Annotated in this window: 50 protein-coding genes and 2 tRNA genes (2 of these 52 running past the window's edge); 35 read left to right on the forward strand and 17 right to left on the reverse strand. The window is 64.0% G+C overall.

The window, feature by feature from the left end:
* The 7 genes from thiM to NZ993_00545 all read left to right on the forward strand — a co-directional run.
* Positions 1-237: the 3' portion of a hydroxyethylthiazole kinase gene (gene thiM / locus NZ993_00515; GenBank protein ID MCS7154281.1), read on the forward strand. 567 nt of this gene lie to the left of the window's left edge; 237 of the gene's 804 nt are visible here — the last part of the coding sequence; the start codon falls outside the window, past its left edge; the stop codon is at positions 235-237.
* A gap of 6 nt (positions 238-243) precedes the next feature.
* Positions 244-900, forward strand: a complete 657-nt coding sequence (gene thiE / locus NZ993_00520) for a thiamine phosphate synthase (GenBank protein MCS7154282.1) — start codon at positions 244-246, stop codon at positions 898-900.
* Positions 897-1,709: a bifunctional hydroxymethylpyrimidine kinase/phosphomethylpyrimidine kinase gene (thiD, locus tag NZ993_00525; protein ID MCS7154283.1), complete on the forward strand. Its 813-nt coding sequence runs from the start codon at positions 897-899 to the stop codon at positions 1,707-1,709. The genes thiE and thiD overlap by 4 nt, the downstream gene beginning before the upstream one ends.
* A gap of 5 nt (positions 1,710-1,714) precedes the next feature.
* On the forward strand, positions 1,715-2,371 hold the full coding sequence (tenA, locus tag NZ993_00530) for a thiaminase II (protein ID MCS7154284.1): 657 nt from the start codon (positions 1,715-1,717) through the stop codon (positions 2,369-2,371).
* Positions 2,368-3,240, forward strand: coding sequence for a hypothetical protein (locus NZ993_00535; protein MCS7154285.1), 873 nt, complete (start codon positions 2,368-2,370; stop codon positions 3,238-3,240). Before tenA ends, NZ993_00535 begins: the two co-directional genes overlap by 4 nt.
* A gap of 80 nt (positions 3,241-3,320) precedes the next feature.
* The gene (locus tag NZ993_00540; protein MCS7154286.1) at positions 3,321-5,990 is read left to right on the forward strand and encodes a TonB-dependent receptor; all 2,670 of its coding nucleotides are present in this window, start codon (positions 3,321-3,323) and stop codon (positions 5,988-5,990) included.
* Positions 5,991-6,079: 89 nt separating this feature from the next.
* Positions 6,080-7,090, forward strand: a complete 1,011-nt coding sequence (locus NZ993_00545; protein ID MCS7154287.1) for a YncE family protein — start codon at positions 6,080-6,082, stop codon at positions 7,088-7,090.
* Between the two features lie 42 nt (positions 7,091-7,132).
* On the opposite strand, the gene NZ993_00550 is transcribed toward NZ993_00545, so the two are convergent.
* Positions 7,133-7,207: transfer RNA gene (locus NZ993_00550), tRNA-Val, on the reverse strand.
* 258 nt (positions 7,208-7,465) lie between these two features.
* Here NZ993_00550 and groES point away from each other — a divergent pair.
* Both groES and groL read left to right on the forward strand, forming a co-directional pair.
* Positions 7,466-7,774: a co-chaperone GroES gene (groES, locus tag NZ993_00555; GenBank protein ID MCS7154288.1), complete on the forward strand. Its 309-nt coding sequence runs from the start codon at positions 7,466-7,468 to the stop codon at positions 7,772-7,774.
* Between the two features lie 31 nt (positions 7,775-7,805).
* Complete coding sequence (gene groL, locus NZ993_00560; GenBank protein MCS7154289.1) at positions 7,806-9,428, forward strand: chaperonin GroEL; 1,623 nt, start codon at positions 7,806-7,808, stop codon at positions 9,426-9,428.
* Between the two features lie 107 nt (positions 9,429-9,535).
* Here the strand turns inward: groL and coaBC are convergent, their stop codons facing one another.
* From coaBC to NZ993_00605, 9 genes are all read right to left on the reverse strand, one after another.
* Positions 9,536-10,750 carry a bifunctional phosphopantothenoylcysteine decarboxylase/phosphopantothenate--cysteine ligase CoaBC gene (gene coaBC / locus NZ993_00565; protein ID MCS7154290.1) on the reverse strand — a complete coding sequence of 405 codons (1,215 nt, stop codon included), beginning with the start codon at positions 10,748-10,750 and terminating at the stop codon, positions 9,536-9,538.
* Positions 10,751-10,754: 4 nt separating this feature from the next.
* Positions 10,755-11,114, reverse strand: a complete 360-nt coding sequence (locus NZ993_00570; GenBank protein ID MCS7154291.1) for a DNA-directed RNA polymerase subunit omega — start codon at positions 11,112-11,114, stop codon at positions 10,755-10,757.
* On the reverse strand, positions 11,104-11,775 hold the full coding sequence (gene gmk, locus NZ993_00575; GenBank protein ID MCS7154292.1) for a guanylate kinase: 672 nt from the start codon (positions 11,773-11,775) through the stop codon (positions 11,104-11,106). The genes NZ993_00570 and gmk overlap by 11 nt, the downstream gene beginning before the upstream one ends.
* A complete protein-coding gene (locus tag NZ993_00580; protein ID MCS7154293.1) occupies positions 11,709-12,587 on the reverse strand; it encodes a YicC family protein in 879 nt (292 codons plus the stop codon). Before NZ993_00580 ends, gmk begins: the two co-directional genes overlap by 67 nt.
* Positions 12,587-14,005, reverse strand: coding sequence for an insulinase family protein (locus NZ993_00585; GenBank protein MCS7154294.1), 1,419 nt, complete (start codon positions 14,003-14,005; stop codon positions 12,587-12,589). Before NZ993_00585 ends, NZ993_00580 begins: the two co-directional genes overlap by 1 nt.
* An 11-nt stretch (positions 14,006-14,016) precedes the next feature.
* Positions 14,017-15,345: an insulinase family protein gene (locus tag NZ993_00590; protein MCS7154295.1), complete on the reverse strand. Its 1,329-nt coding sequence runs from the start codon at positions 15,343-15,345 to the stop codon at positions 14,017-14,019.
* Positions 15,346-15,360: 15 nt separating this feature from the next.
* On the reverse strand, positions 15,361-16,077 hold the full coding sequence (locus NZ993_00595) for a S4 domain-containing protein (protein ID MCS7154296.1): 717 nt from the start codon (positions 16,075-16,077) through the stop codon (positions 15,361-15,363).
* Between the two features lie 76 nt (positions 16,078-16,153).
* Positions 16,154-16,708, reverse strand: a complete 555-nt coding sequence (gene scpB / locus NZ993_00600) for an SMC-Scp complex subunit ScpB (GenBank protein ID MCS7154297.1) — start codon at positions 16,706-16,708, stop codon at positions 16,154-16,156.
* Positions 16,701-17,447 carry a segregation/condensation protein A gene (locus tag NZ993_00605; GenBank protein ID MCS7154298.1) on the reverse strand — a complete coding sequence of 249 codons (747 nt, stop codon included), beginning with the start codon at positions 17,445-17,447 and terminating at the stop codon, positions 16,701-16,703. Before NZ993_00605 ends, scpB begins: the two co-directional genes overlap by 8 nt.
* Positions 17,448-17,564: 117 nt before the next feature.
* On the opposite strand from NZ993_00605, the gene NZ993_00610 reads away from it, so the two are divergent.
* A tRNA-Met gene (locus tag NZ993_00610) sits at positions 17,565-17,637 on the forward strand.
* A gap of 127 nt (positions 17,638-17,764) precedes the next feature.
* Here NZ993_00610 and NZ993_00615 read toward each other — a convergent pair.
* From NZ993_00615 to NZ993_00625, 3 genes are all read right to left on the reverse strand, one after another.
* Entirely contained in the window at positions 17,765-19,069 is a 1,305-nt protein-coding gene (locus NZ993_00615; protein ID MCS7154299.1) for an OprO/OprP family phosphate-selective porin, read from the reverse strand.
* 25 nt (positions 19,070-19,094) lie between these two features.
* Positions 19,095-19,781 (reverse strand): YceI family protein, encoded by a 687-nt coding sequence (locus NZ993_00620; protein MCS7154300.1) that lies wholly within the window; start codon positions 19,779-19,781, stop codon positions 19,095-19,097.
* Between the two features lie 268 nt (positions 19,782-20,049).
* Positions 20,050-21,471, reverse strand: a complete 1,422-nt coding sequence (locus tag NZ993_00625; protein MCS7154301.1) for a class II fumarate hydratase — start codon at positions 21,469-21,471, stop codon at positions 20,050-20,052.
* Between the two features lie 47 nt (positions 21,472-21,518).
* Between NZ993_00625 and uvrC the strand changes: the two genes are divergently transcribed.
* Complete coding sequence (gene uvrC / locus NZ993_00630; protein ID MCS7154302.1) at positions 21,519-23,384, forward strand: excinuclease ABC subunit UvrC; 1,866 nt, start codon at positions 21,519-21,521, stop codon at positions 23,382-23,384.
* Here the strand turns inward: uvrC and NZ993_00635 are convergent.
* Positions 23,381-23,677 (reverse strand): isoamylase early set domain-containing protein, encoded by a 297-nt coding sequence (locus NZ993_00635; protein MCS7154303.1) that lies wholly within the window; start codon positions 23,675-23,677, stop codon positions 23,381-23,383. The two genes, uvrC and NZ993_00635, sit on opposite strands and share 4 nt — an antisense overlap.
* 101 nt (positions 23,678-23,778) lie before the next feature.
* Here NZ993_00635 and NZ993_00640 point away from each other — a divergent pair, with 101 nt between their 5' ends.
* Genes NZ993_00640 through NZ993_00650 form a run of 3 tightly spaced genes read left to right on the forward strand, consistent with a single transcriptional unit; the run spans position 23,779 to position 27,782 of the window.
* Positions 23,779-25,281 (forward strand): alpha-amylase family glycosyl hydrolase, encoded by a 1,503-nt coding sequence (locus NZ993_00640; protein MCS7154304.1) that lies wholly within the window; start codon positions 23,779-23,781, stop codon positions 25,279-25,281.
* A gap of 2 nt (positions 25,282-25,283) precedes the next feature.
* On the forward strand, positions 25,284-26,945 hold the full coding sequence (locus NZ993_00645; GenBank protein ID MCS7154305.1) for a PHP domain-containing protein: 1,662 nt from the start codon (positions 25,284-25,286) through the stop codon (positions 26,943-26,945).
* Positions 26,946-26,963: 18 nt separating this feature from the next.
* Complete coding sequence (locus NZ993_00650; protein MCS7154306.1) at positions 26,964-27,782, forward strand: SDR family NAD(P)-dependent oxidoreductase; 819 nt, start codon at positions 26,964-26,966, stop codon at positions 27,780-27,782.
* A 53-nt stretch (positions 27,783-27,835) separates the two neighbouring features.
* Here the strand turns inward: NZ993_00650 and rpsU are convergent, their stop codons facing one another.
* On the reverse strand, positions 27,836-28,033 hold the full coding sequence (rpsU, locus tag NZ993_00655; GenBank protein ID MCS7154307.1) for a 30S ribosomal protein S21: 198 nt from the start codon (positions 28,031-28,033) through the stop codon (positions 27,836-27,838).
* 265 nt (positions 28,034-28,298) lie between these two features.
* Here rpsU and NZ993_00660 point away from each other — a divergent pair, with 265 nt between their 5' ends.
* From NZ993_00660 to trxB, 12 genes are all read left to right on the forward strand, one after another.
* Entirely contained in the window at positions 28,299-28,685 is a 387-nt protein-coding gene (locus NZ993_00660) for a RidA family protein (GenBank protein MCS7154308.1), read from the forward strand.
* Positions 28,686-28,802: 117 nt separating this feature from the next.
* Entirely contained in the window at positions 28,803-30,005 is a 1,203-nt protein-coding gene (locus NZ993_00665; protein MCS7154309.1) for a metallophosphoesterase, read from the forward strand.
* Positions 30,006-30,141: 136 nt separating this feature from the next.
* Positions 30,142-31,392, forward strand: coding sequence for a trigger factor (gene tig, locus NZ993_00670; GenBank protein MCS7154310.1), 1,251 nt, complete (start codon positions 30,142-30,144; stop codon positions 31,390-31,392).
* 92 nt (positions 31,393-31,484) lie between these two features.
* On the forward strand, positions 31,485-32,129 hold the full coding sequence (gene clpP, locus NZ993_00675; GenBank protein MCS7154311.1) for an ATP-dependent Clp endopeptidase proteolytic subunit ClpP: 645 nt from the start codon (positions 31,485-31,487) through the stop codon (positions 32,127-32,129).
* A gap of 33 nt (positions 32,130-32,162) precedes the next feature.
* The gene (gene clpX / locus NZ993_00680) at positions 32,163-33,425 is read left to right on the forward strand and encodes an ATP-dependent Clp protease ATP-binding subunit ClpX (protein ID MCS7154312.1); all 1,263 of its coding nucleotides are present in this window, start codon (positions 32,163-32,165) and stop codon (positions 33,423-33,425) included.
* Between the two features lie 425 nt (positions 33,426-33,850).
* A complete protein-coding gene (locus tag NZ993_00685; GenBank protein ID MCS7154313.1) occupies positions 33,851-34,651 on the forward strand; it encodes an undecaprenyl-diphosphate phosphatase in 801 nt (266 codons plus the stop codon).
* Positions 34,652-34,681: 30 nt separating this feature from the next.
* Positions 34,682-35,671 (forward strand): GNAT family N-acetyltransferase, encoded by a 990-nt coding sequence (locus tag NZ993_00690; protein ID MCS7154314.1) that lies wholly within the window; start codon positions 34,682-34,684, stop codon positions 35,669-35,671.
* A 23-nt stretch (positions 35,672-35,694) separates the two neighbouring features.
* Positions 35,695-37,068, forward strand: coding sequence for an oligosaccharide flippase family protein (locus tag NZ993_00695; protein ID MCS7154315.1), 1,374 nt, complete (start codon positions 35,695-35,697; stop codon positions 37,066-37,068).
* A gap of 29 nt (positions 37,069-37,097) precedes the next feature.
* Positions 37,098-37,247, forward strand: coding sequence for a hypothetical protein (locus NZ993_00700; GenBank protein ID MCS7154316.1), 150 nt, complete (start codon positions 37,098-37,100; stop codon positions 37,245-37,247).
* 457 nt (positions 37,248-37,704) lie between these two features.
* Positions 37,705-39,669 carry a tetratricopeptide repeat protein gene (locus tag NZ993_00705; GenBank protein ID MCS7154317.1) on the forward strand — a complete coding sequence of 655 codons (1,965 nt, stop codon included), beginning with the start codon at positions 37,705-37,707 and terminating at the stop codon, positions 39,667-39,669.
* Between the two features lie 110 nt (positions 39,670-39,779).
* A complete protein-coding gene (locus NZ993_00710; protein ID MCS7154318.1) occupies positions 39,780-41,156 on the forward strand; it encodes a dipeptidase in 1,377 nt (458 codons plus the stop codon).
* Positions 41,157-41,261: 105 nt separating this feature from the next.
* Positions 41,262-42,242 (forward strand): thioredoxin-disulfide reductase, encoded by a 981-nt coding sequence (gene trxB, locus NZ993_00715; GenBank protein ID MCS7154319.1) that lies wholly within the window; start codon positions 41,262-41,264, stop codon positions 42,240-42,242.
* Here the strand turns inward: trxB and NZ993_00720 are convergent.
* Both NZ993_00720 and NZ993_00725 read right to left on the reverse strand, forming a co-directional pair.
* Positions 42,220-43,944 (reverse strand): helix-hairpin-helix domain-containing protein, encoded by a 1,725-nt coding sequence (locus NZ993_00720; GenBank protein ID MCS7154320.1) that lies wholly within the window; start codon positions 43,942-43,944, stop codon positions 42,220-42,222. The two genes, trxB and NZ993_00720, sit on opposite strands and share 23 nt — an antisense overlap.
* Before the next feature lie 3 nt (positions 43,945-43,947).
* On the reverse strand, positions 43,948-44,730 hold the full coding sequence (locus NZ993_00725; protein MCS7154321.1) for a hypothetical protein: 783 nt from the start codon (positions 44,728-44,730) through the stop codon (positions 43,948-43,950).
* Between the two features lie 51 nt (positions 44,731-44,781).
* Between NZ993_00725 and NZ993_00730 the strand changes: the two genes are divergently transcribed.
* From NZ993_00730 to NZ993_00770, 9 genes are all read left to right on the forward strand, one after another.
* The gene (locus NZ993_00730) at positions 44,782-45,687 is read left to right on the forward strand and encodes a DUF4835 family protein (protein MCS7154322.1); all 906 of its coding nucleotides are present in this window, start codon (positions 44,782-44,784) and stop codon (positions 45,685-45,687) included.
* A gap of 16 nt (positions 45,688-45,703) precedes the next feature.
* Positions 45,704-48,187 carry an AAA family ATPase gene (locus NZ993_00735; protein ID MCS7154323.1) on the forward strand — a complete coding sequence of 828 codons (2,484 nt, stop codon included), beginning with the start codon at positions 45,704-45,706 and terminating at the stop codon, positions 48,185-48,187.
* Positions 48,188-48,199: 12 nt separating this feature from the next.
* A complete protein-coding gene (gene fsa / locus NZ993_00740) occupies positions 48,200-48,862 on the forward strand; it encodes a fructose-6-phosphate aldolase (protein MCS7154324.1) in 663 nt (220 codons plus the stop codon).
* A 109-nt stretch (positions 48,863-48,971) separates the two neighbouring features.
* Complete coding sequence (locus tag NZ993_00745; protein MCS7154325.1) at positions 48,972-49,322, forward strand: metalloregulator ArsR/SmtB family transcription factor; 351 nt, start codon at positions 48,972-48,974, stop codon at positions 49,320-49,322.
* A 7-nt stretch (positions 49,323-49,329) separates the two neighbouring features.
* Positions 49,330-51,756: a heavy metal translocating P-type ATPase gene (locus tag NZ993_00750; GenBank protein ID MCS7154326.1), complete on the forward strand. Its 2,427-nt coding sequence runs from the start codon at positions 49,330-49,332 to the stop codon at positions 51,754-51,756.
* Between the two features lie 74 nt (positions 51,757-51,830).
* A complete protein-coding gene (locus tag NZ993_00755) occupies positions 51,831-54,359 on the forward strand; it encodes a choice-of-anchor D domain-containing protein (protein MCS7154327.1) in 2,529 nt (842 codons plus the stop codon).
* A 97-nt stretch (positions 54,360-54,456) separates the two neighbouring features.
* Positions 54,457-54,693, forward strand: coding sequence for a twin-arginine translocase TatA/TatE family subunit (locus NZ993_00760; GenBank protein MCS7154328.1), 237 nt, complete (start codon positions 54,457-54,459; stop codon positions 54,691-54,693).
* Between the two features lie 21 nt (positions 54,694-54,714).
* Entirely contained in the window at positions 54,715-56,268 is a 1,554-nt protein-coding gene (locus tag NZ993_00765) for an aspartyl/glutamyl-tRNA amidotransferase subunit A (protein ID MCS7154329.1), read from the forward strand.
* Positions 56,269-56,317: 49 nt separating this feature from the next.
* Positions 56,318-56,567, forward strand: partial view of an ABC transporter permease gene (locus NZ993_00770; GenBank protein MCS7154330.1) — the 5' end (the start) only. The gene runs 506 nt beyond the window's last position; the window shows 250 of its 756 coding nt (coding positions 1-250); the start codon lies at positions 56,318-56,320; its stop codon lies beyond the right edge, outside the window.

Below are 56,567 nucleotides of genomic sequence, written 5' to 3' on the forward strand. Positions count from 1 at the left end.
CCCCTCATGCCTCGCGTAACGGGGATGGGCTGCACGGCTAGCGCCCTCTGCGGCGCGTTCGTGGCCGTTAACACCGATTTCGCGCAGGCCACAACGCACGCCATGGCGGTCATGGGGATCGCCGGCGAATTGGCCGCCGAGGGGGCTGAGGGCCCCGCCAGCTTTCAGGTGCGCTTCCTGGACGCCCTCTACCGGCTTTCGGAAGCGGACATCCAAGGGCGGCTTCGCATGGAGTAAGGTCTTATGCCATGGCTGTATCTGGTGACGGATCGCGAACTGATCGGCAATAGACCTCTGGAGGAGGTCGTGTTGGAGGCCGTCCGAGGGGGTGTCAAGATGGTGCAGCTTCGCGAAAAGCGGGCCAGCACGCGCCAATACGTCGAGCTGGCCGAACGCCTGCACGCGCTGCTCCGCCCCCTGGGGGTGCCCCTTATCATCAACGACCGCGTGGACGTGGCCTTGGCCGTCGGGGCTGAGGGGGTGCACATCGGACAGCAGGATATGCCCTATGAACACGCACGTCGGCTTTTGGGTCCGGAGGCGATCATCGGGCTATCGGTGGAGAGCATGGAGGAGCTTGCAGAGGCGGAAGCCTACGAGGTCTCGTATCTGAGCATCAGCCCCGTCTTCCCGACACCCACGAAGACCGACACCAAGGGGGCCTGGGGCCTAGAGGGGTTGGCCGAGGCGCGTCGCCGATCCCGGCATCGGCTCGTTGCGATAGGCGGAATCGGGCCACACAACGTGCGCCTCGTTCTTGAGGCTGGGGCCAACGGCATCGCCGTGGTCTCCGCTATTTGCGCCGCTCCGGACCCGCGCGAAGCGGCGCAGGCGCTGCAGCGGGAAATCGAGCGCTTCGAGACCGAACGAGCCTCCTGGAGAGGAGAACAACAGAGATGAGCAAGCGATATGCGCGAGCGCTTACGATCGCCGGCTCCGACTCCGGAGGCGGGGCCGGTATACAGGCGGATCTGAAGACCTTCTCCGCGCTCGGCTGCTATGGGCTGAGCGTGATCACGGCTCTTACGGCGCAGAACACGCAACGAGTGCGCGCCGTCTACCCCGTGTCCGCGGATTTCATCGGAGCCCAACTGGATGCCGTGCTTGAGGACATCGGGGCCGACGCGATCAAGATCGGCATGCTGCATACGGAGTCCGTAATCCAAACCGTGGCCGAACGGCTCAGCCGATACGGAGCCGCCCCCGTGGTGTTGGACCCCGTCATGGTGGCCAAGTCCGGAGACCGGCTCTTGGAGCAGGCGGCGATCGAGGCGCTTCGCGAACGCCTATTGCCCTTGGCCACGGTGATCACGCCCAATCTGCCGGAGGCCGAGGTGCTGCTCGGCCAAGCCATCCGGTCCCGAGACGAGATGCCGGATGCGGCGCGCAAACTGCTGGAGCTCGGCCCGGAGGCGGTGCTTCTGAAAGGAGGGCACCTGGGGGGCTCGACGAGCCCGGATCTATTGCTTTGGCGCTCGGCTCCGGAGCCCGTGTGGTTGGAGGCGGAGCGGATCCAAACCCGCAACACGCACGGAACCGGTTGCACGCTTTCCTCGGCCATCGCGGCCCATCTGGCTCGGGGTTATGAGCTGCTCGAGGCCGTGCGCTTGGCCAAGGCCTTCTTAAGCGAAGCTCTCCGATACGGGGCCGTCTACGAGCTCGGGGCCGGACGCGGACCGGTGCATCATTTTTATCGGTATTGGGAGTAGGGGGTATGCGGATCTCCGAAAGCCTTTGGCGTTCGATTGAGCCGATTTACGACGCCATTCTGCGGCATCCGTTTAACCAGGAGCTAGCGCGAGGCGAACTGGCGTGTGAGCGCTTTGCCTTTTACCTGCAGCAGGATGCGCTGTATCTGGTTGACTTCGGCAGGGCCCTGGCCCTTATGGCCGCTCGGGCCCATGAGGCCGAAGACGTGCTGGCCTTTGCGCGCTTCGCCCAGGGGGCCGTCGAGGTGGAACGTGCCCTGCATGAGAGCTATTTCCGGGAGTTGGGCATTCGGAAGCCCCTCCAGGTCCAAAGTCCGGCCTGTTTTGCGTACACGAACTTTCTGCTAGCCACGGCTGCCTGCCGCAGCCTCGAGGAGGGCATGGCAGCGCTGCTGCCCTGCTTTTGGATTTATCGGGAGGTGGGGCGGGCCATATATGCGCAGGCAAGCCCCGATAACCCGTATCGGCGGTGGATCGACACGTACGCCAGCGAGCAATTCGCAAGCTGGGTAGAGCGGGCGATCGCGATGACCGACCGCTTCGCGGCGGGAGCTTCTAAGCGGACGCGCGCCCTCATGCAGAGGGCTTTTGAGGCCTCAGCTCGCCTGGAATGGATGTTCTGGGACAGCGCCTACCGCATGGAGAGTTGGCCGCCCGCTTGAAGGTGGGTTGGGTGATCCTGGACTGGTCCGGCACCCTGAGCGCCACCTCTGTGGCCTTCGGCCGTCCGGACTCGCTTCGGGCCGCGCTCAAGGAGGCGGGCCTAGCCGAGTCGGGGCTAGAAGACCCCGAGCGCTTCTGGCGTGAGATCGTCATCCCCACCTGGCAGGAGGGGAGCACCAGCGCTATAGGTTACGGCGCGCTTATTGCGCGGCAGCTAGTGCGCTCGCATCCGGCTGGAGCGGCGATCGAGCCAGAGCTCTTAAGGCGGGCCCGGCGCTTTGTGGGAGCTTATCTAGAGGCCTCGGCCCCGGATCCGATTTGGAGGCCTTTGTTGGAGCGGTGGTCACGTCATCCAGGGTTGCGCCTGCTCATCGCCACAGACCACTACGCGGAGGCTACGGAGGCCTTCTTGCGCCATCTAGAGGCCTGGGGCGTTCCGGTGCGCGTTCTGCGCTGGCCTTCGGCCTCCGATCCGAGGCCGGAGGAGGCCGCCGCCGAGCCAGCGCCGATTTACTTGGCCAACTCCGCCGACGTCGGGGCCACCAAGGATTCCCCGCGTTTTTGGGGTCGCGTGCGCCGTCTTCTGCCTGAGCGGCCCGTCCGCGCCTGGGTGATCGACGACTTCGGGGCCAACGAGCTCAGCGAGGACCCTTATTCGGCGGCCTCCAGACGGCGCCAGGAGCGGGTCTTGAGCGCTATGGCGGAGAGCTGGCGCGTGCCCGTGGAGGGGTTTTGGCTGCTCGTCCCGGACCTAGGCCGCGATCCGGAAGCCGCCTTGACGCGTTATCGAAGCCGGGTGCACGAGGCGGCCCAGTGGCTGGAGCGCCGGCTTCGGGCGTGGGAGGCGGGACGCTTGCACCTGGCCTAAAAAGCCCGTATCATGTCGTGGTCACGTTTAGCTATTTAGCCCCATTGGGGCAGTCTTTATCCGGCAAGGAGGAGGCTCGTATGCGCTGGATGATCATCCCGATCGCGATTGGGCTGGGCGCCCTGAGCCTGGCGCCAGCAGCCTGGGCCCAACCTGCCCGGGTTCAAGGTCAGGTTGTGGATGCGAGCACAGGCGAACCCCTGCCCGGCGCAAACGTTCTGCTTGTGCGCTCAGGGGAACAGGCTCCCGCTGCCGGCGCCGCAACCGACGTGCAGGGCCGTTATAGCCTGCAGGCGTCAGCCGGCTCCTATAGGCTCCTGGTGCGGTTTGTGGGCTATGAGGAGGCCGAGCGCCCCGTTACGCTAGAGGCCGGTCGGACGTTGACCGTGGATTTCGCTCTTCGGGCCACCCCGCTTTTGCTCAATCCCGTTGTGGTGACCGGATCGCGCAGGCCCGAGAAGGTCCTGGACGCGCCCATGTCGATATCCGTGCTCGAAGCGCGCGAGCTAGAACGCAACGCCTTGCCCAACACAGCGGCGGTGCTTCGGACCGTGCCCGGCGTGGACGTTTCTCAGTCCGCCTTGAACCGATACCAGATCTCCCTGCGCGGCTTCAACACCGTCTTTGTGGCCAAGACGTATGCGCTGGTCGATTACCGACAGGCCACCACGCCCAGCCTGGGCATCAACGAGTACTCCGCGATGCCCATTTCGCCCCTGGATGTAGCCCGCATAGAGGTCGTGCGCGGACCGGGTTCGGCCCTTTACGGGGCCGGTGTCGAGCAGGGGGTGGTGCACTTTATCACCAAAGACCCCTTCGCCTATCCCGGGACCTCGCTTATGGTTGGGGGCGGACAGCGCGCCATCTTCCAAGGAGCCCTGCGGCATGCGGCGATCCTGGGCAACCGGTTCGCCTACAAGATCGTCGGCCAGTATAGCCGAGGCGAAGATTGGAAGCTGGATCCGAATGATCCGCACGACAAGGCCATGCTGGATGCCATCCACCCCAAATGGGGAGGGCGCGATTATACGACCTACAACGGCTACGCTAGCCTAACGCTGCAATACCGGCTGGGCTCGGATGCAATGCTGACCGGCACGGCCGGATACTCTCAGTTCCGGCAGACGGTGCTCGCCAACACGGGGGAGAACGCGGTCAAGGACTTCTCCGTTCGATACGCACAGCTGCGCCTGCGGGCCGGTGGGTTCTTTGCTCAGATCTTCTACACAGGCAACGACGGGGGCAAGACGCACTTCTATCGCAGCCCCATTGACGTGGTCGAACGTTCTTTTCTGACCTCGGGCCAAGCCCAATACAGCTGGTCCATGTGGCGCGACAGACAGCAGTTCGTCCTGGGCCTGGACTACCGCCGTACGGTGCCGCGGACCGGAGGCACGATTCACGGTCGCTTTGAGGACCGGGACAACATGGTGGAGCTCGGCGGATACCTGCAATCTCAGACCAGCCTGCTTTCAAATCTGGACCTCGTGTTGACGGGGCGCCTGGATCGCGACAACGTGATCCGTAAGGTGCAGTTCTCCCCCCGGGTAGGTCTGGTCTATAAGCCCTCCGCAAGTCACAGCCTCCGGGCCACCTATAATCGGGCCTTCACCACCCCGGCCGGCATCAACTTTTTCATCGACCTCTTCATCGAGGACCGCGGGCCCTTCGGTGTCCGCGGGGTCGGCACGGTCGATGGCTGGACCTTCGCGGCACAGCCCCAGACCTCAAGCTTTATCCCCGGGGTGCGCGCCTGGCCCGGCATCGGAATCCCGCTTCAGGTGGCTTACACAGCCGTAACGAGCGCCATCACGGCTTCGGGTCAACCGCTAGCCCCGTTGCGCACGCTGCTTTTGAGCCGAGCCCCCCAGATCACGGGCTTCTCCGCCGGGTCTATGATCGACGCCCAACGCCGGCCCGTGACGCGGCTGGAGAACGTGCCCCAGGCTCGGCAGACGATCACCAACAGCTGGGAACTGGGCTACAAGGGCCTGTTTGGAGGTCGGCTGGCCGTGAGCCTGGATCTGTACTACACGCGCAAGCGCAATTTCCTGAGCGAGCTACAGCCCTTTACGCCGCTGGTTGCTGTGCCCCGCCTTCCGGACGACCTGGCCAACGCCGTGGCGGCCGCGTTCACGGACGCCGAACTGCGCGCCTTCGGGCTGACCCGCGCGCAGCTTGCGGCCATCTACCGGCAGGCCGCCGCCTCCATAGCGGCCAACCCGATCGGGCTTATCGAACCCCAAGAGAACTTCAACCCCAACCGCAAACCCGAGCTGCTCTTGAGCTACATCACCTTTGGACGCGTCTCCTACTACGGAGCCGACTTGGCCCTGCAGTGGTATCCGAACCCGCGCTGGAGCCTTTGGGGTAATCTCTCCTGGCTAAGCGATACGTACTTCGACGACGAGGAGCTGGGTGAGCCCGGTACGGGGCGGGAGATCGCCATGAACGCGCCCCGAATCAAAGCCCGAGCCGGAGCCGAGTACGCGGCCCCGGCCGGATGGTCGCTGAGCCTAACGGGACAGTACGTAGACGGCTTCGAGGTGCGCTCCGGCATCTTTAGCGGCCGCGTTGAAGACTATTTTCTGCTGGACGTGGGTGCAGGCTATGACCTGAGCCCCGTTGTGCGCGGCCTGCGCCTGGATGTGCTGGTGCAAAACGCCCTGGATCATCGGCACCGGCAGTACATCGGAGCGCCCAAGATCGGACGCCTCATCACGGCCCGGCTGCTGTACGCGTTGCCGTGAGCAAAGGCATGGGCTGACCGCAGCGCAACACCCCACCCGGCGGGGCGGGGTGTTGCGCTGCTATGGGGACGGAAGCGGGAGCGGAAGCGATGCGCTTACTAGGGTTGTTGTTGTGGGCTTTTGGAGCGGCAGAGGACTTTTCGGGCTCGGCGCTTGTGCTCAACAAAACCGACGGCACGGTGTGGCGTATAGACCTGCGCACGGGTTCAGTGCAGACGACTTGGCAGCTTGGAGAGGGGCCACATGAGGTACTGCTCTCTTCGGACGGCCGCTGGGCCGTGGTCGCGCTCTACGGCACGGCCCAGCAGCCCGGATCGGCGCTCGCGGTGCTGGATTTGGGCGGCCAAGAGCCCATCCGGCGCATCGAGCTTGCCCCGTACAGCCGCCCGCATGGTCTGGCCTGGTGGGGACGTGACACGCTGCTGGTCACCGCCGAGGCCCAAGCTCGTCTACTCCTTGTGTCCTTCTCCCAGGGCCGCGTGTTGGGGGCCATCCCCACGGAGGCTCGTCTTTCACACATGGTCGCGGCCGATCCCAGCCGAGGACGGGCCTTTACCGCCAACATCGGATCAGGTTCGATAAGCGCTCTAGAGGTGCGCTCAGGCCGCTTTCTGGCCCAGGTGCCCACCGGGGCGGGCGCCGAAGGTATCGCGTTGCGACCGGGTGCGCGCGAGCTTTGGGTTACGAACCGGGCCGCGCATACGATCAGCATTCTAGACCCAGATGGGCTGCGCGTGCTCGATAGCCTCCCTTGTCCGGGCTTCCCGATACGCATCGCCTTTACGCCCGACGGATCTCGGGCGCTTGTCTCATGCGCCGAAAGCGGCGAAGTGGCGGTCTTCGAGGCCGCTTCGCGCCGGCTTCTGGGTCGCGTTCGGATCCCCGCTCCAGAATCCGACGTGCCCCCGGGCCGGCTCTTTGGCTCCCGTTTCGGGAAAAGCCCTGTGCCCATCGGGTTGGCCCTTTCTCCCGATGGCCGATATGCTCTTGTGGCGGCAAGCTATGCGGACCGGGTGCACGTGATAGCGCTCGACGCTTTACGCCTTGTGGCGAGTTTTCGCACCGGTCAGGAGCCGGACGGAATAGCCTGGGCGCCCTAAAACAGAAGGGGCTCCAGCGAGGCATTGGAGCCCCTGCATGCGTGGGCCGTAGTGGACTCGAACCACTGACCTCTACCGTGTCAAGGTAGCGCTCTAGACCACCTGAGCTAACGGCCCCCTGGAAACAAAGATAGGCCAAGCGCTGAAGGGCTGTCAAGAAATCGGATTCTGGCTTCGGATCCGTATCCCAGACTAAGCGGGTTCCTGGAGAGCTAGGTCCTCCTGAGGGGCTCACGCCTTGTCAGGGAAGCCTGTCAATTCCGAAGCGCGATCTGCCAAAACAGACAGCCAATCGGCTTTGGCACGCTTTTTATTAACGCAGGTCGGCGTCAATCGGTGGAACGCAACCCAAGCACAATACAGGAGGGCATGTATATGGTCGCCGTAACCGAGAAGGTCGCCATTCGTCCGCTCGCCGATCGCGTCATTGTTAAGCCCGCTCCGCCGGAGGAGGTTACCAAAAGTGGGCTCGTAATCCCTGACACGGCCAAAGAGAAGCCCCAGCGCGGCACCGTGGTGGCCGTCGGACCTGGCAAGATCGAAAACGGGGTCAAGATCGAAATGACCGTTAAGGTCGGTGATGAGGTCCTGTATGGCAAATACGCTGGGACCGAGGTCACGATCGACGGGGAAGAGTACCTCATCATGCGGGAATCGGACATCTTCGGCATCATCGAAAAATAAGAAAACCATAGCGATAGGAGGATGAGGCACTATGGCGGCAAAGTGGATTTACTTTGACAGCGAAGCGCGTGCGGCCCTCAAGCGCGGGGTCGATCAGCTGGCCGATGCGGTGAAGGTCACCCTGGGTCCCAAGGGCCGCAACGTGATCATCGAGAAGAAGTTCGGGGCCCCCACAGTGACTAAGGACGGGGTGACGGTAGCCAAGGAGGTGGAGCTGGAGGACAAGCTGGAGAACATCGGGGCCCAGATGGTCCGTGAGGTGGCCTCGAAGACTTCGGACGTGGCCGGAGACGGCACCACGACGGCCACGGTGTTAGCGCAGGCCATTTTCTCACAGGGGCTTAAGAACGTCACGGCTGGCGCCAATCCGATGGAGCTCAAGCGCGGCATCGAGAAGGCCGTGGCCAAAGTGGTCGAGGGGCTTCGCGAGCTGAGCCGGGAGATCCAGTCGAAGGAAGAGATCGCGCAAGTGGCGGCCATTTCGGCCAACAACGACGAGGAGATCGGCCGGCTCATCGCAGATGCGATGGAGAAGGTGGGCAAGGACGGCGTGATCACGGTCGAGGAGGCCAAGGGCATCGAGACAACCCTTGAGTTCGTCGAGGGCATGCAGTTCGATCGGGGCTACCTGAGCCCGTATTTCATCACCAACGCCGATCAGATGACGGCCGAGCTCGAAGAGCCCCTGATCTTGATCCATGATAAGAAGATCAGCTCCATGAAGGACCTGCTGCCCCTCCTGGAGAAGATTGTGCAGGCAGGCCGGTCCTTGCTCATCATCGCTGAAGAGGTGGAAGGCGAAGCCCTGGCCACGCTGGTGGTGAACAAGCTGCGGGGCGTGCTCAAGGTCTGCGCCGTCAAGGCGCCGGGCTTTGGGGATCGCCGCAAGGCTATGCTGGAGGACATCGCCATCCTGACCGGCGGGCAGGTGATCTCCGAGGAGCGCGGCTTTAAGCTCGAGAACGTGACGCTGGACTACCTGGGCCGGGCTAAGAAAGTGGTCGTAGACAAGGATAACACCACGATCGTGGAGGGCTACGGCCGCAAGGAGGACATCAAGGCCCGTATCCAGCAGATCAAGGCGCAGATCGAGAAGACCACCTCCGATTACGACCGGGAGAAGCTGCAGGAGCGCCTAGCTAAGTTGGCCGGCGGTGTGGCCGTGATCAATATCGGGGCCGCAACCGAGGTGGAGATGAAGGAGAAGAAGGCGCGTGTGGAGGACGCTCTGCACGCTACGCGGGCGGCGGTCGAAGAGGGCATTGTGCCCGGTGGTGGCGTGGCGCTCGTCCGGTGCATCAAGAAGCTAGATGAGCTCCAGCTTGAGGACCCGGATCAGCGCATCGGCGTCTCGATTGTGCGTCGGGCCCTGGAGGAGCCACTGCGGCAGATCGCGGAGAACGCCGGTTGGGAGGGCTCGGTGGTCCTGCAGAAGGTGATCGAGGCCCAAGAGGTGGACTTCGGCTTCAACGCGCGCACGGAGCAGTTCGGGTCCATGTACAAGATGGGCATCGTCGATCCCACCAAGGTCGTGCGCGTGGCTCTGGAGAACGCCGCTTCCGTGGCTGGCCTCCTGCTGACCACGGAGGCCGTGATTGTAGAGAAGCCGGAGGAGAAGAAGGAGCCCGCCACCTCTCCGCCGATGGACTACTGAGGGGAGAGTTCTCTGCCCGCCCCCGCCCTGCCCGAGAGGGCGGGGGCTTTTTTATTTTCTGGAGGCCCCGGGGGCGTACGGGCAGGCGAAAGGCGAGGGTGGGAGGATCAGGAGTCCAACTCGGAGGCGATCAGATCGAGTAGCTCAGCGGCCAGGGCTCGTTTGGGCTGTAACGGCAGGATGCGCGTGCGCCCATCGGTAAAGAAGACGGTCACCCGATTGGTGTCATGTCCGAAACCGGCGCCGGGCTCGTGAGGGTTGTTGAGGACGATCATATCCAGGTTCTTGCGCCGTAGTTTGTCGCGCGCATAGGCCTCGCCGTTTTGCGTCTCCAGCGCAAAGCCCACAAGAAGCTGTCCGGGTCGCTTGTGCCGGCCAAGCCATTCCAGAATGTCCGGTGTGGGGCGCAGTCGCAGCTGCAGGCCGCCGGTGTGTTGAGCTTTTTTGATCTTGCCGGGTTTCGGATGGGCGGGGGCGAAGTCGGCCACGGCCGCGGACATGATCACGACGTCGGCTTCAGACTCCGCCTGAACGGCCCGCAGCATCTCCTCGGCCGTCCGTACATCTATTCGCCGCACCCCAGCAGGAGTGGGCAGGTACACGGGCCCCGTGATGAGCACCACCTCCGCTCCGCGGCGCGCGGCCTGTTCGGCTAAGGCGAAACCCATCTTGCCGCTGGAGAAATTGCTGATAAAGCGCACCGCATCGATGGGTTCCACCGTGGGGCCGGCCGTGACGAGCACGCGCCGACCTTGCCAGCGCAAGTTCACCTCCGCAAGCTCCTGCATACGGGCCACGATCGCCTCCGGCTCCGGCATGCGGCCCCAGCCCTCCAGGCCGCTGGCCAGAGGGCCGTATTCGGGCTCCATGATGACGTAGCCGTACGCGCGCAAGCGCTCCAGATTGGCCTGGGTGGCGGGATGCCGGTACATGTCCTCGTCCATGGCGGGGCAGAGCAAGACGGGACAGCGGGCCGAAAGCAGGGTGGCCGTGAGCATGGAATCGGCCATGCCCCAGGCGAGCTTGGCCGCCGTGGTGGCCGTAAGAGGGGCCACAACGATAAGCTGCGCCCACCGGCCCAGGTGAACGTGTTGCGTCCAAGAGCCCTCTAAGCCTGTTTCGTGAGGTGGAAAAAGCTCGATCAGCACCTGGGATTCGGCCAGCGTGCCCAGCGTAAGCGGGGAGATGAAGCGGGTCGCCGTCGGGGTCATGAGCACGCGTACCTGCAAGCCCTGCCGCTTCAGCAGACGCACAAGCTCCGCCGCCTTGTAAGCAGCGATGCTGCCCGTTACCCCGAGGACGACTCGCTCCAACTTGGGCATAATGTCAAGAAGGGAGGGCCTCTTCCTCTTCGCCTAGCAGCCTTGAACGCTCCTGACCTCGCTCCGGCAGGCGGAAGTAGATCTCCCCGCGTAGCATCTCCTCCATGGCCAGCTGCGTCGGCTTGGGCATGAGCTCAAATTCCAGGCTCACTTTGGCCTGCTCTTCGTTGAACTCCGGTCGTTCTTCGTCGGAGTCCAGTGAGGTCGTGGCCGTTTCCATTTCGAATTGCTTCAAGCGCGCATCCAGCTCGGCTTTCAGGTTGGAGGCGATCTGCCGGGCGCGCTTAGAGAGGATCACGATCGACAAATAGAGGTTGGCGGTTTCGCGCTCAAAATCCACCAGATCGACAGTCTTAAGAGGCATGTGGATCCCCCGCTGCCTTGGATTCCATAGGCTTCGTTTTCCGCATAAACGCGGCGACTAGATGCGCGGTTTCATCCGCGGCCCGGCAAAGGTCGTCATTTACGACGGTAAGGTCAAACGCATGGGCCAGGCGCAACTCCAGGCGGGCGCGCTCCAGGCGCATCTGCAGGCTCTGTTCCGTTTCCGTGCCCCGAGCGCGCAACCGTTCGGCGAGCGCCTCTAGACTGGGCGGGGCAAGAAAGATGGCCAACGCTTGATCTCCAAAGCGCTCCTTGAGGCGTCGGGCGCCGTTTACGTCCAGATCCAGCAACACCGTGCGTCCCTCCCGCAGGGCGCGCTCCACCGGTTCGCGCGGGGTTCCGTACAGGATCCCCGGGTAGACCTCCTCCCACTCCAGGAGCTTGCCTTCGGCAGCCCAACGACGAAATTCCGCCTCCGACAGGAACACGTACTCCCGTCCGTTCTGCTCTCCGGCCCTAGGGGCGCGAGTGGTAGCGGATACGGAAAAGACCAGCTCCGGAAAGCGCGCCAACAGCTTGCGCGCGATCGTGCTTTTGCCGGCTCCGCTCGGGGCGGTCAGGACAACGAGCCGACCTACTCGATGTTCTGCACCTGTTCGCGGATTCGTTCGAGTTCCTCCTTGATTGCCACGACGTGCCATGAGATCTCCGCGTCCAGCGACTTGGCTCCGATCGTATTGGCTTCTCGATGCATCTCCTGAAGCAAGAAGTTGAGTCGTCGTCCGGCCGGCTCCGGGCTTTCCAGGGCCTCCAAGAAGAAGGCGCAGTGGCTGCGCAGGCGCACGCACTCCTCTGTGATGTCGGCTCGCTCTGCCAGCAACACGATCTCCAGTTCCAGCCGATTCGGGTCGATTCGATCTTCAGAGAGGAGCTGCCGAACGCGCTCGCGCAGCTTATCGCGGTATTCGGAGAGTCGCTCCCGACTGCGACGTTCCACCAGCTCCAGATGTTCGAGGATCTGTCGCACTCGGGCGGCCAGGTCCGCGGCCAACGCTTGGCCTTCTTGGCGCCGCATCGCGCGCAGCGCCTCCAGAGCCTGCTGCGCGGCCTGTCGCACAAGCGTCCAGGCCTGCTCGTCCCACGGTTGGGATCCCGGAACCGAGAGGACCTCGCGAAACTGCAGTACGTGCTCCAGGCGGACCGGATCGGCGATCCCGCAGCTTTTGCGCAGCCGCTCCAGAAGCGCATAGACGGCCTGTGCGGCCTCTTCGTTTAGCTCTAACTCGGCCTCCAGAAGCCCATTGCGCCGCAGCTCGACGGTTACCATAATCTTGCCTCGGGCCAGCTCGCGGCGGACGTATTCGCGTAGCTCCGCCTCGTAGGCGGAGAAAACGCGGGGAAGCCGCACCTGCACCTCGCAGAAGCGGCTGTTAAGGGAGCGCATCTCCACGACCGCGGTCAGTTCTTCGCTTGTGGCCTCGCCGCGGCCGAAGCCCGTCATGCTCTCGATCATCAGAAGCGCACCTCTTCGACCGTCCCCAGCCGCTCCAGAAGCGGGCGCACGCGCTCCCGATCACCGGCCACGATGAGCAGCAGCCGATTCGGGTCCAGATGCCGCCGCGCCACGCGCAGGAGCTCCTCTCGGCTGACCTCGAGGATCCGATCTCGATATTGGGCAAAGAAGTCGCGCGGGAGCCCCAGGATGAGCTGATCCTGCACCAGGGAGGCGATTTGCGCCGGAGTCTCCAGGTCCATCACGAAGGAGCCCGCAAGGTAGTTGATCACGTTGCGGTGTTCTTCTGCCGAGATCGGCTCCTCCCGTATGCGGCGGATCTCGGCTAGGATCTCCACCAGGGCGGAGTCGGTCACCTCGGTCCGCACCTCAGCCGAGGCCACCCAGAGCCCATCTAGGCGCCGGGCATCGAGTAGGCTGAAGGCCCCGTACGTGTAGCCCTTGGTCTCGCGCAGGTTCATGTTCAGGCGCGAGCCGAAATAGCCCCCAAGCAAAGTGTTCATGACCTGCAGGGGAACATAATCTGGATCCGAGGCGGCTATGCCGCGCTGCGCGACGCGCACGGTGGACTGCACGGCCCCCGCACGGTGGATCAAGTACAGGCCCGCTCGAGGCTCCTGCCGCGGAAGCTCGGGATGGGGCAGGGGCTGCGGGGGAGCGAACCAGGACCCGAAAAAGCGCTCAGCTAGCGCGCGTGTCTGCTCGGGCCGGACGTCTCCGGCTACGATCAAGAAGGCGTTGTCGGGCCGAAACCAACGCCGCCAGTACTCCACCAGATGATCGCGCCTGAGGCTTCGCAGCGCCTCCTCATCCGTTACCCGGTTGTACGGATGGCCCGAGCCGAAGAGCAGTCGGGTGGTGGCCAGCGAAGCCAGAAAGCTGGTCTGCTGTCGGGCGATCTCAAGCTGCCCTAACCGTTGCATGCGGACCCGTTCCAACTCCTGCTCTGGGAAAGCCGGCTCGAGCACGACCTCGGCCAAAATGGCAGCCAGCTCCAGGGCAAAACGACTCAGCCCCGAAACGCTTATCGAAATCGCATCTGGGCGCGCGCTGGCTCTGAGTTCGGCCCCGAGGCGTTCGATGTCGTGCGCTAACTCCGTGGCCGAGCGCTTTTGCGTGCCCTCCGGAAGCAGCTGGGCCACTAGATCAGCGGCGCCTTCGGGTTGCTCTACGCTCCGGCCCCCTAGCAGGCTCAAGTTGAGATAGATCAGGGGCTGCTCAGGCTGGGTGAGCGTATACAGGCGCAGCCCATTCGGGAGCCGGTCTTCGTGTATCTCGGGGAGGCGCACCGGCCGCGGGGGTGCCGGCGCCGGCGGACGCATCGCGTTCATAGGGGAGGACTCCGGACGTTGTAGAACCGGCGGCACACAACCTGTCAGCGCCAGGCCGAGCACCGCTGCCCAACGTGCAGGCTTCATGGGCGATCTCCTCACTCACCCGCCTTGTCGGATCCTGGCAGGTAACGCAACACGGAGCGGCGCTGGGGCACCAAATACCGCTGCGCCACGCGTTGGAGGTCTTCGGGCCGCAGGCGTAGATAATCCATTGGTCGGCTGTTGACCGCCTCCGGATCGCCCAGCTGCGCCCAGGCGCGCGCTAGCTCGTCGGCCTTGCCGCGCGTGGTCTGCCGTCCCTGATAGAGCTGCGTCTCGTAGCGGTTGCGGATCTTCTCCAGCTCCTCCGCCGTGACACCGTCGCGCCGCAGCCGCTCCAGCTCCTCCTCCAGCGCAGGCAGGACGTCTTCGAGCTGTTTTCCCGGAGCGGCGACAACCTGCAGGATAAGCAGTCCCGGATCCACGGTCTCCAGCGTGTAGGCCCCCACGTTCAGGGCGAGCTGCTTTTCGTAGACAAGCCGCTGGTATAGTCGGGAGCTTTTGCCCCCGGCCAGGGCCTCGGTCAGAAACTCCAGGGCCGGATAATCCGGATGCGCTACGCCGGGGATCTTGTACGCGTACAGCACGGCCGGCAGCGGCGAGGCCGGATCGTAAAAGGTCTCTATGCGCTCCTCTTCCTGGGGCGGCTCTTCCGGATAAGAGCGGACAAGCTCCGGCCCCCGCGGGATGTCGCCGAAGTAGCGGGCGACCAGTTCTTTTACTTGTTTCGGGTCGATGTCGCCGGCTATGATGAGCGCCGCGTTATTGGGCCGGTAGTAGCGGAAGAAGAACTCCTTTACCTCTTCCAAAGTGGCCTGCGCGATATGCTCCAGGGTCGCTCCGATCGTGGGCCACCGATACGGGTGCACCCGAAAGGCCAAGGGCAGGATGCGCAGGTAGGCCTGACCGTAGGGGCGGTTTAGGTAGCTTTGTCGATACTCCTCCTGCACGACCGCGCGCTGGTTGGCCAGGTTCTCTTCGGAGAAATCCAGCATCCGCATCCGATCGGCTTCCAGGAACAGGGCCAGTTCCAGCTGATGGGCGGGCAGGGTTTCGAAGTAGCTCGTGTAATCGAGCGTCGTATAGGCGTTGTTTTCCCCCCCGGCCTCCTGGAGCAGGCGATCGAAGGTGTTGCCGGGTGCATTCGGAGACCCCTCGAACATGAAGTGCTCAAAAAGGTGGGCGAATCCGGTCCGATGAGGGGATTCATCGCGCGAGCCCACACGATAGACCACGTTGACGGTCACAATCGGGGTCGAGTGGTCCTCATGTAAGATGACCGTAAGCCCGTTGGCCAGCTGGTGGGTTTCAAACGGTAGCCGTCGGAGCCCGGTATCGGCCGGGGCGTCCGAGAAGACGTAAAGGAGCATGGCTGCGATCCACATAAATGCGACTTGGGGCTATGACCAACAAACGAACACCGAGGGCTCCGGCTGCAGTCCGAAGCTTCGGCGCAGAGCTCGGATTTCGCGTTCCGATAAATACCGCCACTGTCCAAGGCGCAACCGGTGCACCCGCAGGCCGCCGTATGCTATGCGCACCACCGAGGCCGCCTCAATGCCTGCGGCCTCCAGGGCTTGGCGCAACAGAGCCGGTTGGTCCTCTCGTAAAGCCACCCCCAGAATACGGCCCTCGAGATCCGCTTCTATCACGGAGGCCTGCTGGGGTAGAGCGCACCGAAGCGCATGCCGCTGCTCCGGTCCCAAGGTCCTTCGGCTCTGAATCCGGTACAGGGAAAGCGGGCCATAGGGTCCTACCGGAGGCTCGGAAGGGAGCTCCGGGTCGTTCGTGTATACGACGGCGCCGGAGGCTTCAGCGTCCAGCCATCCAAGCGCCCGAAGCGACACTCTTAAGTGCGTACGCACAAGCCCTTGGTGCGCCTCGGTGCCCACCGCCTCTTCCTGGCTCATTCCCTCAGGTTTGTGCAGCAGCACGTAGACCAAGGGTTCAGGTCCGATGCGGCGGCCGTCGAGCGCGATTACGGCTCCGGGCTCCACAAAGACGCCCGGCCTCGTTACCGGCTGGCCGTTTACCTGCACGCGGCCCTGCAGGATCCAAGCGTCCGCCTCCCGGCGCGATATGCCGGCCGCTTGGGCCAAGTAACGGTTTAGCCGCATGGGCTCCTTTAACTCCGGAATAGGCCTAGGGGGAGGCGGAAAGGTCCTCCGCCACGGACGAACGCGGTGTGCGCGCTTACGCAGTTGGGGCATGGAGCGGGAACAGCTCCCCTAGCTCGGGCAATTTCGGAAGATCTTCCAGGCTCCGCAAGCCGAAATGAGCCAGGAAGCGAGGCGTGGTGGCGTACAGAAGCGGACGCCCGATCTCGGCCTTTCGGCCCGCGATGCGAATCAAGTCCAGCTCAAGCAGCCGCCTGAGGGCGTGTTCGGCGCTCGCTCCCCGGATCTGCTCGATTTCGGCGCGCGTGATGGGTTGTTGATAGGCGATAATGGCCAGTACCTCCAGGGCAGCGGGGCTCAGACGCACAGAACGCCGCTGGCCTAGAAAGCGCTCCAGCAGAGCTCCGAACTCTGGCTCTGTGCGCAGCTCCAGGCCGCCGGCTACGGCGCGAATCCGAAAGCTGCGGCCCGTCTCCGCATAGAGCGCGTTCAAGCGGGCGCAGGCGGCCTCGATGTGCTCGGCCGCGAGATCCGGAAAGTCGGGCGCCAACGCCTCCAGTAGCTGCGCCACCGAGACCGGCTCCGGGGCGACGAACAGGAGCGCCTCCAAAGCGCGCTCTAGCTCATGCATGCGCAAGAAGCTCCGAAGCTGTCTCCGCCAACTTCAGGGAGAACTCCTCCGGATCCTGTTCCAGCACAAGCCGCAGCTGGCCCTGTAGCACGAGCTCCAGAAGCGCCAAAAACGTCATGACGACCCACATGCGGCCGGGCAGCTCCAAAAGCAGGTCTCGAAAGCGCGTCTGCCCGCGCCGACGCACCCGCTCCAGAAGCCATTGGGCTTGTCGCTCTACGCTCGTGGGCCAGCGCTCAACCGAATGCGCATCGGGTTGTCTGCGCCGCTGAAGGCGTTGCAGGGCCTCCAGAAGCTGATATAACGTAAGCGTATCCGGAAGCCCCTCCGGCTGGGTCCTGTCTTGTGTAGAGCGTCCGCGGGGAAAGCCGGCCCGCATCCGAAGCGACTCTAACTCCGCGGCCGCCGCTTTAAAACGCTGATAGCGAACAAGCCGCTCTGCCAGCTCCTGGCGCGGATCGGGTTGAGGCGCTTCTGCCGCAATAGCTCCCGGGTCCGAGGCCTGCTGCGGCAATAGCATGCGGGTTTTGATCTCTAGCAACATGGCGGCCACGTAGAGAAACTCGCTCGCCAATTCCAGGTCGAGTTCCTCTAGTGCCGCCATGTACTCCAGGAACTGATGCGTGATGCGTTCGATCGGAATATCCCAGATGTTGAGCTCATCGCGCTGGATGAAAAACAAAAGCAGATCCAGCGGCCCTTCAAAAGCCTCTAGACGGACCTCGTAGAGGGGGCGCATCGTGTGTCAAATTACCGTTTCCGAAAGCTAGCAGGCAACGCCCCCGTGGAGTGCGTTTTTGCAGCGGGGATCTTGACACACCCGCCCTTGGGATGGTATCTTTGCCTCCCCAACGATCGCGGGGTAGAGCAGCTGGTAGCTCATCGGGCTCATAACCCGAAGGTCGTGGGTTCGAATCCCACCCCCGCTACGAGGCCCGACCTGAAGAGGTCGGGCTCTTTTGTTTTTGGCCTCGGATATCCGCTCCATCCGCCTGCTCCTAAAAACCTGAGGGGCTCTATCTAGAGCCCCTCAGGCCAGCACCGGAGGATAGCGGGCTAAAAGCGCAGTTGCACCGTCGCCTGCAGGCCGTAGAGGGTCTGCCGCTCGATCCGATTGCCGGCTGTGCGGATATAGGTGATTTGATCCGGTTGCTGATGCAGCGCGTAGGCGCCGATGTTGTTTTCGATCGCAACGGGCATATCGAACCAGACGGGCACCTCGATGATCAACTTCGCATTCGACCCCAAGAGCCGGTACGCCAGCATGGGGGTCAGCTCGCCGATTCGCTTGTCCCCGATCGGCTGCGGGACCTGGGTGTTAAGACCCCGGCCAAAGTCGGCATCGGGTTGCACGAAGGCGTAGCGCAGGCCCAGATCGAGCTTCTCCCCGCTCAGCACGGCTTGTAGGCGGCCTCCGAAGGCCTGTAGTTCGCCGTACGTGTTCTTATAGGTCCCTTGCGTGTATTCGGCCTCAGCCCGAATCGTCCACTCTGCGGCCCGATACTGCAGCACCCCGTCTAAGCCCACCATCTGCAGGGTGCCCCGATCCAGGGGGCGACGAGCAAGAAACGTATTCCAGTTGCTGTTGAGCAGTAGCGGCTTATCTTTGAGCCGCACCTGAAGCGCCGTGGAGTGCCCAACGAAGGAGTCCTTTACATAAAGCGCGTTCAGGTATACGGCTCCGTGCCACTTACGCTCCGTCTGGTACGGCTCGTCGGCATTGAGCCCATTGGGCAGGCCGCTATTGAGCCCCACGCGTCCCGCTAGAAGCGGGGTGCCGAGCGTCATGGCGATGTAGCGCTCCGGTAGGTTACGACCCGTACCGGACTGCACCGTGAGCGCCGCATCCAGCAGGCCTCCGATCTTGCCGTATAGCGTGGCTCCGTAATCTCGGCCCAGACCAAAGAACAAATACGGCAGCGAGCGTTCTACAAAGGGCAGCTCTCGATACTCGGTAAGCTGCTCTAGACCGAAAGGCGTTCTGTACTGCCCAATGCGGACCGTAAAGGGCAGCTCAAACGGCCTCAGGTCAAAGTAGAAGTCCAACAATACCGGATTGGGGCCCCAGGTGCCTCCGCCGGAGGTCGGAACCTCTACTTCACGGCCCGCTAAGGCGAGCTCCGTATAGAAATGCAGGCCTCTGTAGGAGCCCTGCGCATGCAAACGCGCGCGGCCGAAAAAGTGATAGACCTGCATGTCGTCCCGAAACGGGTCATCGACGCGCTGCACCAGCCATACGGGCCGGATCATACCGCCCACGCTTAGCGCGGGCCTATCCTGCCCAGACGGTTGCGCCTGCGTGTCCATGGCCCCCATGAGCCCAATCAGCAACAGGCTCGCCGGGATCGTACCGCGTTTCATGGCGTGCTCCCTCCTACCTTGAATTTTAAGGTGAACCTCGGTCCGTCCGCACCAGCAACGTCAAATCGTAACGGACCGTAATCTTATCGTCCACGCGCATAACCCCTAAGAACCGACGGGGCGTAATACCAAAGTGGGTCATGAACAACTCCTTGGCGCCTTGAATCTGGATTTGCTCCCCGCTTATCCTAAGGAGCGCCTCCAGCTCGATGTCGCGTTCTACGCCTGCTACCATGAGCCGGCCGCGGGCCTTGACCCAGTATCCTCCTCCAGAGGGGGCGGGGCCCGCTGGAGCATAGTCGCGTAGCGTAAAGACGATTTCCGGATGCTGATCCGCTTTGAGGTCTCGATACATGTTCCGGTTTAGGGCTTCTATGGAGGACTTAAGCCCCTGCACCGGAACGACCACGCGCAAGCTTACGATGCGCCATCCCAGGGGACTCTCAGCCGGTTCTACGGTGCCCTCCAGGAGCAACCGCGTAGCATCGGCCGAGTACGGATGCAAGGTTGAAGTGCCCTCCAGCCACAGTCGGCTTCCCGCCTTGAGTTCTAACCGCGGGGGGCGGTGCCCTGCGCCGGTCGGTTCCGCATATGCCAAGCGGGCCTCCATGCGCAGCCCTGGCTGCGCATGGAGGCTTATCCCCCAAGCCCCTATGCACAGCGCCAAGAGCCCGCTAAGCCGTCCCGATCTACGGACCCCGCCTGCTTTCATGGTGTGCTTCCTTTTAGGATTTTAATACCTTTTAGTTCCAATATATTATACGCAACCAAAGCTTACGGGTGATAGCCCTTCATTTATTTTTCACGGATTAGCTTGCCGGGAAAACTCGCGTTTGCGTCGCCCGATCGCGTCTCGATCGTGCGCAGTCCATAACGTGGGGTATGCGTCCTTTGGGGCAGTCCTCCGGACCCGAGAACACAAAAGGCGGCCTTCGGGGCCGCCTCTTGAGAGCACTCCAGGAGGGATAAGGGGGATCCTTCTAAGCCCCGCCGCCCAGGCCTGGAAGCGCGATCCCGGGCTCGGTCATCTGCCGCAGGTTTAGGTAGCGATCCAGCTCCTCTGGGCTCAGCAAACCCATCTCGAGGACCACCTCACGTACGGATCGGCCGCTATAAGCAGCGTGCTTGGCGACCTCGGCTGCGCGATCATAACCGATTACGGGGTTGAGCACAGTGGCGATCGAGGGGTTGCGTTCCAGCAGGTCTTTGCAGCGCTCCCGGTTGGCCTGCAAGCCCGCGATCACCTTGCTTCGGAAAACTTCGACCGCGTTCGCCAGGATGCCGATGGATTCCAGCATCGCATGCGCCATGACGGGCATCATGGTGTTGAGTTCGAAGTTGCCGTGTTGGTTGCCGATCGTGATCACAAGCGCATTGCCCATCACGCGGGCGCACACCATCATGAGGGCCTCGTTGACCACGGGGTTGACTTTGCCCGGCATAATCGAGGAGCCGGGCTGCAGGTCCGGAAGCCGCAGCTCCGCTAGCCCGCTTGTGGGCCCAGAGCCCATCCAGCGGATGTCGTTGGCGATCTTAAGAAGGCTTGTGGCGAGCGTATTGAGCGCTCCCGCCACGTAGACGAAAGCGTCCTTTGCGGCCTGCGCTTCGAAATGATCCCTAGCTTCCCGAAACGGGATTCCGGTTTCGGCCGCGATGTAGGCGATCGCCCGCGCTGGGAAGTCCGGATGTCGGTTGATCCCGGTGCCCGTGGCCGTGCCGCCCAGGGCCAGCTCCTCCAACTCGACGCCCGCTTCCCGCAGCCGGCGTATGCCGTTTCGGATCTGCGTAGCGTAGGCGCCGAACTCTTGACCCAACCGCACAGGCGTGGCGTCCATCAGATGGGTGCGGCCGCTTTTGATCACGTCGTCGAAGGCGCGCGCTTTTTCCTCCAGCGCCTCCGCCAGCCGCTCAAGGGCGGGGGACAGGTCCTGCTCCAGGGCCAGGCGCGCGGCGATGTGCATGGCCGAGGGGATGACGTCGTTTGAGGACTGGCCCATGTTTACATGATCGTTGGGGTGCACGAGCTTAGAGCCCCGCTTGCCGCCCAGGGCCTCGGTGGCCAGGTTGGCCAGCACCTCGTTCATGTTCATGTTCGTTGAGGTGCCCGAGCCCGTCTGATAGATGTCCAGGGGAAATTGATCGAGCAGCTCCCCGGCTCGCACGCGTCGGGCCGCGATGATGATGGCCTCCGCAATCGGCGCCTCCAATAACCCCAGCTCGCGATTGGCCGCGGCGGCGGCCTCTTTGATCAGGGCCAGAGCCTCCAGAAACCGGCGAGGAAAGCGCACCCCGCTGATGGGAAAGTTTTCGATCGCCCGCTGCGTTTGGGCCCCCCAGTAGGCGGAGGCGGGCACCCGCACTTCGCCCATCGAGTCGCGTTCGATTCGATAGCTCGTTTCCATGGTTTCGCCCCCGTATCTTTGACCTGCGTGGGCAAGTTGAGGCCGTCATGCCGAACGGGGCAAGCGCGACGCTAGAGGCCAAGCTAGAGGGCCTGCCCGCAAAGCCCGGTGTGTACGTATTTCGAGACCGCAACGGGAAGGTGCTCTACGTGGGCAAGGCCCGCTCCTTAAGGCAGCGGGTGCGCTCTTACTTTCAGGAAAGCCGGCATCGGGACGGCAAAACGGCCGCGCTCGTGCAAAAGATCGCGGACCTGGAATGGATCGTGACCGACACCGAAGCCGAGGCCCTGATCCTGGAGAACACGCTCATCAAACAGCACCGGCCCCGGTACAACGTAAGCCTGCGCGATGACAAGACGTACCCTTTTCTCTGCATCAAGAACGAGCCCTTTCCGCGTCTGGTGCTCACGCGCCGGCTCGTCCGGGACGGCTCCCGCTACTACGGACCGTACACGGACGTGCGTCAGGTGCGCGCGCTATTGCGCTCCATACGGGAGATCTTTCCGCTTCGCAGTTGTTCGCTCCAGTTGACTCCAGAGAACATCGCGACGGGCAAGTTTCGGCCCTGTCTGGACTATCACATCGGCCGCTGCAACGCCCCCTGCGTGGGATGGGAGTCCCTGGAGCAGTACGAGGAGACGATCCGACAAGTGGAGCAGGTCTTGCTCGGCCACACCGGCGCGCTAATCGAGCAGCTTAAGGCGCGCATGATGGCCCTGGCCGAGGCGATGCGTTTTGAGGAGGCCGCTCGGATACGGGATCGCATCCGGGCTCTGGAGCAAATGAGCGCTCGTCAGAAGGTGGTCTCCGCCGAGGCCGTTGATCGCGACGTGCTCGCGCTCGCCTGGGAGCCAGATCTGGAGGTGGCTTGCGCGGTCGCCTTTTTCATCCGCGAAGGGCGGCTTATCGGCCGCCGCCACAGGTACCTGCACAACGTTGGCGGCCGAAGCCCGGAGGAGTTGCTGCAGGTCTTTGCGGAGCGCTACTACCTTGAGGAGGCCTCCTTGGTGCCTCGAGAGATCCTGGTGAGCCACTCCTTAGCCCAGCCCGAGGCCTTAAGCGCCTACTTGCAAGCCCAGCGAGGCGAGCCGGTATCGATTCGGCTTCCGGACTCGGAGGAGGAGGTCGCGCTTCTGCGCATGGCCCGCACGAACGCCGAACTGCTGCTTGGTGAATGGCGGCTGGCTCGGGAACGGGAGGCCGAAGCTCGCCTGCCGATGGCTTTGCGCGCCCTGGCGCGGGCCCTGGATCTGCCGCATCCGCCCCGGCGGATTGAGGGCTTCGATAACGCGCATCTGCACGGAGAGGCCCTCGTGGGGGCTATGGTCTGCTTCGTAGACGGTCGCCCGGCCCGACGGGAGTACCGGCACTATGTTGTGCGCACCGTTCAAGGTCCGGATGATTTCGCCGCCATGCGCGAGGTCGTCTATCGCCGCTACAGGCGTGTGCTCGAAGAGGGGGCTTCGCTTCCGGATCTCATCCTCGTCGACGGGGGCAAGGGGCAGCTCAGTGCGGCCCTGGAGGCGCTTTCCGCGCTTGGGATCGTCGATCGGATTCCCGTGGTGGGGCTGGCTAAGCGGCTAGAGGAGCTGTTTCTGCCTGATCGCAAGCAGCCTCTGCAGCTACCGCGCACCTCTCCGGCCCTGCGCCTGCTGCAACAGATTCGCGACGAAGCGCATCGGTTCGCCCGCTCCTTGCATCATCGGCGCCGCGCTCGGGTCCAGCTTGCGCTGGAGTGGGAGGCCATACCGGGCATCGGGCCCAAGACGATCCGGCGCCTGTTGGAGCACTTCGGCTCCCCGGAGGCTGTTCGGCGGGCATCGGAGGAGGACCTGGCAGCCCTCGTCGGTCCGACCCGCGCCCGACGCCTGCGGGCGCACTTTTCGGGCGCCGCACCGGAGCTGGGATCTTAGAGCTCTAGAACGCAGTCGTCGCTTCCGAACGGGTTGGGCACGTAGCGGTCGGCCGCCTCGTCGTTATGCCACCAGCTCTCGTCCACGTAGTAGCGGAACCTATAGGCGCGGCCTGGTTTGAGGCGAAGCGTTAGCCGCCAGCGGCCATCGGAAGTCCGTTCCATTAGGTGCGCATCGCGGCTCCAGGCGTTGAAGTCGCCCACCACGGCCACGCGCTCTTGAGCGATTGCACCGGGCAACTCAAACGTCACCCGGCATGATTGGCCCTTGGGGCTGTAGTGTTTCGTGATCATGGGTGACCCCCTTTGCGTTTTTACGGTCTTGGGGCGTATTTCGGGGCGTTCCCAAGATGGAATCCGGCCATAGGATCGCGCAATCGGGTTGCCGATTCTTCATGATGCCTCGGGAGACGGATCACCCTAACACGCTTGAGGTGCACGCGCGCGTTTGGCTGCGCCAGTGGCGCCTGCGCACAGGCAAGCCCGAGCTCACGCTAGCCGACCTGCCTGAAGAGGCCCTAGAGGAGGTCGCTGAGAGGAGCTTTGATCTACTCTGGCTTATGGGGGTTTGGGAGCTAAGTCCCGGAGCGCGCACGATCGCGCGTCGGTTGGCGCAGCAGAGCCCGGAATACCGGCGCTTGTTGCCCGACCTAAAGCCCGAGGACGTGGAAGCCTCTCCATACGCGGTGGGCGCTTACCGTGTGGCGGCCGATCTGGGCGGCGAGGAGGCCTTGAGGAGGCTGCGTCGGCGTCTGGAGCGACGCGGGGTGCGTTTGCTGCTCGATTTTGTGCCCAATCATACGGCCTTGGACCACCCCTGGGTGTGGGAGCATCCAGAATATTACGTGGGGGCCCCCGCCAATGCGGCCGTTCCGGACCCCGCACAGAGCTTTGAGGCCGAGACCCGGCTTGGTCCCTGGCGCTTTGCGTACGGCCGCGATCCCCATTTTCCAGCCTGGATCGATACAGCCCAGCTGAACGTATTTTACCCCGCCACCCGACAGGCCCTGCTGGCGACCCTGCGCAAGATCGCCCGCCTATGCGACGGGGTTCGTTGCGACATGGCTATGCTGCTGCTCAATGACGTCTTTGAGCGCACCTGGCGGCCCTGGTTGGGCCCGCAGGCCCGTCCTGAGAGCGAATTCTGGCCGGAGGCGATCTTTGAGATCCGCCGGGAGCATCCGGATTTTTTGTTTTTGGCCGAGGTCTACTGGGACCTGGAGTACCGGCTGCAACAGCTGGGCTTCGATTACACCTATGACAAACGCTTCTACGATCGGGTCCTGTGGAGCACCGGGGAGATGATCCGAGCCCATCTGGTGGCGGATTGGGATTATCAGGTGCGCTGCGTGCGCTTTTTGGAAAATCACGACGAAGCCCGCGTCGCGGGCCGACTCCCCCCGGCTCAACATCGGGCCGCAGCCGTGCTCTTGGCCACGATCCCGGGCATGCGCCTTTGGTATCAAGGTCAGCGCGAGGGACGGCGGCTGCGCGCGCCTGTGCAGCTGGTGCGCTGGCCGGAGGAGCCGACGGATCTGGCCATGGCCACCTGGTATGATCAGTTGCTGGCCCTGCAGCGGCATCCCGCGCTGCGTCAAGGATGGTGGCGCTTGCTTGTTCCGGAACGGGCCCTGGAAGGCGAGGAGGCCTATCGGAACGTGATCGCTTATCGATGGGACGCCGGTCGTCAGGGCCGCCTGCTGGTCACGGTCAACTACCAAGCCCGGCGCGCACTCGCCCGGGTGCGTCTGGATGTGCTGGGGGTCTCGGGCCGCACGGTTAAGCTTCGCGATCGCCTTTCGGGTAAAGAGCTCATCGGTCCGGGCTCCGAGTGGTTCGAAGAGGGGATCGTGCTGGAACTCGAACCCTACGAGGCCAACGTTTGGGAGATCCTCTGAGCATGGACAACCGCGCCATCGCGGAGGGGCTGCAGGAGGCGGCGGCGTTGCTGGAGCTGTTGGCCCAAGATGCGGCCCGCGCCCGGGCCTACGAGCGAGCCGCGCGTCTTGTGGCTCAGCTGGGCCGGCCCGTGGAGGCGATCCTGCGCAGCGAGTCCGCTCGGATTCCGGGCATAGATCCGGAGACCCAGCGGGAGATCGCCCAGTGGGCGCGCAGCGGCCGCTGGGAGCTATTGGAGCGCCTCCGGGAGGCCGTGCCCCCGGGGGTGCGGGAGCTCTTGCGCTTGAAGGGGCTGGGCCCTAGGCGGGCGGGGCTTCTGTGGCGCGGGCTTGGCGTGGAGTCCATCGAGGACCTGGAGCAGGCCTGTCGGCTGGGCCGGCTGCGCGCACTCGAAGGCTTCGGTCCGACGCTGGAGGCCAAGCTCGCCGAGGCCGCGGCCCAGTATCGCCGCTACCGCACCCAGCGTCGTCTGGCCGATGCCCTAGCGGAGGCGGAGCCCCTGCTGCGCGCGCTCCGGATGCTGCCCGGTGTGGCGCGGGCTGAGCTGACGGGTGCGCTGCGCCGACACTGTCCCGTGGTTTCGGCCTATGAGTTTTTGCTCGTCACGGCCCGTCTGGAGGTTGTGCGGGAGCGCCTTCCGGATCTGCAGTGGACCTTCCGGGGGCCGGATCTGCTGGAGGGGCGCACCGAAAGCGGCGTTCCGGTCCGCTGTTGGGGGACGGATTTTCGGCGCTTCGGCACGCGCTGGATTCAGACCACCGGCTCTCCGGAGCACGTCCAAGAGCTTCAGGCTCGAGGTCCGCTTCCGGAGGCCATCACGGAAGAGGCCGTTTACGCCGCCCTGGGGCTTTCGTATGTGGCTCCGCCCCTGCGCGAGGGGCGGGGAGAGGTCGCGCGCGCCGCGCAAGGGCGGCTGGGACGCCTTGTGCAGGTCCGCGACCTAAGGGGCATCCTGCACGTGCACACGACGTACTCCGACGGCACGGTTTCGCTTCGCGACATGGCCCTGGCTTGTCAAGAGGCGGGCTACGCCTACATGGGCGTCTGCGATCACAGCCAAAGCGCCCGATACGCGCGGGGCCTGGAGCCGGAGCGCGTGCGCGAACAACAGGCCGAGATCGAGCAACTAAACGAAGCGCTTGCGCCGTTTCGCCTCTACAAGGGCATCGAGGCCGATATCCTGCCCGATGGCTCTCTGGATTACCCCGAGGAGGTGCTGCGGAGCTTCGACTTCGTGGTGGCCTCCGTGCATACGGGCTTTAACATGACCAAGGAGGAGGCCACGCGCCGGCTCATCCGGGCCGTGCAGAACCCGCATACCTGTATTCTGGGGCATCCAACCGGCCGCCTGCTTCTGGAGCGCGAGGGCTATCCCGTGGACGTGCCAGCTCTGTTGCGCGCCTGTGCCGATTACGGGGTGGCCATAGAGCTCAACGCCAATCCGTACCGGCTGGATTTGGATTGGACGTATCTGCCTCTGGCTGTCGAGCTCGGCGTTATGGTCGCGATCAACCCGGATGCGCACGATCTCGAGGGGCTGGAGGACGTGCGCTATGGGGTCATGGTCGCCCAAAAGGCCGGCTTAGAGCCGGAGCACGTGCTCAACACGCGCACTCCGGCGCTCTTTGAACGGTGGCTTGCGGAGCGTCGGGCTCATCGCTAGGCGAAATCGGGGAAGACGATGGACGCCTTTCGCAATCGGGTGGCGATCGTAACGGGGGCCTCCTCCGGTATCGGGGAGGCCACTAGCCTGGCCCTGGCCGCTCAGGGCGCGCATCTGGTACTCGCAGCCCGATCCGAAGACAAACTGCTTGAAGTGGCCAGGCGCGCCCAGGATCTGGGCGCCCCCACCGCGCTTGTTGTGCCCACCGACGTTCGGGACCCGGAAGCCTGTAGAAAGCTTGTGGAACGGACCGTCGAGGCTTTGGGGCGCGTCGATCTGCTCATCAACAACGCCGGGGCCGGCGATTGGTCGCTTCTGGCCTACGCGGATCCGAAGCGCATCGAAAAGCTGGTGCGCACGAACGTGCTCGGCCTCATCTACATGAGCCGCTTTGTGGCGCCTGTGATGCTGCAGCAGAAGGCGGGCACGATCACGCAGATCGCCTCTCTAGCGGGGCTCATGGGGCTTCCGTTTCAGGCGGTCTACGGGGCCACCAAGGCCGCCGTGATCGCCTTTACGCGCTCCTTGCGAGCCGAACTCGAATCCTATGGGGTGCGCGTGGTACTGGTATTACCGGGACCCGTACGCACGCCCTTTTTCACCAAGGCCAACATGGGTCATTTCGAGCGCCTGCGGCTTCCTGTAGTCGAACCGGAACAGGCCGCGCGGCGCATCATAGCGGGCTCGGCGCGGGGCCAGCGGCTTGTGTTTATGGATAGCTTCGGTAGATTGGTCTACTATAGCAGCCTGCTCATGCCGGGGCTTGTAGACCGGATGGCCAAGCAGCTTTACTTTCGCGCTCAGCGTTGGGCGCAGAATCAAAAGAGCCCTGCGTGAGGGTGGAACCCTGTTCAGGTGGGAACAGGACGTACCGGTGTCGGCGATTTCTCTTAGGGTTCTTGCTCTTTGAGGGCGCGCTGCAGGCGTCGGATCGCTTTGATGCGCGCTAGACGCCGCTCCTCGGAGGGCTTCACGTAGGCGGTTCGGCGCTTGTATTCGCGCAGGATGCCACTTCGCTCGTATTTCTTCTTAAAGCGGCGCAGCGCCTTATCGATCGGTTCACCTTCGCGTACTTGAATGCCGATCACGGTCGCTCCTTGTATTGGTTTCTAAGGAAGAACCTCATTAAAAATACGAAGTTTGCAGCATGGCGGGCAAGCTTCCGGCGCGTTTCGTGCCTCATCCGGAATCCAAAAAGCTTGATTTGCTCGCCTCCATGGAGGTCGGAGGTCCTGTATTTTTTCTCGGTCCACACTTATAAAGGGAGCTTGCGTTATGCGTGCCTTTATGCTGCTCGGAGCTCTATTTTGCTTGCCCCTGCTAGGTGGCGTCCTAATCCAATCGGGAACGCGTATGGAACGTAAGGTGATCCATACCCCAGAGGCCCCTGCCGCGATCGGCCCCTACAGCCAGGCCGTGCAGGTGGGAAATATGCTGTTCTGCTCTGGTCAGATCGCCATCGATCCGAAAACTGGCGACGTTGTACCAGGCGGCATCGCGGAGCAAACCCGCCAAGTCCTGGAAAACCTGGGGGCCGTGCTCCGGGCGGCCGGCATGGACTACCGAGATGTGGTCCAGTGCCAGGTTTTTCTGGCGGACATGGCCGATTTTCAGGCCATGAACCAGGTCTACGCCGAGTATTTTCGGGAGAACCCCCCGGCGCGCGTAACCGTGGCGGCCGCTGGGCTTCCCCGCAACGTGCGCGTAGAGATCGCCTGCATCGCCGTGAAAGGCCAGTAGGGCAGACGCCGGACGGCGTTCCGAAGGCGCGCAACTCCGGCCTGGCCCGGTGATCGAGCGGTCCGAAACCGGCAGGCGCCTGAAAGCGTTTAGGCAGTGGCCTAATGGAGGCGCGTTATGCGGTTTTTGCTCTTCGGGCTCACCCTGACGGCCCTGGGGCTGCTGTTGGATCTGTACGTATACCGGCGTTGGCGGCGCTTTGTGCGCGAACAAAGGTGGCCCGAGCTTTGGCATCGGCTTTATGCCGTGCTTATTCCGCTTGCTGCGCTGCTGCTGCCTGCGTATTTCTTGCTTTGGCGTCTTGGGGAAGTGGAGCAGCCGCAGCTGCGCTCGGTCTTCTCCGGGCTATGGGTTCTCTGGTATCTGCCTAAGCTCCTTTTGGCCCCCTTTCTTTTGCTGGCGCATCTTGCAGGGCTTATGGGACGTCTGTGGCAGATCCTGCGCCGAAAGCCCGAGCCGGCGGGGACAGCAGAGCGCAGGCGGTTTCTGCGCACAGCGGGTTGGGCCTTGGCGGGTGTGCCGTTTGTGCTAACCGGACGCGGCCTGCTGCGGGACACCTACGCCGTCACCCTATATCGGGAGACGCTTCGCTTTCCCAACCTCCCCCGCGCCTTCGACGGGCTGCGGATCGTGCAGCTTAGCGATCTGCACGCGGGCTCTTACCTTACGCTGCATCCTGTGGAGGAGGCCCTAGCGCTGTGTCGCGAGCTTAAGCCCGATCTTCTGGTTTTTACAGGCGACTTCGTCAACGGCGACGACGCGGAACTGGATCGCACCGCCCCTTTGCTGCGGGCCCTGGCCGCGCTACGTCCCCCGCTGGGCGCCTTCGGGATCCGAGGCAACCACGAACATTACGCCGATCCGGAGCGCGTAAGCGCCCGCATGGAGGCCTACGGATTTCGGATGCTCGTCAACGCGCACCATGTGTTTCGGATCGACGGGGAGGAGCTGCAGCTTATCGGAACAGACAATACAGGCATGCGTCAGCGCTTCGCCGACCTGCCGCGCGCCATGGCGGGGCTTCGGCCGGAGGGTTTTCGGATTCTGCTCACGCACGACCCTACGTTCTGGGAGCGCTCCGTGATGGGGCGCGTCGATATCCCGCTTACCCTGGCCGGACATACGCACGGTGGGCAGCTCGGGATCGAATGGGGTCCGGTGAGGATGAGCACCTCCTCTCTGGTCTACACCCGTTGGGCCGGCCTATATCGGGAGGGGGATCAATACCTATACATCAACCGGGGCTTAGGCACCACCGGACCCCCGATCCGGCTGGGCATTCCGCCTGAGGTGACCGAGATCACGCTGCGGCGGTTGTAGCGACCTAACCAAGAGCCCGTAAGCCGAGCCCGGATGCCGCAAGCCGCCCCTCCTTGGGTCGCGTTGCACCCCCTCGGCTAGAGGACCTATCTTTAACTCTGTTTAACGCGACCGTAACCACATCGCACAGGACTTTATGGAACTGGAGATCCGCCAACAAAACTCGGTTTTGCGCTTGGTATCGGCCCGCATCCCGGCTGAGCGCGTACGGGCTCGTCTGGAGGAGGCGTATCGGCAGCTGCGCCAGCGGGCCCACATCAAGGGGTTCCGGCCCGGGCGAGCCCCCTTGGAGCTCATCCGCCGCTTGTATGGGGAGGTGGTCCAGGCGGAGGTCTTTGAGGAACTGGCCAACGAGGTGGCCTCGGCCCTCTGGGATCAGGGCCATCGGCCTTTCGGCTCGGTTCGCGTTCGGGCCATGCAGCTGCAGGAGGACGGAAGCCTGCAGATCGAGGCCGAATTCGATGTTAAGCCCGAATTCACGCTTGCAGACTTCGAGGGCTTAGAGGTGCGTGTGCCCGTGCACACGGTTCGATCCGAGGACGTGGAGCGCGAACTGGAGCAGCTGCGCGCGCATCGGGCCGTTCTGGTCCCCAAGGAGGGCCCCGCGGAGGAGGGAGATTACGTACTGCTAGAGGTGCAGGAGCTCGACCCCTCCGGCCTGCCTATTCTGGGCACGCGCCAAGAGCGTTGGGAGCAGTTGGATAAGTCGCGCATATCCTCAGGGTTCTATGAGGCTCTCGTGGGCGCTGCGGTTGGCTCGGAGCGCGTTCTGGAGGAGCACGCCGAATCCGGTCTTAGCCGACGGGTTCTCGTGCGACTCAAAGAGCTTAAAGCCGTGCACATACCTGACTGGGATGAGGCTCTGGTGCAGGAGCTCTCCCGAGGGCGCTTCGCCGACCTGGAGGAGCTACGACAGGATGTGCGCGCCTACCTAGAGCGGCAGTGGGAGCGTTTCGACCGCTCCGTGGAGCGCGAGCTTATCCGTTCCAAGCTTTTGGAGTTGCACCCGATCCCGATCCCGCCGTCTTTAGTGGAGCACATCCTGGAGCGGATGCTGCAAGACCGCCGACGCCGACAGCCCAACGTGGATCCGGAGCGCTTCCGCTCCGAAAACCGCCCGCTGGCGGAGCGCGCAGCGCATTGGCAGCTGGTGCGTGAAAAGCTCATCGAACACTATGGGATCGCCGTGCAGGAGGAGGATTTTGACCGCTATTTTGCAGACCTGGCCCAGCGTAGTCGGTTGCCAGAGGAGCAGCTGCGGCGCTACTATCAGGGGTTGTGGGATGATCTGGAAGCGCAACTGCTAGAGGATAAGGTGATCGCGCTCCTTAAAAGCAAGCTCAAAATCGTGCCCGAGCTCGTGGAGATGCCTACTTCCTCATCCTAGGGAACAGGAGGTAGGACGGGTCGGTTTTGTAGCCGGTTATGAACAGGGAGGCCAACCCCATGTGGAGTCGCTTCGTGGCGTTCTATCGCAGCATCAGCAATCTGCCCGGTGAACCGGAACCGCAGGCGATTGACCTCATCCCCATGGTCATTGAGCAGACCAGCCGCGGGGAGCGAGCCTATGATATCTATTCGCGCCTGCTCAAGGAGCGCATCATCTTCTTAGGTTACCCCATCACGGACCAGGTGGCGAGCCTTGTGGTGGCGCAGCTGCTGTTTTTGGAGTCCGAGGACCCGGAAAAGGACATCTACTTGTACATCAACAGCCCGGGTGGGGTGATCTCCTCGGGCCTGGCTATTTATGACACGATGCAGTACATCCGGCCCGATGTGGCTACGATTTGTATCGGAATGGCGGCCTCGATGGCGGCCGTGCTGTTGGCGGCCGGAGCCAAGGGCAAGCGCAGCGCGTTGCCCAACTCCCGCATCATGATCCACCAGCCCCTGGGCGGCGTGCAGGGCCAGGCGAGCGATATTGAGATCCAGGCTCGCGAAATTCTCAAAATGAAACGCAAGCTCTATGAGATCTTGGCCTATCATACGGGCCAACCGTATGAGAAGATCGAAGCCGATTCCGATCGGGATTACTGGATGGACGCCCAGGAGGCCCGGGAATACGGGCTGATCGATAACATTTTGGAACGACAATTGCCCAAAAATGGCGCGTCGGCTTCCTAGGATCGGCTTCTTCCCAATCGCCTGAGGAGGTCTATGGGCGGACATCGGGACGAACACCTCATACGCTGCTCTTTCTGCGGTCGGCTGGGTTATGAGGTCAACACCATGGTCGCCGGCCCGGATGTATATATCTGCGACCGGTGTGTGCACGATGCGATGTCGATCGTGCGGGCCGATGCGGCCTTGATGAGCACAGTGCGTCGCCCCGCTGGGCCTCGCCGGCGCATCACCCCGGCCCTGATCAAGGCGGAGCTCGATCAGTACGTCATTGGACAAGAGCGGGCCAAGAAAACGCTGGCCGTGGCCGTCTATAACCACTACAAGCGAATAGAGGCGCAGGATAGTTTTCTGGACGACGTCGAGATCGAGAAAAGCAACATCTTGCTCATCGGACCCACGGGGACGGGCAAGACGCTGTTGGCCCGAACGCTGGCCAAGATCCTGGATGTGCCGTTTTCGATTTCGGATGCGACCACGCTCACAGAGGCCGGCTACGTGGGCGACGACGTGGAGACGATCTTGGCGCATCTGCTACAGGCGGCCGACTATAACCTAGAGCGCGCCGAGCGGGGTATCGTCTATTTGGATGAGGTCGATAAGATCGCACGCAAATCCGACAGCCCCTCGATCACGCGCGATGTTTCGGGCGAGGGCGTGCAGCAGGCGCTGCTGAAGATCCTGGAGGGCACGATCGCGGGTGTGCCGCCCAAGGGCGGGCGCAAACATCCGGAGCAAAGCCTTATATACGTCAACACGCGGAACATCCTCTTCATCTGCGGGGGAGCTTTTGAAGGGCTCAATGAGATCATCGCCCGGCGGCTGCGGGGCTCTAGCATGGGGTTCTTTGCCGATCGGCACGGCAGGCGGCTCAGCAAGGACGATCCGGAGATTCTGGATTACGTCGAGCCGGATGATCTGCTCAAGTTCGGGCTGATTCCGGAGTTTATCGGTCGCTTACCCGTTATTGCTACCTTACATCCCCTCTCGGATGCCGCGCTGCGCGCTATTCTGACGGAGCCTAAGAACGCCATCATCAAGCAATACAAAAAGCTTTTCGCCCTGGAGGGCGTTGAACTCGTCTTTGATCCCGAGGCCTTAGATGCCATTGTCCTGCGCGCTCGTCAACTGGGAACGGGAGCCCGAGGCTTACGCGCTGTGGTCGAAGAGGTCATGCTCGATATCATGTACGAGCTTCCCGACCTCAAAGAGCGCGGCCTCACGTATTGTCGCATCACGGCCGATACGGTCTTACACAAAGCCGCGCCCCTATACGAATCGCGCAAGGCTAGCGCCTAGACCTCTTATCCACATTCCCGCAGCAGCAGGCAAAGGTTCGGTCGCCACGGATCTGCGCTGTGGAAAACTTTCTCCGCGCCCCCCTGGCGGGGCCTCTATGTTAGCCCAACGCCAGAGGGGAGGTGCGCACTATGCGTCGTACGCCACAGCAGACGATCGAATCGTTGACGGGCCTGGTTCTGTGGGCAAGCGCAGCCCTGCTCGTGGTGCTTGGGGTGCTCGTACTCTGGGGGGGCGCATAGCCCCTTGCTCGCCTACACGGCCGAGCTTTAGCTTTGAGCCTTGTGCCGGAGACAAAAGCTCGAAGGGCCGGCAGCTCAGAGGCCAGAGGACCGTTTTAGCCCAACGCAAGATGGGCAAAGGGCCTGTCCGCCCCCTAGGACCGCTTCGGCACCGGTCAGACGGCTCGGCTTGAGGAGAGCAGCATGACCATATGGGAGGGCCTCCTGCTAGGCCTTTTGCAGGGGCTGACGGAGTTTTTGCCCATCAGCAGCTCTGGGCATCTCGTCTTGGGTGAGCATCTGTTGGGTCTACGCACCGACGGGATCACTTTCGAGATCATGGTGCATTTTGGCACCACACTGAGCGTGCTCACCTACTTTGGCCGCGACCTTTGGGCCATGCTGCGCGGGGCGCTGCGCTGGCTGCTCAATGGGGATGCAAGACGGGTCCCGGGTCCGGAGGTCCAAGCCGCTCGTTGGATCGGCTACATAGCGCTTGCTACGATCCCGAGTGCGCTAGTGGGGTTGGGCTTCCGAGACGCCGTGGAAGCCGCCTTCGCAAATCCCCGCCTGGTAGCGGGCATGCTGCTGGTGACGGGCACTCTGCTCCTGCTCACCAAGCTGCGACAAACCCCGGGTACCTCCCTTTCGGCTTGGAGGGCCCTGCTTGTGGGGCTGGCGCAAGCCGCGGCCATTACACCCGGCATCTCCCGAAGCGGGGCCACGGTGGCCATGGCCTTGTACCTGGGGGTGGAGCGCGAAACGGCCGCTCGCTTCTCTTTTCTCCTGCTCCTTCCGGTCGTGCTGGGCGCTACGCTGCTGGAGGTCCCTCGCCTGGGCTCAGAATCCGCCCCATGGGGACCCGTGCTCGTGGGGACAGCCGCGGCGTACCTGTCGGGACTTTTGGCCATTTACACCCTTCTTGCAGCCATAAGAAGGGGGCGGTTGGAGATCTTCGCCGGCTATTGCTATCTAGTTGGGCTTCTCGGGTTGATCGCCCTGTAACGGGAGGCCTTTTCGCAGAGGCGATGCGGCATGGCAGAGGACTCGGTACGCTGGGTCGAGGCCGAGGAGGCGTTTCTGTTGGAGGCGCTTTTGGCTCGCTCACCCCAGCGGGTGCCTTTCATCGAGGCCCCGTTTGCACAGGCAGCGCAGAGGCTTTTTCGGGTGCGTCTGCGCTGGCTGGGATACAGACGGGGGGATCGGCTGCTGGCCGCCGTGCCCATCTTTGAGGCCCGACGTCTCCTGCTGGGCCGGCTGACCCGCATTCCCCCCTTGGCTGTGTACCTGCCCTTTGTTCTGGCCCCTATGTCGGAGGCGGACTACTGGCGCGCCTGTCGGGAGCTGCTGCGGTTTCTGGAGGCCCGCTACGGGCTGTGCCACTTCATTTTGCATCCGACACAGCCGGATGTGCGCCCTTTTCAGTGGCGCGGTTGGTCCGTGGAGCCCCGCTATACGTACTGGATCACGTTGGACGAGCCGGAGCGGATGCTCAAAAGCTACTCAGAGTCCGTTCGGCGGGCTTGGCGTCGTTATGCGGACCGCTACGCCTTCTTGGCCCACGATCCGGAGGCCTGGGGGGCGATGGTCGAGCTGCATCGGGCAAGCTACCTGCGCCGTGGGCGTAGGCCCCCCTTGCCGGAGGCCGCGCACCGAAGTTTGGCACAGGATCTAGGGGCGGATGAGAGGTCAGGACCTCTGCGCGTGGCCTCGGTGCGCGACGTGCAAGGCCGGGTGCTCGCCACCATAGGCTGGCTGGGTTCGGCGGGAACAGCCTACTACTGGATGGCCGGAAGCCGCCGCGACGTTCCGCAGGCCATGACCGTGCTCTTGGGGCATTGGTTTCGTCACTTGGCCGAGGCCGGGTGGACGCGCGTGGACTTCGTGGGGGCCAACACGCCCTCGATCGCGGAGTTTAAGCGACGCTTCGGTGGAAAACTCATCGGCTACTACCGGGTCTGGCGGTATCGGCGACCGTGGTGGGCGATCGTAGACCGGATCCGATCGCGAAAGGCTCTCGGGTAAGCCTTGCCAGCCAGGTCGGGGCCATGAGCCTGGGCCGGGCCGTTGCGCTGGGCGGGGCGCTGCTGGTGGCCGTGACGCTCTCGCGCCTCCTGGAGCCGGCCGTCTACGGGCAATACCGACAGGTTTGGCTGTTGTACGGGCTCTTGATCCCCGGCTTTACCTCGGCCCTCTGCACCGCCCTGTACGCCCATCTGGCCTCCGAGAAGGGGGCCGCCTACCTAGGGTGGGCCAAACGGCTCCTTTGGGGATGGGGCCTGGCCAGCGGAGCCCTCCTGGTGGTGGCCGCCCCCCTATGGATGAGGCTTGGGGGTTGGGAGGGTGAACGGATCCTGTGGGCCTTCGCCCCTTACTTTGTGGGCAGCACCCTGGCCGGCGTCCTAGAGCCCGTGCTCGTAGCTGGGCTCAAGAGGCCGCGTTCCTGGGTGCGCTACAACCTCTTGTACAACCTAGCCCAGCTGGGGGCGATACTAGGGCCGATCTGGGCCGGAGGTGCGCTCCTAGAGGTAGGACTAGCCCTGAGCGCCGTTGCCGTGTTGCGGGCTCTTTACGCCCTGCGCGCGTATCGCCTGTTTCAGGTGCGCGAGCCCGTTTCGGCTGAGGCGCTCTGGGCCTTCACACGATACCTGGGGCCGCTGCTGGCCCTGGAGGCCGTGGGGGTGTTGGCGCGCCATCTGGATCAGCTTATCGTAAGCGGCGCCTTTGATGCCCGAACCTTCGCCTTCTATCACAACGGCGCTCGGGAGGTGCCGCTGTTCACGGTGCTTTTGTCTTCGCTTTCCGCCGCCCTGGTAGCGCACTTAAGCCCTTGGTCGGGGCCCGATCCGGAGCGGATGGCATATGTGCGCGCCTCAGCCAGTTGGGCTGCGCGCGCTCTGCTGCCTGCGGCCGCCTTTCTGTTCGTCTTCGCTGAGCCCACCATGGTCGTGCTCTACGGACCAGAGTACCGAGCCAGCGCCGCGGTCTTTCGGATTTACCTGCTCCTGATCCCTTTGCGCTTGTATATGCCTCAGGCGCTGGTGCTCGCCTCTGGCCGTAGCCCCTGGATTCTGCGGGTAGGTCTCCTGGAGGTGGTCGTAAACGCCGGTCTATGCGTAGTGCTGCTGCCTTTGCTAGGCTGGTGGGGGCCGGCTCTGGCGGCCTTGGTGGGAAATTTGGCGGAGAAGATCACGCTGGGCTGGTGGACTTGGCGCACCTGGAGGGTTGGCCTCCGGGAGCTGTGGCCCGCTGCGGTCGTGTGGCGATACGGAGCCCTCTCGATGCTCCTCTGGGTCGCCGTAAGCGCCTTAGGCACCGTCTGTGGGCTATCGGAGCTTCTGCTTTGGGCCCTGGGTGCGGCCGCTTTAGGGGCCTGGCTGTTGTGGACCTACAGGGGGAACCCTGCATCCGCGCGCGCGTAGTGTAGCCGGAAATAACGAGGAGGACGGGTATGCGCTACGTCCTGCTTTGGATCGGGTTGATCCTGCTCGGAGCCGGTTGCAGCTTGTTTGAATCTGGCACCAAGTCGGATGACACCTCCCAGCAGCCCCCGCCTGCACAGACCGAGCTGTACCGGATCACATCCGTGTCGCTGACCTGAAGTCTGGGCCGGGCTTTGAGGTAGCGGAAGGCGCCCTGCGATGGGTTGCTTGCAGTCGCGGATCGCGGCTTGCGCTGAACGGCTGCTATGCCCCGCGCGAAAGGGAGCGCGCCGTTCGTTCAGGTCCGCAAGATCGCACTCCCTAGGATTCACGGTCCGCCGAATACGCTATGCCGCACACTTTTGAACCCAAAACTCATTCCGTGCGCACAGAGCTGCGCTTGGCTCGTTTGGCCCATCAGGCCATGCGTCGACAGGTGGAGGGGGCTCGTCAACGGCTACGCGCGCTCCCAGAGCGCCCCGCACTCCGATCTTGCGCGCAGCCAGCCCAGCAGTCCGATACCTGAGTGACCTTTTGGGGTTGTGCGTTTTAAACTTGGAAGCGCGCTATCTTTCTGCGCGCAGGCCTGCTTTCGGCACGCAAGCCGACCCGAAGGGAGCCTCAGGCCAACTCGCTATGCGCTTTAACGAAGCGGCGCTGCTATACGGAGTTGTGCTGCCCATCGCGTGGGCTTTTGGGGTGGCCTGCCGAGCGCCGCAGGGAAGCGAGGCATCGGATCCTCCTCAGGCGGTTCGTTTGGGATCGGTCTTGATCCTCAACACGGCCCCCGGTGTTCGTTACGTGGGCTCGGCGGTCTGTCAACGGTGTCATCCAGAGCAGTACGCGGAGTTTATCCGTTCTGAAATGGGGCGCTCTGTAAGGCCTGCGCTCGCCTCGCAGAGCCAGGCCGATTGGTCCGGCCGTCATGTCGTCTACGACCCCGGACGCGAGCTTTACTACCGTCCCCTTCGCCGAGGGGACTCGCTTTTTGTGTTGGAGTTTCGCTTGCGAGGTCGGGATACGACGTATCGCCGTCTGGAGCGCATCGACTACATCGTGGGCTCGGGGCATCATACCAACTCCCATATGCGGGTGGAGAACGGCTATTGGTATCAAATCCCCATCACTTGGTACGTGCAGGCCGGCCGTTGGGACCTAGCCCCAGGTTTTCGGGGCGGCAACCGACGCTTTGATAGGCCCCTGACCTTGGAGTGCACGAGCTGCCACATGGCCCGGCCAGCCTTTGTAGAGGCCTCAGAAAACCGCTATGCGCATCCTCCCCGCCCCATTGAATGCGAGTCCTGCCACGGTCCCGGTGAGTTGCATGTGCGCGCTAAGGAGGCGGGTGAGTCGCCGGATCCCGAGAAGTGGACAATCGTGCATCCCCGCAAGCTGCCCCCGGATCGGCAGCTGGACCTATGCCGGCGCTGCCATCTGCAGGGCACGGCCGTGCTCCGGTCAGGCCGCACCTTTCTGGACTTTCGGCCCGGGATGCGGCTCGAGGATGTCATGCACGTCTATCTGTCCCGCTATCAGGATTCGACGCACCGCTTTCTCATGGCCTCACACCCCGATCGGCTGGCCATGAGCCCCTGCTTTCGGGCTTCTTGGAGCAGGTCGGACCTGGAACCCATCACCTGTCTTACGTGTCACGATCCGCACCGCTCCATTCGCAGTTTCGGCCCCGCCTACTGGGATCGGCCCTGCCAGCGTTGCCACGAGAGCGCGCACGCTCCAGGCTGCGCCGCGCCGAAGTTCGTGCGAGCGAAGGCGGAAAACCGCTGCGTGAGCTGCCATATGCCGCGCGCGCAGACCAAGGACATCCCCCATGTATGGATAACGGACCATTTCATCCGGGTTCCGGAGCGTACCGCGCCCTCCGGAGGCGGGCAAAGGTACGTGCGTCTGGCTCCGCTCGTGCCCCCCTATCCAGACCCCTTGGGCCGAGCGGCGGGGTATCTGGCCGATTTCGAGCAGTACGAGGGGCTGGCCCTCCAGCTGGATTCGGCTCGGATGTATCTGGAACGCTCCGGGCGTCCCGCGCAGGACCCGGAGGTGTTTCCCCTCTGGGTGCGCTACGGTTTCTGGGCCCGCGATTACGCCCTGGTGGGGCGGCTTGCCGCTCAAACGAATCCGAACGCGATCTCGGATGCGTGGACGGCCTACCGGATCGGCGAGTCGTGGTTGGCTTTGGATCGGCCCGAACAGGCTCTGCCGTTTCTGCAGCGCGCGGCGGTTTTAAAGGACGAGCATCCCGATTTTTTGGACAAATACGCCAACACGCTCCTGAGTACAGGCCGTGTGCAGGAGGCGCTCCCCCTTTATGATCGGATCTTGAGCCTCGCCCCCTCCCGGGCTGCGTTTTGGAACAACCGAGGTTTCGCGCGTGCCCTGATAGGGGATTTGCACGGGGCAGAGGCGGATTGGCGAAGGGCCTTAACCTTGGACCCGGACCTCGTGCCCGCACTGGGCAATCTGGCTTCCCTGTTGTTCAACACAGGCCGGCACAAGGAGGCGCGCCCGCTCGTGGAACGTCTCCTGCGGCATCGGCCAGAGGATCCCGCCGTAAAAGCCCTTTGGGGTCGACTCCAGCGAAGGTGAACCCCCACCCGGCTCAGCGGTGCGCAGCGGTCCGCAGCGGTCCGCTTGCGCCGTTGACCGCGACGGCCGTTTGTCATACCTTGCTGTGCTAAACTCGAAAAGGATCTCTCATGCCCCCCGTGCACACCTATGTGGAGGCGCATTGGGAGCGCTTCCTAGAGGAACTTAAGGACCTGCTGCGCATCCCGAGCGTAAGCGCCGATCCGGCGCACCGGGCCGACGTGGCCCGTGCTGCGCAATGGTTGGCCGATCATCTGCGCGGCTTGGGCCTAGAGGCCGAGGTGTTGCCCACGGATGGACATCCTATCGTCTACGCCGAATGGCTGGGCGCGCCAGATGCCCCCACCGTGCTCTGCTATGGGCATTACGACGTGCAGCCCCCGGATCCGCTAGAGCTCTGGGAAAGCCCCCCTTTTGAGCCTACGATCCGAGACGGCAAGCTCTATGCGCGCGGGGCAAGCGACGATAAGGGGCAGGCCTTTCTGCACCTGAAGGCCCTGGAGGCGTATCTGCGCGCCGAAGGCCGGCCGCCGGTGAACGTGAAGTTCCTCTTAGAGGGTGAAGAAGAGGTCGGTAGCGCCCATTTGGCCCCCTTTATCGAGCGGCACCGGGATCGTCTGCGGGCCGACGTGGTGCTCATCTCCGATACGGCCATGTTTGGGCCCGAGGAGCCCTCGATCACGTATGCGCTGCGGGGGCTCTGCTACTTGGAGGTGGAGCTTGAGGGCCCTAACCGGGATCTGCACTCCGGTGTATACGGGGGTAGCGTCGATAATCCGGCCCTGATCTTGGCCCGGATACTGGCCGCGCTGCACGATGCGTACGGGCGCATCACCGTGCCCGGCTTCTACGATCGGGTGCGGCCCCTGGAGGAGTCAGAGCGCCGCCTGCTAGCTGAGCTCCCCTTCGATGAGGCGGCCTACAGGCACGATTTGGGTCTTGAGGCCCTCTGGGGGGAGCTGGGCTATACGCCCCTGGAGCGAGCCACCGCCCGGCCGGCCTTGGACGTAAACGGCCTTTGGAGCGGATACCAAGGTCCCGGAGCCAAGACCGTGCTGCCGGCTCAGGCGGGTGCCAAGCTCTCAGCCCGCCTTGTGCCGGATCAACGGGCCCAGGAGATCGCCGAGCTCATTGAGGCGCATCTTAAGAGGCTCTGTCCCCCGACGGCCCGGATTCGGGTTCGTCGCCTGCATGGGGCTGAGCCCGTGCTCGTGCCGCTGGATCATCCGGCCCTGCAGGCCGCCGCGCGCGCCTGTGAACGCGTCTTCGGTCGCAAGCCGTACTTTACCCGCGAAGGAGGCTCTATACCGGTGGTAGCCCTCTTTGATCGCCTCTTGGGCCTAAAATCCGTGCTCCTGGGCTTCGGGCTCAGTTCAGACGCCATCCATTCGCCCAACGAGCATTTTCGGCTGGAGAACTTCCGAAAGGGCATCCACACGGTGGCCGCTTTTTGGCGGGAGCTGGCCGCCTCCCAAGGGGGCGCATAAGCGTCCGGCGATGGCCGACGGGACGCTCCGAGACCGCCGGGCGGGCTTGACACCCGCTCCGGGGTCCGGGCATCCAATAAGACGCCTCTAGCGAAAGGGACCACAATGCGGGAACATCATCGGGTCGTCATCATCGGTTCCGGGCCGGCTGGGCTTACGGCCGCCATTTACGCGGCCCGGGCAGATCTCAAACCGCTCCTCTTAGAGGGCCGCGAGCCAGGCGGTCAACTGATGACCACCACAGATGTGGAGAACTTCCCGGGTTTCCCGGACGGAATTCAGGGCCCGGAGCTTATGGAGCTGATGCGCCGGCAGGCGCAGCGCTTCGGCGCCGAGACGCGCTTTGCCGAGGTGACGGCCGTGGACTTCTCCGTGCGGCCCTTCTGGCTCGCCCTGGACGGGGGCCGACAGGAGCTCACGGCCGATGCTGTGATCGTCGCCACGGGCGCCTCGGCCAAATACCTGGGCCTGCCCAACGAGCTCCGGCTGCGGGGCCGGGGGGTCTCGGCCTGCGCCACCTGCGATGGGGCCTTCTTCCGCGGCCAGGAGGTGGCTGTGGTCGGCGGGGGAGACACGGCCATGGAGGAGGCGCTGTTTCTTACCCGCTTTGCCGAGCGGGTTTATGTGATCCACCGACGTGACCAGCTTCGGGCCTCTAAGATCCTGCAGCAGCGCGCTTTTCAGAACCCCAAGATCCGGTTTATCTGGAGCACCGTTGTCGAGGACGTCCTAGGCCAAGACCGGGTCGAGGGGCTGCTTTTGCGGCATCTGCCTACAGGTGCGCAGAGCACGCTTTCGGTTCACGGCCTCTTCGTGGCTATCGGACACAAGCCCAACACGGAGCTCTTTCGGGGGCAGCTGGAGCTAGATGAGCAGGGCTACATCCGCACGCGCCCCGGAAGCACGCACACAAGCGTGCCGGGTGTTTTTGCCTGCGGGGACGTGCAAGACAAGGTTTACCGACAAGCGGTCACGGCCGCGGGCTCCGGATGCATGGCAGCCCTGGACTGCGAACGCTGGCTAGCGGAGCTTGCCTCGCCTGTAGAGTCCGCCCCGGAACCGGTTAGCTCCCCCACCGAGAGCTGAGGGCCAGCGAAAACCACCACGGCGTGCTTCGGGGCCCTGCGGCGGAGGGCCAAAAGGCGCCCCTTCCCCGGCGCTCGGTTCCCCAGAAGAGCTCCAGGCTTAAGTTCGCGTCCAGCCTGGCTGAAAGCTCCAGACCCATCTGATCCATCTCTCCGTACGCCCAGCTTCCCGCCCCCGGTGGGCCGGGTTGGGGGGCGAAAAAGCGCACAGCATACCCTGGGCTATGGGCCCCTCCGTAGCGAATCGAGCCCGACAGATACCGGCTAAAGCGGTGGCGCAGAAGGACCTGCCAAAACAGCCCTTCACCGTCTAGGGTGGAGCGCTTCGCTCCCAAGCGCAGGCGCGCGGTCAAGCCCGCTGGGAGCGTCCAGAGCCCGCCGGCTTCAAACCCTAGGCGCTGTGCCGAAAGCCCTATGCGCTCCAGCCGACCCAGGGCATCCGCGACGCGCACGACTCGTTCGGGCCCCCTCTCGGAGTAGGCGCGCAGCCATAGCTCACCGTCCGGATCCGCGGTGCGCAGCCTAAGGCCGAGCTCCAACTCCAGGATCCCGCGCGTCCAAGGGGATTCAGGCTCCGGTGGCAGGCGGGCCTGATGCAGGCTGGCCCAGCCCGTTATGGCGGCGCTTAGCCTACCCTGAAGGCGAATCCACACTCCCGCTTCGGGGCTGTGGCCGGATCGATATCCGAAAGCCTCCGTCCAGGGCGAAGCCAGTGCGGCCAGATAGCTGTACCCCAGAAGCGCAAGCTGGCTGCGGGCGCGCGGCCAAAGCTCAGCCCCCAGGAGCCAGCCCAAAACGCCCCGCCGCGGTGCGCAGACCCCCTCACCCCAAAGCCGAAAAGCCCTCTCCTCCAAGCCCCCGTGCAGGCTTGCGCGCGCGGGTCCGCCCACCGGTCCCGCAATCAGAAGACCCAGGCGCGTTTGGTTATCGTCCCAGGAAACGCCCCAGATCGGCTGCCATGCAGATCGAGGCCGAGGACCCCATACGGGATGTCGAAGGAGCAGCAGGTCCCAATGGGCCCTCCACGCTCTGGCGCTCACGTGCACCCCCCAGGAGGCGGATCGGGACACAGAGGAGCGGCTTCTTAGGGTGTTTCCCGTGTAGACGGGGTCTTCGCGAGGCCTCCGGCTTCGCCAGGGCGAGCCCAGCAGCAACCCGGAGCCGGCCTCTGGCATCAGGCTGCCGGCCGTCAGGCGGATCCCTTGAGCTTGCAGAACGCCCCCCAGGCGAAAGATCGAGCCCGAAGGCCCCGCGTTTCCGCGCGCAACCAGCTGCAGCCGGGCCCCCTGGAGGCTTAGCCGTCCATCAGCTCGGATTGAACCGGGGCGACCTTGCAGCCAGCCGTATGCGCGGGCCCGCAGACCCGGTTGCGTGGCCCGTAGGCGTAGAAAAGGCCACCAGCGTCGGATCCAGTGCGGATCTAGCCCCGGCACCGAGAAGAGATCCGCAAGGGAGCGAAAACCGCCCCACCTAGAACGCGCCTGTACGATGGCATGCGCCCACTCTGGCCGCATGCCGGGCAGGCGCAGCAGCTCCCGCCAGCCGGCCCGGTTGAGCTCTATGGGTCTGCTGAGCAGCTCTAATTGCTCCTCCCAGAGCGTTTCCAACAGTTCCGGCTCAAGCCACTCTTCCGGCTCCGGGAGGCTATCTGGCTGTGTCGCATACGCCAAAAGCAGCGCCACGGTGCGCGCGAGTCCCGCCATGGTCTAGCGCTCCCAGCACAGCTCCAAAAGAGGACTCCAACCCAGATCCAGGTGCCGCGACACGGCCCAGCCCACCCGAAGCCGTCCCCGGCGAAGCTGCGCGCCTGCAGCCCACTCCGGAGGTTCAGGCCGGAATCCGAGCCCGAGCAAAAGCTCCGGGCGCGGGCGCCAGGCGAAAGCCCCTATCGGAGAGGGGGTCGCCGTAGGGGCGGCCTCCCAGCCCAGGGCCAGCTCTAGATCGGCTTTCGCGTAAGCGGCGGCCAGCAGCAGGCGTCGGGGCTCGCGCTCCCGATTCGACCAGGCTGTGGCCAAGATAGGCCTCAGAGCCACGGCCGCGCGCCAGGGGCCTGATCCCCAATCCAGCCCTCCGCCTATGGCGAGCATTCCCGAGCGTCCATAGCGCGCTACGCTTCTGGTCGCGGCCTCCCAATAGACCCCAAGCCCAAGCGAGGGATCCAGGGCCCGGCTTGCGGCCAGGCGCGCCCGTAACTCCCGATACAGCGAAAAGCCGAAGCCCGACAGCCCCAATCCGAGGCGCCAGCTGCGAAGGCGGCCCACAAAGCCGGCCGAAAGCGACTCAAGCTCCCCCAAAGCGAAGCGCCGCTCCCAGCTAAGCCCCGCGCTTGAGGTGGCCGGAAGCCCAGCCGGATGCACCCAGAGCCGATCCAGCGCTCCTCCCAAGACGGCCGCCGCCTCCCCCCACAGGCGCCATCCCCAGCTGGGTTGCCCGACGGCCGCATGCAGGCAAAGGCCCATCCAGAGCACGAGCCCTGCGACTTGCTTCATCGCGCCAGACGTCGGAAATTGCTTCTGGGTGCAAGATTCCGCTCTCTTCGGATGCGTTACATCGGCAGCTGCCTTCTGGGAATGAGCCTGATCCTGTGGGGCGGACAGGCGGCAGCCCAGGAGCTCTCCTGCACGGTTTCGATCGAGCTGCGGGCCCTCGAAGGAACGGGTGTGGAGTTTCTGCGCCAGCTCAAGCCCCAAATCGAGGAGTATCTGAACCAACACCGCTGGACCGAGGACCTTTTCGAACTCCAAGAGCGCATCGAATGCGCCTTGCAGATCGTGTTCGTGCAGCGCGACGGAGACCAATACACGGCCCAGTTGGCCGTCACCAGTCGTCGGCCCATTTACGGATCCGATCAACAAACGGTGGTGCTCCAGCTTGTGGAACCCCGCTGGAGCTTCCGTTACGTGCAGGGACAGCCTCTGGTGCACAACCTAGAGCAGTTCGACGAACTCACCTCGACCTTGGACTTTTACGCCTATCTGATCCTGGGTTACGACTACGACACGTTTTCCCCCCAAGGGGGCACGCGCTTCCTGGAAATCGCCCGTCGGATCGTGGACCTGGCCCAGAGGGGGGGAGGAGCACAGCAGTGGAGGCCTTCGGCGGAGCGAAACAACCGCTATTGGCTTATAAGCCAACTGCTCGATGCGCGTTTCACGCCGTTTCGCGAGGCGCTCTTCCTGTATCATTTTCGGGGTCTGGACGCCTACCTGCAGAACCCTGAGTCCGCCCGAGAGCGGATCCTAGAGGCTCTAGAGCGGATTTACGAGGTCTTTCAAGACGCCTCGCGGCAATATGTGCTGGACCTGTTTTTTACGGCCAAGTACCGGGAACTCGTTGCGGCCCTGGAGGAGGCGCCCGTGGCGTTGCGACGGCGCGCCTATGAGATCTTAAGCGCCGTCGATCCCGGACACAGTTCAGAGTACCGCAAACTCCTCACACGCCCTTAGCCCACTTGGAGTGTCCATGCCCCCCCGTCTGCTCAGCGCCGAAGAAACCTACCGCGCCACCGACACGCGTGCATGGCGGTTTCGGAGCACGGCGGCCTTGGATTACGATCCCGGCCTCATCGGTCAGCCGAGGGCGCTGGAGGCCATCCGGACGGCCGTGAACATAGCGGCTCCGGGGTATCATCTGTATCTGGCCGGCCAGCCCGGAGTGGGCAAAGAAACAGCTCTGCGGCGCGTGCTGCAGGACGTGGCTCGTGCTCGCCCCACCCCAGAGGATTGGGTGTACGTGAACAACTTCCGCCAGCCCAATCGACCCCTGGCTCTACGGCTTCCGGCGGGCTGGGGTCGGCGCTTTGCTAAGGACCTGGAGGAAACCGTCACGGCCATGCTAAAGGCCGTCACACACGCGCTTACCGGTCAAGACTACCTGCGTCAGCGTCAAGAGCTCGAGCGTAAGTTGGAGCGTGAAGAGCGAGCCCGCCGTCAGCAGCTGGAGCGGTTGCTGCGTCGAAAAGGCTTCGGGTTTGTCGAGGGGGACTCCGGCGCCTTGGAAATCGTGCCCCTGGATAAACGGGGCCGCCCCCTGAGCCCCAGCGCGCTCAAGCGCCTACCTCGTCTTGAGCGGGAGACCCTGCGCCAAGCCTGGGATCAGTTGCGAGAGGCGCATCGGGAGCAGGAGCTAGAGCTCTTGCGGCATTGGGAGGCGATCCAAGAACGCATCGACGAACTCAACGTGGGGCTTGTGGAGCGACTGGCCGACTCCATCGTGGGGCGGCTGCGCGAAAAGTACCAGTCCGTCCCAGACGTGCTGCGCTATCTGGATCTGGTGCAAGAGGACCTCATCTTAAGCGTCATCGATCGGCTGTACCGAGAGGAGCCCACGGAAGCTCAAGAGGCCGCTGAGGAGGACAATCAGGAGCCTCTGCGGCCTGGATTTTTCGATCTCTGGCGCCGCTACAGGGTGAACGTCTTCGTCGATCGCACCGGGCAAGAAGGCGCCCCCATAGAGAGCGTTCCCAACCCGACGTACAACGCCCTCATGGGGCGCGTTGAGTATGAGTTTCAGTTCGGAGCGATGGTCACGGATTACACCTACGTGCGCCCCGGCGCCTTGCATTGGGCCAATGGGGGGTTTCTGCTCGTAAACGTGCACCAGCTGCTTCTAAACCCCTACGCCTATGAAGCACTTAAACTCGTGCTGCAGACCCGCCAGATTCGCATCGAGCCCATAAGCCCAGAGCCCACGATGGGCAATACGGTCTTCGTGGATCCGGAACCCATCCCCTTCGAGGGCAAGGTTGTGCTCATGGGCAATCAGGAGCATTACGAGCTTTTGCACGCCCTTGACCCGGACTTCGGGGAGCTGTTTCGGATCAAGGCGGAGTTCGATGATTCCGTTCTGCGCACCCCGGAGATGGAGCTGGCCTATGCGGCCTTTGTGCGTCAGGTCTGCGAGCGGGAACACCTGCCGCACTGGACCCCGAGGGCTGTAGGCCGGCTTATAGAGCATGCGGCGCGCATGGTCGAAGATCAGGGGCGGCTTTCGACGCGCTTTTCTGAACTGGCCGGGCTAGTGCGCGAGGCCGCCTACGTGGCCCGATCCCGCACGCCCCGCACGCGCCGTCGCGTTTTGGTCGAAGTCGGCGACGTCGAAGAAGCCCTCTCCAGACGCTGGTATCGCTCCAGCCTTCCGGTTGAATACCTGGAGGAGGCTGTGGCCCGCGGCGTCCTATTGGTCAACACCGATGGCCAACGCGTGGGGGAGATCAACGGTCTTACCGTGGTCGAATTGGCGGACATTCAGTTTGGCTATCCGGCCCGGATCACGGTGAGCATCCGCTACGGCCGCGGAGAAGTGCTCAACATCCAACGGGAGGTGCGCCTAAGCGGGCCCATTCACGATAAGGGCGTCTTGATTCTGGAGGGCTACCTCGGACAGCAATACGGGCTCTATCAGCCCCTTACGATATCGGCCCGCATCGTCTTCGAACAACACTACGGCCGCATCGAGGGCGATAGCGCCTCGGCTGCGGAATTGTGCGCGCTCCTGTCGGCCCTGGCCAACGTGCCCGTTCGCCAGGATTTGGCCGTCACGGGCTCCGTAAACCAAAAAGGCGAGCTACAGCCCGTCGGGGGCGTCAACGAAAAAATCGAAGGGTTTTTCCGAATCTGCCGCGTAAAGGGGCTTACGGGTCATCAGGGTGTTATCATCCCAGCCGCCAACGTCCAACATCTGATGCTTCACAGCGAGGTCCGAGAGGCCGTCGCCGAGGGGCGCTTTCACCTGTACGCGGTCCACGACATAGACGATTGCCTGGAGCTCTTGAGCGGACTGCCAGCCGGTAAACCCGATGCGCAGGGCAAGTTTCCCGAAGGAAGCTTTCATGCCCGCGTGCTGGAGCGGATTCTGCGACTGGAAGCGCACGTTCAGGCTACCCTGCGCCGGCTGCGTCGAGACTCTATGCAGATAACCAGGCCTGAGCAAGGAGAGAACCAGTAGGAGGAACGGATCATGAAATTCTTTCTCGACACGGCCAACCTGGAGGAAATCCGCCAAGCGGCCGATTTGGGCCTGCTCGACGGGGTGACGACCAATCCCTCGCTTGTGGCCAAAGAGGGAGAGGTAGACTTCTTCGAACACCTGCTGCAGATCTGCCAGATCGCGCAGGGTCCGGTCTCGGCTGAAGTCGTGGCCACCGACTACGACAATATGCTGCGCGAGGCCCACGAGCTGGCCAAGCTGCACCCCAACATCGTGGTCAAAATCCCCATGACCCCCGATGGGGTGCGGGCAATGCGAACGCTTTCCCTAGCGGGCATCCCGACCAACTGCACCCTGGTTTTCTCCCCGGCCCAGGCCCTTGTGGCGGCCAAGGCGGGAGCTGCGTACGTGAGCCCCTTTGTGGGGCGATTGGACGACGTGGGCTCCTCAGGTATGGAGCTTGTGCGGCAGATCGTCACAATATACCGCCACTACGGGTTCAACACGCAGGTGTTGGTGGCCAGCGTGCGACATCCCATGCACGTTGTGGAGGCCGCCCTTATGGGGGCCGATGTGTGCACGATGCCCTTCAAGGTGCTGGAACAGCTACTGCGGCACCCCCTTACGGATGTGGGGCTAGAGCGCTTCTTGGCCGACTGGCGACGCCGCAAGACCCCCCTGGCCTCCGCATAGCGACCTCCGAACCGATCGGCCCAAGGAGGGCCCGTCCGCACAAAAAGCCCCCTTGCGGAGAAAACAGGCAAAGGCTATCTTTATTTTGCACAGTTGAACAACTATGCAAATGAAAACCGCCTCGCCCCCCGCCTGTGTTAATCCGGCCGCTATTGCGGCCGTTCGGGGTGCGATGCCTTCGGAGTCGGTTATGGAGGAGATGGCCGGGCTGTTGGAGGCGATGGGGGACCGGACCCGGCTTAAGCTGCTTTTGTCCCTGCTTGAACGGGAGCTCTGCGTGCATGAGCTAGCCCTCCTTACGGGGCTAAGCGTTTCGGCTGTTTCCCATCAGCTGCGCCGGCTTCGGGACCTGCGCCTGGTGCGCCCCCGTCGTCAGGGGCGTGTGGTCTATTATCGGCTAGAGGATGAGCACGTAGGGGACGTGATCCGCATCGTGCGCGCACATGCGGAGGAGCGATAGCAAGACGATGCGCGAGACGACGCTGCGGCTTCTGCTTCCCGTCGAAGGTATGGACTGCGCCGGCTGCGCTCTGCGTCTGGAGCGCGTGCTTCGGGAAACCCCCGGTGTCAGGGGCGCCTGCGTCAATTTCGCCGCACGGGAGGCCGCCTTGGACGTAGATCCCGAGGCCTGCGAGCTGGAGGCCTTGCTGCGCTCTGTTGAGCGGGCCGGCTATCGGGTGCCGCTGGAGTTGGCCGTGTTTCGGGTGCCGGATATGGAATGCGCCTCTTGTGTAGCCCGCATCGAGGGGGCCCTGCAGAAGCTGCCCGGTGTTCTAGGGGCCTCGGCCGACTTGCTTGCGCGCGAGGTGCGGATCCGCTACGTACCCGGGCCCTCGCAAAGGGAGATCTTGGAGCGCGCGATTCGGCGGCTGGGCTATGCGGTCCAGCCCCTCGACTCGGAGGCCGAGCCCGAGGGCCGCCAGGAGCGCTTATACCGCGCCTACCGGCGCCGGGTCGGATGGGCGGCCCTGCTTACTGCGCCCGTTTTCGTGATCTCCATGTTTCATTTGGACTTCCCCGGACAAGCCTGGGTGCAGGCGTTGCTTGCGGGCGCCGTTGTGTTCGGGGCGGGACGGGGCTTTTTCGCGAGCGCCTGGCGGGCCTTGCGGGGCGGATCGGCCAACATGGACGTACTGGTCTCGATCGGCGCAAGCGCCGCTTATGGCTATAGCCTGCTGGCCACGGTCACACCCGGCTGGTTTCGGGCCTTCGGACAGGAGCCGCACCTGTATTACGAAACGGCCGCCACGATCGTCACGCTTATCCTCGTGGGCAACCTGCTGGAGAAACGCGCCTCGGCCCAAGCCAGCGCAAGCCTGCGCGCGCTTATGCGTCTAGAGCCCCGAACAGCGCGTCTCTGGCAAGAGGGCCGGGAGCAGGAGGTAGAGGTGGCGGCTCTGCGGGAGGGCGACGTCATAGTGGTGCGCCCTGGAGAGCGCATCCCCGTAGACGGGCGCATCTTAGAGGGCTCTTCGAGCGTCGATGAGTCGCTGCTTACCGGGGAGTCGGCGCCCGTGGACAAACGCCCCGGCGATTGGGTATGGGCCGGCACGCTCAATCAAACTGGCGCGTTTCGCTTCGTGGCCATGCGCGTGGGGTCCGATACGCGCCTGCAGCAGATCATCCGCCTGGTGCAAGAAGCCCAGACGTCCAAGGCTCCGATTCAGCGCTTGGCCGATCGGGTAAGCGCCTACTTCGTTCCGATCGTGATCGCGATAGCGGTCTTGACGTTTTTTGCCTGGCTGCTCTTTGGACCTTCCGAGCACGCCCTGCGCTATGCCGTGATGACCTCGGTGGCTGTGCTCATCATCGCCTGTCCGTGCGCGATGGGGCTAGCCACTCCCACGGCCGTCATGGTGGGCATCGGGCGCGGGGCGGAGATGGGCATTCTCTTCAAGGGAGGCGCAGCGATCGAACGCCTGGCCCGCGTCGATACGGTGCTTTTGGATAAGACCGGCACGCTCACCTTGGGGCGGCTTCGGGTGACGGACGTGGTGCCGATGGACGGGGTCGCGGAGGAGGAGCTAGCCCGTTGGGCCGGGGCTGCCGAGGCCCTAAGCGAACACCCCGTGGGAAAGGCGCTTTGGGCTTGGGCTTGCGAGCGTCTGGCGGAGCTGCCGCAGCCAGAGGCCTTCGAAGCCCACCCAGGTCGGGGCGTACGGGCCCGCGTCTTGGGCAAGGAGGTTTGGGTCGGCGCACCGGATTGGGTGGCGCGCGCCGACGGACCCGAACAATTCTGGGCCCATGCAGCGGAGCTAAGCAGCCGCGGTCGGACCGTGCTGGCCGTTTCGGTCGAAGGCCGTCTGTTGGGCCTGCTGGGTTTGCTCGATGAGCCCAGACCGGAGGCCCAAGCCGCGGTGGTCGCGCTGCGTCGATTGGGCCTGGAGCTCCTTATGCTGACCGGAGATCGAGCACAGGCGGCGCGTGCCGTGGCCGAGGCGGTTGGCATCGATCGCCTCTGGGCCCAAGTGCCGCCCGAGGAGAAGGCCGCCTGCGTCCGCCGGCTGCAGCAAGAGGGCCGGCGCGTGGCCATGGTGGGCGACGGCGTCAACGACGCTCCTGCCTTGGCTCAAGCCGATGTGGGAATCGCCATGGGCCGCGGTGCGGATGTGGCGGCCGAATCCAGCTCCGTGGTGCTGTGGGCCGACGACCTACGGCAGTTGGCGCGCGCCGTGGAGCTGGCGCGCCTGACCGTGCGCACGATCAAGCAAAACCTGTTTTGGGCCTTTTTCTACAACACAGCCGCGATACCCGTAGCAGCGGGCCTCCTGTATCCGGCCTTCGGTCTACTGCTTAGCCCCATGATCGGCGCGGCCGCCATGGCCTTATCGGACGTCATGGTGATCGGCAACTCGCTTCGGCTACGGCTACGCCGGCTGCCGCGCACCGCCTAAATCCCGAGCCGGTAACCTTTCTTCTGGGGCGCTGGGTCTTAACACCAGCCGCAAGCGTAGGGAGGGAGTTTGCCATGTATCGCACGTGGATCGGCGTGCTGTTGTCGATCGCCTTTGCCGAGGGGGCCGCAGGACAGCCGGTTGTGATTTGGCGAGAGGACTTTAGCAGCGCTCAGCGGCCCAACCTGCCGGCCGGATGGAGTGCTTCGGGCTCCGGTTGGCGAACAGATGATCAGGCCCCAAGCCCAGGTTCTGGGGGGTTGAACCTCATGCACAACGCACAGGCGGCGGGGCAGGTTCTTACGCCGCCTGTGGACCTGCGCGGGGCCACCGAAGCGGAGCTCCGATATTGGGTGCGCACTTCACAGCTCAGCAAAACGCTCACGATTCGCGCCCTCGCCGGCGGAGGCTCGCCCGCGGTGCTGATCGCGGCCGGGGATTCGACCGTGCCGGCTGCCGTGAACACGTACCAAGAGCGGGTCTTTCGCATCCCTGCGACCCTGCTGGGGCAATCGCAGGTGCGCTTTCAGTTTGAGACCTCTGGATCCGGCACGCTGCGTCTGGATGATCTGCAGGTGCGCGCTGTGGCGCCCCTGTTTCGCGTAAGCCCGGAGTTGCTTGATTTTGGCTTCGTGCCCCTGGGCGCGAGGGCTGAGCGAACCCTCGAGGTGCGCAACGCGGGCTCCCGTCCCCTTCGATTGGGACCGCCAGAGGTAACCGGGGAGGGGTTCTCGGTATCCCCTGCCGACTCCGCCAGCCTGGATCCGGGTCAGGTTCGCCAGTACGCGGTGCGCTTTGCGCCCGTGCAAGCGGGTTCCGCGTCTGGGCAGATCCGCTGGTCCCACAACGCCGGGGGATCTCCGACGAGCGTACCCCTGCGGGGCGGGGGTTTGGATACGGTCAACGCCCTGGGCTTTGTCTTAGAGAGGGCCTCCGTCTGGGAGGACACGGCAGACTACCGAGTGGAGCTAGCGCTTGCGTACGCAGACACAAGCGCCCGTTTGGGAGGGGTCCAATTTGAGTTGCGCTATGATCCGGCCCGCCTGGCTTGGATGGGGCTAGAGCCTGGTCCGGGTTGGGCCGCCGGCTGGCGCCTGGAGGCGGAGGACTCCACGGGCCGGGTGCGCGTGCTGGCCTTAGATCCCACCGGCTCGGGGCTAGGTACGGGAGCCTATCGGCCCTGGATGCGGCTTCGATGGCGGGTCTTGCCCTTGTCGCAGGGGCTGTCGAGCGCCCAGACCACGCTCGAGATAGGCGGGCTCCGAAGCGCGCAGGCCCGTCCGGATGGACGGCCGGCCACCTTGCGGCTGGGCCGCGATCGCATGCTGCTTGAAGTTCGGGCCCGTCTTGCGTATGCCGTTAGCTCCGTCGATTCACTCGCCCTCGGAGCTGTAGCGGTAGGGCAGACGAAGCAGGCCGCCTTTCAGGTGCGCAACCCTGGTGGGTCGCGGCCGCTGCGCGTCTTGGCCGTCTCCAGCACCAACGCGCTCTTTACGGTGGAGCCCAGTCAGGCCACCGTCGCCCCAGGCGCGGAGGCGAGTTTCACGGTTCGTTTTCAGCCCACCAAGAGCCAATTCGGTCCGCAGCGCGGCCGGGTTCGGCTTACGCACGACGGCCTAGGGGGTGTGCTGGAGATCCCCGTGTCCGCAACGGGCCTTCACGGCCGCGGAGACGGGCAGGGAGACGGGCTTGTCAACGTTTTGGATCTCGTACGCGGTATAGAGGGGGTCCTAGGCCGCCGGGCTCTTCAGGAGCTAGAGAGGCGGGCGCTTGATCTGTTTCCTTTTCCGGATGGAGACGGCCTTATCGATGTACGGGATCTTGTGGTGCTGGTGCAGGCCATTTTGCGCGGCCGCTGGCCGGACGATTTACCGCTGCCCGCGGGCCAGGTGGCCGCGTCCGAGCCCTCAGCAGGCATAGCCTCCTTGGCCCCCTTGCGCCTGTGGTTGCACACTTCGAATGAGGGCCTGCGGCTTGAGTGCGAATCCGAGCAGCCCTTCATGGGCCTGGAGCTGCGCCTGCGCCTGGCCGGTGCCGCGGGTCTGGAGGCGGTTCGGTTAGATTCCAGCTTGGGCCCGCAGAGCTGGGTCGGATATCGAGCCGAGACCCAGGAGTACGTGCTGTTGTGGGCGGCCATGGACGGGCGGGCTCGGCCTTCTGGGCGGTATCCATGGGCCTTTATTGCACGTCCGAACCTGCGCACGCATTACGTGAGCGTGCGCGCAGCGCTTGCTGCGGGCTCTGAGGGGGAGCCGCTTTCCCTTTCTTGGACCGTCCTTCGCGGCACGGCCCAGGAAGCCGAGTCGTCCCCTGTGCGCACATGGGCGCTGGGGACGCCTTATCCGAACCCGTTCGTGGGCCCAGAGCTGCTCATACCCATGGAGGCGCCGCAGGCGCGAATCGTGCGGGTCTGGATCTTTGACGCCATGGGGCGACGGGTGCGCCTGCTTTTCGAGGGCATGATCGCCTCAGGACGTCATCTGTTGCGCTGGGACGGCCGAAACACCCTTGGCACGCCTGTGCCGCCTGGCCTCTACGGCGTGCGCCTCGAGGCGGGCCCTGTTAGGCTAGAGCGGGCTTTCTTGGTGGGCCGGCTGCGCTAGTTGGCGCGGCCGGCAGCCCCAAAGCCTTATCCCTGGGATGGATTGACATTGCGCTCTCAGGCGGCGTAGCTTGGTTTAAATCAAAGAGGAAATGGTCATGTTTGGTCTTGGCACCGGGGAACTGATCCTCATTTTTCTGGCCATTCTGCTGCTATTTGGGGCCAAGCGCATCCCGGAGATCGCCCGGGGACTCGGCACGGGGATTCGCGAGTTCAAGCGCGCGACGCGGGAGATTCAGGACGAGCTCAGCCGTCCTGCGGACCGGCTTGAACCGCCACGTCCACCGCTTGCCAAGGAGGCTCCTGAGGACTCAAAGAACCCATCGGCCGCATAAGAGAGGCGCTTTCTTGGGTTTATGACCACCTACGAAAGCCTGCGCACCGCGCTGGAGCGGGGCGAGATCACCCTGCGCGAACGCGTGCAGCTGTATCTGGATCGCATCGCCGAGCGGAATCCCGAGCTCAACGCGTTCTTGGACGTCTGGGCCGAAGAGGCCCTGCAGGAGGCCGAGCGCATCGAGGCGCGCATCCGCCGAAAAGAGGCCGGACCTCTGGCGGGAATGGTTGTGGCCATCAAGGACAACATCGCCGTGCGGGGCCGCCGGCTCACCTGCGCCTCGCGCATGCTCGAGGGCTTTCAGAGCCTATACGATGCCACCGTGGTCGCTCGGCTTCGGGAGGCCGATGCGCTCTTGATCGGCAAGACGAACCTCGATGAGTTCGCCATGGGCTCATCGAACGAGAATTCCGCCTTCGGCCCTGTGCGCAATCCCCATCGGCCCGAATACGTGCCCGGAGGTTCCTCTGGCGGCAGCGCCGCGGCCGTGGCCGCGAGGCTATGCGACGCCGCCTTGGGTTCCGATACCGGGGGTTCCATACGGCTTCCGGCCGCGCTCTGCGGGGTCGTGGGCTTAAAGCCCAGCTACGGACGTGTTTCGCGCTTCGGGCTTGTGGCCTTCGCCTCTTCGCTGGATTGCATCGGCCCCATGGCCCGCACCGTAGAGGAGGTGGCGCGCCTGCTGGAGGTCATCGCGGGACCCGATCCGCAAGATGCCACCTCTATGCCGCACCCTGTGCCCCGTTATGCGGAGCTCATCCAGAGCGCAAGCGTGCGCGGCCTGCGCATAGGCTTGCCGCGTGAGTACTACGCCGAAGGGCTGGATCCGGAGATCCGCCGGGCTCTTGAGGAACTGGCCCGCGCTCTGGAGCAAGAAGGTGCTCAGCTGCGTGCGGTGAGCCTGCCGCACACGGAGTACGGCATCGCCACTTATTACATCCTGGCCACCGCGGAGGCCTCCTCGAACTTGGCGCGCTATGACGGCATTCACTACGGGTATCGGGCCCCGATGGAGGCCGTTATGGCCTCCTTAGGGCAAGAGGCCCAGGCCTTACGTGAGGCGCTAGAGCGCGCCCGCGCTGCAGGGGACGAGGAAGCCGCGGCCTCTTACGCGGAGCGGCTTGAGAACCCCGACAGCCCCTTGGTGCGGCTCTACAAATTATCCCGCACCCAGGGCTTTGGCACCGAGGTCAAGCGTCGCATCATGCTCGGCACCTACGTGCTGAGCGCAGGCTACTACGAAGCCTACTACGGCAAGGCGCAGCGGGTGCGTCGGCTCATCCAAGAGGACTTCATGCGGGCCTTTGAGGAAGTCGATGTGCTGCTGGTTCCTCCTGCGCCCACGCCGGGCTTCAAGCTGGGCGAACGCCTGCAGGATCCGCTGCAGATGTACCTAGCCGACGTATACACGGTGACGGCCAATTTAGCTGGGGTGCCGGGTCTGGTCGTGCCCATCGGATGGCACTCCTGGGAGCTTCCTATTGGGGCGCAGCTTTTAGGAAGACCTTTTGAAGAGGAGCGCCTGCTGCAGCTGGGACGCATCCTGGAAACCTTGCGCGGCGGTGGGACGTAAAGCCTGACGCCCCCTGGGGTGCGGGGCAACAAGGAGACCTCCAAGGCCTATGACCCCTTCTACCGCGCTCGGGGCCATAGCCCACGTGGGCCGGTATGGCCTGCTGTTGGCGCAGGCCTTCCGCTCCGTGCACGAATGGCGCACCTACAGGGCCAATCTGTTCGTCCAAGCGGTGCGGATCGGCATCGACTCCCTGCCCATCGTCGTGGTGGCGGCGGCTTTCTCAGGGGCTGTGACCACGCTGCAGACCGCCTATCAGTTCGTTTCGGGCCTTGTGCCGAAATCCGTGATCGGCAGCA

The organism is Bacteroidota bacterium (genome assembly GCA_025059945.1).
Lineage (GTDB): Bacteria > Bacteroidota > Rhodothermia > JANXDC01 > JANXDC01 > JANXDC01.

Excerpts from the sequence above, each read along its gene's own strand:
- gmk (MCS7154292.1), bottom strand. The coding sequence starts at position 11,775 with ATGGCACGTCGTGGCAATCAAGGAGGAACTCGAACGAATCCGCGAACA.
- fsa (MCS7154324.1), top strand. The coding sequence starts at position 48,200 with ATGAAATTCTTTCTCGACACGGCCAACCTGGAGGAAATCCGCCAAGCG.
- NZ993_00755 (MCS7154327.1), top strand. The coding sequence starts at position 51,831 with ATGTATCGCACGTGGATCGGCGTGCTGTTGTCGATCGCCTTTGCCGAG.
- NZ993_00690 (MCS7154314.1), top strand. The coding sequence starts at position 34,682 with ATGGCAGAGGACTCGGTACGCTGGGTCGAGGCCGAGGAGGCGTTTCTG.
- NZ993_00730 (MCS7154322.1), top strand. The coding sequence starts at position 44,782 with ATGCGTTACATCGGCAGCTGCCTTCTGGGAATGAGCCTGATCCTGTGG.
- NZ993_00615 (MCS7154299.1), bottom strand. The coding sequence starts at position 19,069 with ATGAAACGCGGTACGATCCCGGCGAGCCTGTTGCTGATTGGGCTCATG.
- NZ993_00760 (MCS7154328.1), top strand. The coding sequence starts at position 54,457 with ATGTTTGGTCTTGGCACCGGGGAACTGATCCTCATTTTTCTGGCCATT.
- NZ993_00725 (MCS7154321.1), bottom strand. The coding sequence starts at position 44,730 with ATGAAGCAAGTCGCAGGGCTCGTGCTCTGGATGGGCCTTTGCCTGCAT.
- thiE (MCS7154282.1), top strand. The coding sequence starts at position 244 with ATGCCATGGCTGTATCTGGTGACGGATCGCGAACTGATCGGCAATAGA.
- NZ993_00660 (MCS7154308.1), top strand. The coding sequence starts at position 28,299 with ATGGAACGTAAGGTGATCCATACCCCAGAGGCCCCTGCCGCGATCGGC.
- NZ993_00570 (MCS7154291.1), bottom strand. The coding sequence starts at position 11,114 with ATGCCTCTTAAGACTGTCGATCTGGTGGATTTTGAGCGCGAAACCGCC.
- NZ993_00735 (MCS7154323.1), top strand. The coding sequence starts at position 45,704 with ATGCCCCCCCGTCTGCTCAGCGCCGAAGAAACCTACCGCGCCACCGAC.
- NZ993_00745 (MCS7154325.1), top strand. The coding sequence starts at position 48,972 with ATGAAAACCGCCTCGCCCCCCGCCTGTGTTAATCCGGCCGCTATTGCG.
- NZ993_00545 (MCS7154287.1), top strand. The coding sequence starts at position 6,080 with ATGCGCTTACTAGGGTTGTTGTTGTGGGCTTTTGGAGCGGCAGAGGAC.
- NZ993_00650 (MCS7154306.1), top strand. The coding sequence starts at position 26,964 with ATGGACGCCTTTCGCAATCGGGTGGCGATCGTAACGGGGGCCTCCTCC.
- tenA (MCS7154284.1), top strand. The coding sequence starts at position 1,715 with ATGCGGATCTCCGAAAGCCTTTGGCGTTCGATTGAGCCGATTTACGAC.
- NZ993_00685 (MCS7154313.1), top strand. The coding sequence starts at position 33,851 with ATGACCATATGGGAGGGCCTCCTGCTAGGCCTTTTGCAGGGGCTGACG.
- NZ993_00590 (MCS7154295.1), bottom strand. The coding sequence starts at position 15,345 with ATGTGGATCGCAGCCATGCTCCTTTACGTCTTCTCGGACGCCCCGGCC.
- uvrC (MCS7154302.1), top strand. The coding sequence starts at position 21,519 with ATGCCGAACGGGGCAAGCGCGACGCTAGAGGCCAAGCTAGAGGGCCTG.
- NZ993_00605 (MCS7154298.1), bottom strand. The coding sequence starts at position 17,447 with ATGCGCCCCCTCTACGAGGTCCGTCTAGAGGCTTTTGAAGGGCCGCTG.
- thiD (MCS7154283.1), top strand. The coding sequence starts at position 897 with ATGAGCAAGCGATATGCGCGAGCGCTTACGATCGCCGGCTCCGACTCC.
- groL (MCS7154289.1), top strand. The coding sequence starts at position 7,806 with ATGGCGGCAAAGTGGATTTACTTTGACAGCGAAGCGCGTGCGGCCCTC.
- NZ993_00720 (MCS7154320.1), bottom strand. The coding sequence starts at position 43,944 with ATGGCGGGACTCGCGCGCACCGTGGCGCTGCTTTTGGCGTATGCGACA.
- NZ993_00540 (MCS7154286.1), top strand. The coding sequence starts at position 3,321 with ATGCGCTGGATGATCATCCCGATCGCGATTGGGCTGGGCGCCCTGAGC.
- NZ993_00705 (MCS7154317.1), top strand. The coding sequence starts at position 37,705 with ATGCGCTTTAACGAAGCGGCGCTGCTATACGGAGTTGTGCTGCCCATC.
- clpX (MCS7154312.1), top strand. The coding sequence starts at position 32,163 with ATGGGCGGACATCGGGACGAACACCTCATACGCTGCTCTTTCTGCGGT.
- coaBC (MCS7154290.1), bottom strand. The coding sequence starts at position 10,750 with ATGCCCAAGTTGGAGCGAGTCGTCCTCGGGGTAACGGGCAGCATCGCT.
- NZ993_00700 (MCS7154316.1), top strand. The coding sequence starts at position 37,098 with ATGCGCTACGTCCTGCTTTGGATCGGGTTGATCCTGCTCGGAGCCGGT.
- NZ993_00625 (MCS7154301.1), bottom strand. The coding sequence starts at position 21,471 with ATGGAAACGAGCTATCGAATCGAACGCGACTCGATGGGCGAAGTGCGG.
- NZ993_00620 (MCS7154300.1), bottom strand. The coding sequence starts at position 19,781 with ATGAAAGCAGGCGGGGTCCGTAGATCGGGACGGCTTAGCGGGCTCTTG.
- NZ993_00635 (MCS7154303.1), bottom strand. The coding sequence starts at position 23,677 with ATGATCACGAAACACTACAGCCCCAAGGGCCAATCATGCCGGGTGACG.
- NZ993_00695 (MCS7154315.1), top strand. The coding sequence starts at position 35,695 with ATGAGCCTGGGCCGGGCCGTTGCGCTGGGCGGGGCGCTGCTGGTGGCC.
- NZ993_00750 (MCS7154326.1), top strand. The coding sequence starts at position 49,330 with ATGCGCGAGACGACGCTGCGGCTTCTGCTTCCCGTCGAAGGTATGGAC.
- NZ993_00595 (MCS7154296.1), bottom strand. The coding sequence starts at position 16,077 with ATGCGGCTAAACCGTTACTTGGCCCAAGCGGCCGGCATATCGCGCCGG.
- groES (MCS7154288.1), top strand. The coding sequence starts at position 7,466 with ATGGTCGCCGTAACCGAGAAGGTCGCCATTCGTCCGCTCGCCGATCGC.
- NZ993_00580 (MCS7154293.1), bottom strand. The coding sequence starts at position 12,587 with ATGATCGAGAGCATGACGGGCTTCGGCCGCGGCGAGGCCACAAGCGAA.
- trxB (MCS7154319.1), top strand. The coding sequence starts at position 41,262 with ATGCGGGAACATCATCGGGTCGTCATCATCGGTTCCGGGCCGGCTGGG.
- NZ993_00585 (MCS7154294.1), bottom strand. The coding sequence starts at position 14,005 with ATGAAGCCTGCACGTTGGGCAGCGGTGCTCGGCCTGGCGCTGACAGGT.
- NZ993_00710 (MCS7154318.1), top strand. The coding sequence starts at position 39,780 with ATGCCCCCCGTGCACACCTATGTGGAGGCGCATTGGGAGCGCTTCCTA.
- NZ993_00765 (MCS7154329.1), top strand. The coding sequence starts at position 54,715 with ATGACCACCTACGAAAGCCTGCGCACCGCGCTGGAGCGGGGCGAGATC.
- scpB (MCS7154297.1), bottom strand. The coding sequence starts at position 16,708 with ATGCATGAGCTAGAGCGCGCTTTGGAGGCGCTCCTGTTCGTCGCCCCG.
- NZ993_00645 (MCS7154305.1), top strand. The coding sequence starts at position 25,284 with ATGGACAACCGCGCCATCGCGGAGGGGCTGCAGGAGGCGGCGGCGTTG.
- NZ993_00640 (MCS7154304.1), top strand. The coding sequence starts at position 23,779 with ATGATGCCTCGGGAGACGGATCACCCTAACACGCTTGAGGTGCACGCG.
- tig (MCS7154310.1), top strand. The coding sequence starts at position 30,142 with ATGGAACTGGAGATCCGCCAACAAAACTCGGTTTTGCGCTTGGTATCG.
- NZ993_00665 (MCS7154309.1), top strand. The coding sequence starts at position 28,803 with ATGCGGTTTTTGCTCTTCGGGCTCACCCTGACGGCCCTGGGGCTGCTG.